The following is a 57671-nucleotide window of genomic DNA, read 5'->3' on the forward strand; positions in this document are numbered from 1 at the left end:
GCCGCCGCCGCCCGGTGCCGGGCGGCGCCGCTCGAAGCAGAAGAAGAAGTCGAAGGTCGGCAAGATCCTCGGCTGGACGGCCGGCTCGCTCGCGTTCGTGGTGATCGCCGTGGCGGGCGCCGGATACCTCTACTACGAGCACCTGAACAGCAACATCACCACGCAGGACGTCGTCGGCGCCAAGAACGGCTTCGACAAGGACAAGGCGTTCAACATCCTGATCATCGGCACCGACAAACGCACCGGCAAGGGCAACGAGGGCTACGGCGACAAGGGCAGCGTCGGCCACGCCGACACCAACGTGCTGCTGCACGTCTCCAAGGACCGTACGAACGCGACCGCGCTGAGCATCCCGCGCGACCTGATCGTGAACGTGCCGGACTGCCAGGTGAAGGAGAAGGACGGGACGCTCAGGACCATCCCGGGCACGGACGACGTCCGCTTCAACACCAGTCTGGGCCAGGAGGGCCGGGACCCGGGCTGCACGATGAAGACCGTCAAGGAGGTCACGGGCATCACCGTCGACCACTTCATGATGGCCGACTTCAACGCGGTCAAGCAGCTGTCCACGGCGGTCGGCGGTGTCCAGGTCTGCGTCGCCCACGCGGTGGACGACCCGAAATCGCACCTGAAGCTCCCCAAGGGCAAGAGCATCGTCAAGGGCGAGCAGGCGCTGGCCTTCGTCCGTACCCGGCACAGTTTCGGCAACCACGGCGACCTCGACCGCATCAAGGTGCAGCAGCAGTTCCTCGGCTCCCTCGCGCGCAAGATGAGTTCGAGCGACACCCTCACCAGCCCGACCAAGCTGACCAGCCTCGCCGAGACCGCGACCAAGGCGCTCACGGTCGACAAGGGCATAGGCAGCCTCAACAAACTCAAGGACATCGCCCTGGAGTTGAAGAAGGTTCCGCCGAAGAACCTGTCGTTCACGACCGTCCCGGTACTCGACAACCCGGCCGACGGCAAGATCCACAAGACGGTCATCGTGAACCCGACGGCCGCGCCACCGATCTTCGACGCGATCAAGAACGACGTGTCGCTGACGCAGACGAAGAAGCAACAGCAGCAGAAGCAGAAGGCCGCCGACGCCGCCAAGCTCAAGGGGTCGATGTCGTCCGCCCACGACGTGCGCGTCGACATCTACAACGGCAGCGACACCACCGGCGCCGCGCAGGCCACGCTCACCTGGCTGCAGAACTCCGAGGGCGTGGTCAAGTCGAGCCAGTTGGGCAACGCGCCCAAGCAGAAGAAGACGTCGCTGGAGTACTCGCCCGACCAGGCGGACCAGGCACGGCGGCTGGCCAAGATCATGGACCTGCCCGGCTCCGCGCTGAAGCCCGGCAAGAGCGAGACCAACGACCAGGGGCTGCCTGCGATCAAGCTCGTACTCGGCGCGGACTACGCGGGGCCCGGGGAGCCCCTGAGCAACGGTCCGGTGAAGGCTCCGGACGTGGACAAGACCACGGCTGACAAAACGGTGTGCGCCAGCTGACGAAGCTGTTGCGCCGTCTGACCAACCTCGGCCGCCTCTCGACTGTCTAACCCTGTGACAGCGAGGGCGGCCGAGCCATGGGGGCACGGCGGGGAGGGCGGGGAAAGACATGGGGCGAGGCGGCATACGCACAGGCGCCGCACGGACCGGGCGGGCGGATGCGCCGCCGGGCACACCGGCGTCGCACGCCGGTGAACCGGGCTGGGAGGCGAGCCGGTACGAGGACGGGGGCGGGCGGGGGCCCTCCGGCTCCCACAAGGCGTCGCCGCCGGGCGGCGGAGGACGCGGCCACCGCGGCGGGCACCGGCGCGGCGGGGACCGGCGGCGCCGGGGCCGAATACTGGGCTGGACCGCGGGCGTGCTCGCGTTCCTCGTCATCGGCACGGCGGGCGCCGGATATCTCTACTACGAGCACCTGAACAGCAACATCCAGACGGGCAAGCTCAACCTCGGTGACCACCAGATCGCCAAGCCCAAGCCGAACGCGGCGGGCCAGACCCCGCTGAACATCCTCCTGATCGGCTCCGACGCCCGCGACACGAAGGAGAACCAGAAGCTGGGTGGGGCGAAGAACACGTTCGGCGGCGCGGCGCGGGCCGACGTGCAGATGCTGGTGCACCTGTCGGCGGACCGCAGCAACATGTCGGTGGTGAGCATTCCACGCGACACCCTGATCAAACTGCCCAAGTGCACCGATCCGAAGACCGGGAAGGTGTACCCGGCGACCTCCACGCCGAAGATGGCGAACGAGTCGCTGACCCGCGGCGGTCCTGGTTGCACCGTCGCCACGTGGGAGTCGTTCACCGGCATCCACATCGACCACTACATCATGGTCGACTTCGCCGGCGTGGTCTCGATGGCCGACGCGATCGGCGGCGTACCGGTCTGTGTCGACGCCAACATCTACTCCAGGGACCGCAACGGGCACGGCTCGGGCCTGAGGCTGAAGAAGGGCACGACGTCCGTGAAGGGCCTGCAGGCTCTCCAGTGGCTGCGGACCCGCTACGGCTTCGAGGACGGCACCGACATCGCGCGCGCCAAGGCACAGCACATGTACATGAGCTCGATGGAACGCCAGATGCGCAAGAACGCGACCTTCAGCCACCCCGGCAAGCTGCGCGAGCTCGCCGAGCAGGCGACGCGGTCGCTCCACGTCGACGACGGCCTGCACACCGTCAAGAAGCTCTACGACCTGACCAACGAGCTGAAGAAACCCAAGCCGAGCCGCATCACCATGACGACGATGCCGTTCGTGTACGTGGGCGAGCGCGTCGCCCCGAAGCCCGGCGACGCCGAGAAGCTGTTCCGGCTCGTGCGCGACGACATCCCGCTCGACGGCAAGGGCCTGAAGAAAAAGAAGAGCGACGACGCGCAGGTCTCCGACGACCCGGCGGCGCCCGCCGCGCAGATCGGCGTGCAGGTGCGCAACGGCACGCGTACGGCGACCACCGCCGCGGTGCCCAGGCGTGCCTCGCGGGTGGCGCGGGTGCTCGTCGGCAAGGGCTACACCCGTGCCGCGGCCGACCAGTCGGGCTCGGTCGCCCAGGAGCGTACGCAGATCCTCTTCCCCTCGAAGGACCTGGAGGGCGACGCGCAGAAAGTCGCCAAGTCCCTGGGGATTCCGCTGGGTTCGGTGAAACAGTCGACGGACGTGTCCGGGGTGACGCTGATCGTGGGCGCCGACTGGACGACCGGCGACAGCTACCCGAAGGACGCCGCCGCGAAGGACACCGCGGACGACGACAAGGCGCCCAAGTCGGACCAGACCATCAACGGCGCCGACGGCTCCAAGTGCATGCACGTGCAGCCGGGCTACACCTGGTAGCCCGGCCGCGGGTCAGTTGGCGGTGGCCTCGCGCCGCACGGCGGGGCGGCGCGAGGCGATGACCTTCTTGGCGAGGGACTTGGGGCTGGTCAGAAAGCCCCAGCCCCACGACATGTGCATCGTCGCGAGCGCCACGGGGATCTGCGCGCGAGCCTTGAGCGCCAGCCCCTTGCCCGCGGGCAGCGAACCCGCGGCGATGGCCGCGAGGTAGCCGCCGGGGACCACGAAGCCCCACGGGGTGAGCGCCGCGCCGACGACCAGACCGGCCGCGATGGCGCACACCGCGGTCGGCGGGGCGAGGTAGCGCAGGTTGATGGAGCCGGAGTGGTAGCGGGCGACGACGTGGCGCCAACGGCCGTAGTTCCTGTACTGCTTGGCCAGCTCCCTGACGGAGGGGCGGGGCCGGTAGGAGACCTTCAGCTCGGGCGAGAACCAGATGAGGCCGCCCGCCTCGCGGATGCGGAAGTTCAGCTCCCAGTCCTGGGCGCGGATGAACTCCTCGTTGTAGCCGCCCTGCTGCTCAAGGGCCTCGCGGCGGAACACCCCCAGGTAGACCGTCTCGGCCTGCTGCGCCTCGCCTCCGGTGTGGAACGCGGCGTTGCCGACGCCGATCTTCGACGTCATGGCGGCGGCGACGGCCTGCTCCCAGGCGTTGGTGCCCTGGGCGTGCATGATGCCGCCGACGTTCATGGCGCCGGTCTCCTCCAGGAGGCGGACGGCGGTGGCGATGTAGCCGGGCGAGAGCGCGGCGTGGCCGTCGACGCGGACCACGACCGGGTGGCGGGATGCCTTGATCGCGGCGTTCAGCGCGGCGGGGGTGCGGCCCGTCGGGTTGGGCACCGTGTGCACGCGCGAGTCCTCGGCGACGAGCTGTGCGGCGATCTCGTCCGTACGGTCGGTGGACGGGCCGAGGGCGACCACGACCTCCATCTCGCCGCCGTACTCCTGCGCCAGGATCGCCTCGACGGCCTCCCGCAGGTGCCGCTCCTCGTTGAGGACGGGCATGATCACGGAGACCGGCGGGAGCTGCCCGTCGCTGTTCGTGTTCTGGGTGTCCATCTCGTCTTTCACGGCCGGGGGTCCGGGGGCGTCCCCCGGAGAGTGCAGCGTCGCGGGTCACGTTACCGCTAATGGGGGATCCGGACGCGCGCCGCCCGCCGCGCTACCACGATCGGGAGATCGTATCGGCCTACGGTGCTCACGATCCGCCGCCCGCCCGCCACGCGAGGTGTCCCCCGTGCCCACGCCGCCCCGCTCCCCCGCCCGTCCGCCGCGGCCGCCCCGGCCGCCGCGCCCCCCGCGGTCTCAGGGATCGGGCCAGGTCCGCCGCCCGGTCGGTCCGCCGCGCCGCAGACGGCCCCGGTGGGCGATGCGGGTGGCGACGACGTTCTCGGTGACGGTGCTGGCCGCGGCGGGCATCGGGCACGCGCTCGTCAGCGGCATCGACTCGGGCATCCACCGGATCGACCCGTTCCACGACATGAAGAACCGCCCGGCGGCCGGGCACGGCATGAACCTGCTGGTCGTGGGCGTGGACGACCGCGACAAGATCACGCCGCGGGAGAAGCGGAAGTACCGGCTCGGCGGCGCCCCCTGTCACTGCACGGACACGCTGATGATCGTGCACATCTCGGCCGCCCACGACCGGGCCTCCGTCGTCTCGCTGCCCCGCGACTCCTTCGCGCAGCTGCCCGCGCACACCGACCGCACCACCGGCCGGAAGCACCACACACACCCGGCGAAGATCAACGCGGCGTACGCGGAGGGCGGCCCGCGCCTGACCGTGCGTACGGTCGAGAAGATGACCAATGTGAAGATCGACCACTACCTGGAGGTCGACTTCACCAGCTTCATGAAGACGGTCGACGTGCTCGGCGGCGTCAAGGTGTGCACCGAGCGGCGCCTCAAGGACTCCTACACGGGTCTCGACCTGAGCCCCGGCACCCACCTGCTGAGCGGTGGTCAGGCGCTGCAGTACGTACGGTCCCGGCACGCGGACGGCTCCAGCGACCTGGGGCGGATGCGGCGCCAGCAGAAGTTCCTGGCCTCGCTGATCGCGAAGACGACGTCGTCCGGGGTGCTGCTCAACCCGGTCAAGTTCCGCGAGGTCGCCTCCACGCTCCTGAAGTCCGTCCGGGCCGACCGCGGGTTCGGCACGGACCAGCTGGTCGACCTGGCGCGGGCCATGCGGAACTTCTCACCGTCGTCGTCGGAGTTCGCGACCGTGCCCATCAGCGACCTCAGCTTCCCGGTGAAGGGCATCGGCTCGACCGTGAAGTGGGACGACAAGAAGGCCGCGAAGCTGTTCCAGGCCCTGCGCGACGACAAACCGCTGGCCGTGCACCGGGCGCACCGGAGGACGACACCGGTGGAGGTGGCGCCGAAGCAGATCCGCGTCCAGGTGGAGAACGCGACGAAGACGGCGGGGCTCGGCCGCAAGGCGGACGCCGCGCTGCGCACGACGGGGTTCCGCACGACGGGGCTGCCCCGCAACGCCACCGCCTCGGCCGCCGCCGCGGCCGGGCGGCCCGCGCACACGACAGTGCTGTACGACCCGCGCTGGGACCGCTCGGCCAAGTCGCTGGCGGCCGCGCTGCCGGGCGCGCGGCTGAAGGCGGTCAAGGGGCAGGGCGCCACGATGACGGTGCTGGTGGGCACGGACTACAAGGGTGTACGTGCCGTGCGGGCCAAGGAGGCGAACCAGGGCGAGTTCGGCACGGTCACCGGGGACCAGGTGACCTGTGGCTGATCGCCCGCCCGGCGCCCGCTCCGGGGGCTCAGCCCCGCCGCCCCGCTCCTCAAGCGTCGGAGGGGCTTGATTCTGCCGCCCGGAGCTCCTTGATGGCCCGGCGGCGCGCCAACCGGTGCTGGCGCCGGATCTGGGCCTCCTGATACCGCCGCCGGTCACGGTCGGTCTCGGGCAGCACCGGCGGCACGCTGCGCGGTTTGCCGTCGGCGTCCACCGCGGCGAAGACCAGGTAGGCGGAGCCGACCTGCTGGGCGGGGGTCGACTCGTTCCACCGCTCGGCCAGGACCCGCACGCCGATCTCCATCGAGGTGCGCCCGGTCCAGTTCACCTGGGCCTTCACGTGAACAAGGTCACCGACGCGCACCGGCTCCAGGAACGCCATCTCGTCCATGGAGGCGGTCACGGCGGGCCCGCCGGAGTGCCGGCCGGCCACGGCGCCCGCGGCGTCGTCGACCAGTTTCATGATCACGCCGCCGTGCACGGTGCCCAGGAGATTGGTGTCGGCGTGCGTCATGATGTGCGACAACGTGGTACGGGAAGCGGACGTCGGCTTTCCCGGGATCTCGCCGGGGGCATCGCCCGGAATTTCGGTTTCGGCGTCGCGGGCGTGGTCTGTCATGCCAACCACCCTATGCGCGTCCGGCGCGCGTCCGGATTGTGTCAGCTCTGCAACAGCCCTGGTGTGATTCCCCACCCGCTCTTGTCGGGCGCACAGGCGTGCCCTGCACACTGGGCCACATGAACGAGTGGCCCGATGGGTGGAGCGACAGGCAGAGCGGCGGCGGTGGCCGGGGCGGCTACGGCCGTGGCAGCGCGAACGCGCGCCCTGAGGGCGCGCGTGTCATGCCGCACGTGCAGCGGCAGCGGTCCGTACCCCCGCAGCCGCCCGCGTACGACGACGGCTACGGCGAGTACGGGAACGGCCCCGGCAACACGTACGACAGCGGCTACAACACGGGCCAGGTCTACGGCCAGCCCGGCCGCGGCCACCACCCGCGCGGCGGCGACGGCGGCGACGGCTACGGGCCGCCGACCGGCCGCCCGGCGCGCACGCCGAACTGGGGCAGGCGGATCAAGTGGACCGCCGTCACCCTGGTCACGGTCGTCGCGGTGACGGGCGTCGCCACGTACTTCTGGGCCGACTCCAAGCTGCACCGGGACGTCGACCTGTCCAAGGTGATAGACCGGCCCGCCGCGGGCAAGGGCACGAACTACCTGATCGTCGGTACCGACAGCCGCAAGGGCATGACCGCCGCGCAGGAGAAGGAGCTGCACACCGGCTCCGCCGAGGGCAAGCGCACGGACACGATGATGATCCTGCACGTCGGCGACAACGGCGACACGCTCGTCTCGCTGCCGCGCGACTCGAACGTGACGATCCCCAGCTACAAGGGCGCCGAGTCCGGGAAGATGTACCCGAACACCGGCCGCCAGACCAAGCTGAACGCCGCGTACGCGGAGGACGGCGCCCCGCTGCTCGTACGCACGGTCGAGTACAACACCGGCCTGCACATCGACCACTACGCGGAGATCGGCTTCACCGGGTTCGCCGACATCGTCGACGCGGTCGGCGGGGTCGAGATGAACCTGAAGAAGGGCTTCAAGGACAAGTGGTCCGGCGCCGACTTCAAGGCGGGCAAGCAGACCCTCAACGGCAAGCAGGCGCTCGCCTTCGTCCGTACCCGGCACGCGTTCGCCGCGAGCGACCTGCAGCGCACCAAGAACCAGCAGGCGTTCCTCGCGGCGCTCGCCCACAAGGTGTCGTCGCCGTCGACGGTGATGAACCCGTTCAAGCTCTACCCGACGATGGGCGCGGGCCTCGACTCCCTGGTCGTCGACAAGGACATGAGCCTGTGGGACCTGGGGTCGATGTTCATGGCGATGAAGTCGGTCAACGGCGGTGACGGCACGTCCATGAACATGCCGCTCAACGGTCACATCGGCGGCAACCTGCTGTGGGACAAGGCCAAGGTCAAGCAGCTCGTCCAGCAGTTCAACGCCGACGAGAGGGTCACCGTCACCAGCAACAGCTAGCTGGCTGGCCGGCCGACGGGCCGGTCGCGCAGGCAGTCCCTCAGCAGTTCGGCCAGGTGGCGCGGGCGGCGGTCGGAGAGCTGCGTGATCTGGGTGCGGCAGCTGTAGCCGTCGGCGAGCACCACGGTGTCGGACGGCGCGGCGCGCAGGGCGGGCAGCAGGGCGTGCTCGCCGACCGCGACCGACACGTCGTAGTGCTCCTTCTCGAAGCCGAAGTTCCCGGCCAGGCCGCAGCAGCCGGAGTCGAGCCGCCCGCTGTCCACGCCGATCCGGGCGAGCACCCGGTCGTCCGCCGCGCTGCCGAGCGTGGCGTGCTGGTGGCAGTGGGTCTGGGTGAGCGCGGTGACGTCCAGGCGGCCGAGGTCGGCGTCGGGGGCACGGCGGTCGAGGAGCTCGGCGAACGTCACGGTCCCGTCGGCCAGGCGCCGGGCCCGGCCGTCGCCGGGGAGCAGCTCGGTGGCGTCGGTGCGCAGGAGCGAGGTGCAGCTCGGTTCGAGGCCGACGAGCGGGATGCCGCGCCGCAGGTAGGGGTCGACGGCCTTGAGGGTGCGGCCCAGGACCCGCTTGGCCATGTCGAGCTGCCCGGTGGTGTGCCAGGTGAGCCCGCAGCAGAGCCGGTCGGGCGGCAGGACGACGTCGAAGCCCGCGTGTTCCAGGACCTCGACGGCGGCGCGCCCCACCTGCGGCGTCATGAACTCGGTGAACGTGTCGGGCCACAGCAGTACCGTGCCGCGGCGTGCGCCGGAGCGCGGTGCGGCCGGTGCGGGCCTGCGCTCGAACCAGGTACGGAACCGGCGCCCGGCGAACGGCGGCACCGGCCGCTCGGGCGCGATGCCGCCCGCGTGCTTGAGGAGCCCGGCGGCGGTGGCGTTGCCGGTCAGGGCGTTGGCGAGGCGCGGCGCGCGACCGGCGAGGTGCGCCCACAGGGGCAGCCAGCCCAGCGCGTAGTGGGAGGCGGGGCGGCGCCGTCCCTTGTAGTGGTGGTGGAGGAACTCGGCCTTGTAAGCGGCCATGTCGACGCCGACCGGGCAGTCGCTCTTGCAACCCTTGCAGGACAGGCACAGGTCGAGCGCCTCGGCGGCCTCGCCGGACCGCCACCCGTCGGTGATGACCTCGCCCTGGATCATTTCGTGGAGCACGCGTGCGCGCCCGCGCGTGGAGTCCTTCTCGTCGCCGGTGGCCCGGTAGCTGGGGCACATCACGCCGCCGGAGGCGGTGCGGCACTTGGCGACGCCGACGCAGCGGCGCAGCGCCTTGGACAGGTCGCCGTCGTCCGCGGCGAGGGCGAGGGTGGTGGTCAGGGGGAGGGCGGGCCGGTGTCCGGGGCGGATGCGGAGGCGTTCGTCGGCGCGGCGCGGGTGGACGAGGATGCCGGGGTTGAGCTTGTTGCCCGGGTCCCAGACGGCCTTGAAGTCGGCGAAGGCGTCGATGGCCTCCCGGGAGTGGACGAGCGGCAGGAACTCGGCGCGGGCCTGGCCGTCGCCGTGCTCGCCGGAGAGGGTGCCGCCGTGGCGGGCGACGAGCCGGGCGGCGTCCTCCATGAACGACCGGAAGTTCCGTAGGCCGTCCTCGGTGGCGTGGTCGAAGTCGATGCGGATGTGGACGCAGCCCTCGCCGAAGTGCCCGTACGGGGTGCCCTGGAGGCCGTGGTCGGCCAGGAGGCGGTCGAGGTCGCGGAGGTAGTCGCCGAGGTGCTCGACGGGTACGGCGGAGTCCTCCCAGCCGGGCCATGCCTCGGAGCCGTCCGGGGCGCGGGTGGCGAGACCGGAACTGTCCTCGCGGATGCGCCAGAGCGCCGCCTGCTCGGCGGGGTCCTGTACGAGCCGGACCCCTGCCGCCCCGGTGTCCTTGGCGAGGGCGTCGGCGAGCGCGAGCGCTTCGGCGTGGGCTCGTTCGGCGTCGGGCCCGGGAGCGGGCTCGGGGTCGGGGTGGCCGAACTCGACGAGGAGCCAGCCCGCGCCGTCCGGCAGGAGCGCTTCGGGGTGGGCGTCGGGGACGTGGCGGCGCAGCGCGGCCACCTGGTCGCCGCCAAGCCCCTCGCAGGCGATCGGTTCGTGGCGCAGGACGTGGCGGGCGGCGTCGCCGGCGGCGGGCAGGTCGGCGAAGCCGAGCGCGACGAGGGTGCGGCGGGCGGGCAGGTCGACGAGCTTGACGGTGGCGGAGACGACGACGGCGCAGGTGCCTTCGGTGCCGACGAGGGCGGCGGCGAGGTCGAAGCCGTGTTCCGGCAGGAGGTGTTCGAGGCTGTAGCCGGAGACCTGGCGGCGGAAGCGGCCGAACTCCGTGCGGATCATGGCGAGGTGACGGTCCCGCAGGTCGCGCAGTCCGGCGTGGATCTCGCCGGTGCGGCCGCCGCCGTCGATGATCTGCTGGAGCTGCTCGGCGGTGAGGGAGTCGCTCAGCCGCATCCGGACTCCGTCGTACGTGAGCACTTCGAGCTCGACGATGTTGTCGGCGGTCCGGCCCCAGGCGACCGAGTGGGTGCCGCAGGCGTTGTTGCCGATCATGCCGCCGATGGTGCAGCGGGCGTGCGTGGAGGGGTCGGGGCCGAAGCGCAGGCCGTGGGGGCGGCAGGCGTCCTGGAGGCGGTCGAGCACGACGCCGGGTTCGACGCGGGCGGTGCGGGTGCCGGGGTCGACGTCGAGAATGCGGTCGAGCCCGCGGGACGTGTCGATGACGACGCCGTCGCCGATGGCCTGGCCCGCGATGGAGGTGCCGGCGCCGCGGAGGGTGACGGGGACGCCGTGCTCGTGGCAGACGGCCAGGGCGGCGGCGAGCTCGTCGGTGTCGGCGGGGAGCACGACGGCGGCGGGTACCTGCCGGTAGACGGAGGCGTCCTGGGCGTATTCGGCGCGGCGGCGACGGCCGAAGGCGACCTCGCCGCGGGGCACCGCGTGGTGCAGGGCCCGGACGAGCGGCTTGAGCTGCGCGGCGGTCACGGTCATGTGCGGCTCCTTGGGGCGCGGCTGAAGGGGCGCGGGGAACCGCGCGGGAGGCGGCCGCCGCTCGCGGCCGCGCCCGGAAGGGCGCGCGGCGCGAGCGGGCGTTCGGCGGCGCGGGGAACCGCGCGAAGGGCCTCAGCCCAGGGCCGCCGTCACCGATTCCTTCCACAGCGCGAGCCCCTCGTCCACCTGGTCGGCCGTGATCACCAGGGGCGGAATCATCCGGACGACCTGCCCCTGCGTACCACAGGTCAACAGGAGCAGACCACGCTCGGCCGCGGCGGCGTGCACGCGGGACGCGGTCGCGCCGTCCGGTTCGCCGTCCGCCGTGACGAACTCCGTGCCCGCCATCAGGCCGAGGCCGCGTACGTCCCCGATGCCTCCCTGCCCGCCCACCGGACGGGCGGCGGCCACCTCCCGCAGGCCGGCGAAGAGCTGGGCGCCGCGCTCGGCCGCGTTCCGTACGAGCTTCTCCTCCTGGATGACGTCGAGCGTGGCGAGGGCCGCCGCGCACGCCACCGCGTTGCCCCCGTACGTGCCGCCCTGCGAGCCGGGCCACGCCTTCGCCATCAGTTCGCGCGGCGCGGCGATCGCGGAGAGCGGGAAGCCGCTGGCCAGGCCCTTGGCCGTGACGATGATGTCCGGGTCGCCGGCGAAGTGGTCGTGGCCCCAGAAGCGGCCCGTACGCCCGAACCCGGTCTGCACCTCGTCGATGATCAGCAGGATCCCGTGCCGGTCGGCCCGCTCCCGCAGGCCCCGCAGGAACGCCGTGTTGGCGGGCACGTACCCGCCCTCGCCGAGCACCGGTTCGACGATGAACGCCGCCGTGTCCCGCGGCGCCGTGACGGTGGCGAGCACCCGGTCGAGCTCGCTCAGCGCGAACCGGGTGACGGTCTCCTCGTCCATCCCGTACCGCGCGTAGTGGAACGGGTCGGGGAACGGCGCGAGCGCGACCCCGGGCATCAGCGGCCCGTACCCGGAGCGGAACTTCGTCGCCGAGGTGGTCATCGACGCGGCGGCCATGGTCCGGCCGTGGAAGCCGCCGTGGAACGCGACGATGTTGGGCCGCCCGGTGGCCTGCTTGGCGAGCCGCATCGCCGCCTCGACGGCCTCGCTGCCGGAGTTCACGAAGAAGAGCGAGTCGAGCCCGGAGGGCAGCACCTCGCCGAGCCGCTCGCTGAGCGTGCGCAGCGGCTGGTGCATGACGGTCGTGTACTGGCCGTGGATGAGCTTGCCGGTCTGCTCCCGCGCGGCGGCGACCACGCGCGGGTGGCAGTGGCCCGTCGAGGTGACGCCGATCCCGGCGGTGAAGTCCAGGTAGGCGCGGCCCGACTCGTCGTAGAGGTGGACGCCCTCGCCGCGGACGGCCAGGACGGGGGTGGCCTGCTGGAGGACGGGGGACAAAGCACTCATGACGGCTCCTCGCTCGGCGGCTGAAGCGGACGGGGTCGTGGATCAGAGCGGACGGGATCACAGGCCAGAGGCAGGCCGCATCGTAGGATTGTCAACAACCTGCACTCATGCAAGCATGCAATTCCGCCGCTGTCCATGAGGAGAGATATGAGCACAGCCACCGACCAGCAGACGCGGGAACACGCCGTCGTCGCTTCCGTGCCCGACGGCCTCTTCATCGGCGGCACCTGGCGCCCGGCCGCCTCTGGCGCCACCTTCGGCGTGGAGGACCCCTCCGTCGCCCGCGAGCTGCGCACGGTCGCCGACGCGGGCGCCGAGGACGCGCGCGCCGCGGCCGGCGCGGCGGCCGCGGCCCAGGGCGCGTGGGCGGCCACCGCGCCGCGCGAACGCTCCGAGATCCTGCGCCGGGCCTTCGAACTGCTCACCGACCCCCGGCGCCGCGAGGAGCTGGCGCTGCTCATGACGCTGGAGATGGGCAAGCCGCTGGCCGAGGCGCGCGGCGAGGTCGCCTACGCGGCGGAGTTCTTCCGCTGGTTCGCCGAGGAGGCCGTGCGGATCGAGGGCGGCTACCAGACCTCGCCGGACGGCAGGGACCGCTTCGTGATCATGCGGCACCCGGTCGGGCCCGCCTTGCTCGTCACCCCGTGGAACTTCCCTCTCGCCATGGGCACGCGCAAGATCGGTCCGGCGATCGCCGCGGGCTGCACGATGATCGTGAAGCCCGCCGAGCAGACGCCGCTGACGATGCTGAAGCTCGCCGAGATCATGGTCGAGGCCGGGGTCCCCGACGGCGTCCTGAACGTCGTGACCACGTCACGGCCCGGCGAGGTCGTCGAGCCGCTGCTGCGCGGCGGGGCGGTCCGCAAGCTGTCGTTCACCGGCTCCACGCAGGTCGGGCGGCTGCTCCTGGAACAGAGCGCGCAGCACGTACTGCGCGTCTCGCTGGAACTGGGCGGCAACGCCCCGTTCGTGGTCTGCGAGGACGCCGACCTCGACAAGGCCGTCGACGGCGCGATGGCCGCGAAGATGCGCAACATCGGCGAGGCGTGCACGGCCGCCAACCGCCTCTACGTCCACGAGCGCGTGGCCGCCGACTTCGCCGAGAAGCTCGCCGCCCGGATGGGCGCGCTCACCGTGGGCCGCGGCACCGAACCGGGCGTCGACGTGGGGCCGCTGATCGACGAGGCGGGCCGCGGCAAGGTCACCCAGCTCGTCGCGGACGCCACGGCCCGCGGCGCCAAGGTGCTCACGGGCGGCGGACACGCCCCGGGGGAGGGCTACTTCTACTCCCCCACCGTCCTCACCGGTGTCCCGGCCGACGCGACCATGCTGCACGAGGAAATCTTCGGCCCGGTCGCGCCGATCCTCACCTTCGCCTCCGACGACGAGGCGGTCGCCGCGGCCAACGACACCCCGTACGGGCTCGTCTCCTACCTGTTCACGGAGAACCTGGACCGCGCCTTCCGCCTCGCCGAACGCCTGGAGACGGGCATGGTCGGCCTCAACAAGGGGGTCGTCTCCAACCCGGCGGCCCCCTTCGGCGGCGTCAAGCACTCGGGCCTGGGCCGCGAGGGCGGCCGGGTCGGCATCGACGAGTTCCTGGAGACGCGGTACCTGGCGATGCCGCTGGGCTGACGCCGACGCGACGACCGGCACGTACCGCACCGAACGACCGCCCACCGACCGACCGGAGTTGCCACGCACATGGACCGCATGGACCGTTTCGTCACCGTCTCCCTGCCCAAGCGCGGCGTCAGCTGCACGGCCAGGCTGCTCTTCGACCGGGCGCCGATCACCTGCGGGGCGATCTGGGACGCCCTCCCGCTCGGCAGCGACGTGTACCACGCCAAGTACGCGCGCAACGAGATCTACACGCTCGTCCCGGCGTTCGCCCCGCAGGAGCCGCCGCTCGAGAACCCGACGATCACGCCGATCCCGGGCGACCTGTGCTACTTCACCTTCTCCAACACCCAGATGAGCACGGCCAGTTACGGCTACGAGGCCGCCGCCGAGCGGCAGGGCGGCCAGGCCGCGCACGCCGACCGTGACGTCGTCGTGGACCTGGCCCTGTTCTACGAGCGCAACAACCTGCTGATCAACGGCGACCAGGGCTGGGTGCCCGGCATCGTCTGGGGCACGGTCACCGAGGGCCTGGACCGGATGGCCGACGCCTGCCAGGACCTGTGGCGGGCGGGCGCCCTCGGCGAGTCGCTGCGCTTCGAGCGGGCGGAGTGACCCTGACGACGTGAACGGCGCCGGTGGGACTCCGGCCGGGCGGGCTCAGCCCACCAGGCTCAACCCACCGGCCCGGCCCCCACCACGCCCGCGTCCACCACACCCGTGTCCACCACACCCGCCTCCCGCAGCGACTCGTGCAGCACCGCCGAGGCGCGCAGCACCAGCGCGTCCCGGTGCCGCGCGGCGACGAGCTGCGCGCCCACCGGCAGGCCCGCGGCGGTCGTGCCGCAGGGCACCGTGGCGGCGGGCTGCTGGGTGAGGTTGAACGGGTACGTGAACGGGGTCCAGCCGGTCCACCGGGTGTGCGGCCCGCCCGGCGGCACCTCGACGCCCGCCTCGAACGCGGGGATCGGCAGCGTGGGCGTGAGCAGCAGGTCGTACGTCTCGTGGAAACGGCCCATGTGGACGCCGAGCGCCATCCGCTCGTCGACCGCGCCGAGGTAGTCGAGCGCCGTCATCTCCGCGCCCTGGCGGCAGACGTCCTGGAGTCCGGGGTCGAGCCGGGCGAACTGCTCGGGCGTGAGGTGCTCGACGACGCGGGCCGCACCCGCGAACCACAGCGTGTGGTACGCCGCGACGGGGTCGGTGAGGCCGGGGTCCGCCTTGCCGCCCTCCTCCACGTCCGCGCCGAGGCCCGCCAGCAACCCGGCCACGGCGCGCACCCGTTCGGCCACCTCCGGGTCGACCGGGGCGCCGCCGAGGGTCGGGGCGTACGCGATGCGGAGCCCGCCGAGCGCCCCGGCGGTGAGCGCGTCGGCGACGGCGGCGCGGTAGCTGCCGGCCGGCGGTTCGAGGGCCGACCAGTCGCGGGGGTCGGGCCGGGTGAGGACGTCCATGAGCAGCGCCGCGTCCTCCACCGTCCGGGTCATCGGCCCGGCGTGCGCGAGGGTGCCGAAGGGGCTGGCCGGGTAGAGCGGGATACGCCCGTACGTGGGCTTGAGGCCGAAGACGCCGCAGAAGGCGGCGGGGATGCGGACCGAGCCGCCGCCGTCGGTGCCGACCGAGAGCGGCGCCATCCCGGCGGCCACGGCGGCCGCGCTGCCGCCCGACGAGCCGCCGGACGTGGTGGCCGGGTCCCAGGGGTTGCGGGTGACGCCGGTCAGCGGGTTGTCGGTGACGCCCTTCCAGCCGAACTCCGGTGTCGTCGTCTTACCGACGAGCACCGCGCCCTGCTCCCGCATCCGGGCCACGCACGGCGCGTCCTCACCCCACTCGCGGTCGGCCGCGACGCTCAGCGAGCCGCGCAGCGTCGGCCAGCCCTTGGTGAGCAGCAGGTCCTTGATGGAGGCGGGCACCCCGTCGAGCAGCCCGAGCGGCTCGCCGCGGCGGCGCCGTTCCTCACTGGCGCGGGCCTGCGCGAGCGCGGTGTCACGGTCGACGAGGCAGAAGGCGTTCAGCGGCCCGTCCGCCGCCTCGATCCGGTCGAGCACCGACTCGGTGGCCTGCACGGGCGACAGCTCCCCGCGCTCGTAGGCGGCGAGGAGCTCGGTGGCCGTCATGGCGTACGGCTCGCCGGCGGACGAGACGGGGGTGGTACGGGCGGGAGCCGGCTGCGCGGGCCGGGAAGGCTGTTGCGGCCGCGGGGGCCGGGAGGGCTGTTGCGGCTGCGTCGGCTGTGTCGTCATCAGGCACCTTCCTCGGGTGCGGTCGGCGCGCTCGGCTCGGCGGCCGCGACCGGTACGTAACCCAGCTTCTTGTCCACCACGTTGCGCAGCGGGCGGCCGGTCCGCCAGCGCGCGAAGTTGTCGGCGAAGACCGCGGCGAGATCGTCGAGCCAGCTGACGGTGTCGGCCGACATGTGCGGCGACACGAGCAGGTTCGGCGCGTCCCACAGCGGACTGTCGGCGGGCAGCGGCTCCTGCCGGAACACGTCGAGCGCGGCTCCCGCGAGCCGCCCGTGTTCGAGCGCGGCGAGCAGGTCCTTCTCGACGACCATCGGGCCGCGCCCCACGTTGACGAACCGGGCGCCGCGCTTCATCCGGGCGAACGCGGCCGCGTCGAAGAGGTCCTCGGTCTCGGCGGTCAGCGGCGCCGCGCACACCACCCAGTCGGCCCGGGCGAGGAGTTCGCCGAACTCGCCGAAGGCGTGCACCGTGCCGACCTCCGGGTCGCCGTCGCGCCGCGAGCGCCCGACGAGATCGACCCGCAGTCCGAGCGCGCGCAGGGTGCGTACGACCGCCCGGCCGATCGGCCCCCCGCCCAGTACGACCGCGTACGTGTCCGCCACCCGCTCGGTCACCCGGTGCTGCCAGACGCGGCCGCGCTGGCGCTCGTACGTCCCCGCGAAGTCCTTGGCGAGGGCGATGACCTGCCCGGCGACCCACTCGGCGATGGGCTGCTCGAAGACGCCGCGCGAGTTGGTGACCAGCGTGTCGGAGTCGCGCAGCGCCGGGAACATCAGCCGGTCGACACCCGCGCTCGCGGTGTGCACCCAGCGCGGCCCGCCGCCTCCCCCTGGCCAGGCCGCGGGCAGCGCCTCGGTGCCGAACTCCCAGACCAGGAGCGCGTCCGCGGCCGGCAGCTCGGCGGCGAGCCGCGCCTCGGGAACGCAGACGAGGTCGGCGTGGGCGGCGACCTCGTCGAGGCCGTCCGGGCGCCGGTCGGCCAGGACAAGGACCCGCGGGACGCGTCGGCTTCGGGGCTTCGTCACTGCGGCGGCCTCCGAGTGATCGGGGGGATGTGACCGGGAATCGAGCGATTCGCTCGCAGGGTGTGCGAGAGAGGGGACGAAGACGGACCATGGGAGGAAACCGGGGTTTTCCGGAATGGACGTACACCCCTTACCAAACAGGGATTGACACGCTAAGCAGCAGATCTTTACGTTGTCAACAATCTACAGGCCATCACGTCTACCCGGAGCCCGGCCGGGCAAACCCCTTACACAGGGGCACGGCGACCGGCTCCCCGCCCCGCCGACACAACCGCACAACCGCATCGCGCACCCCCGCATCCAGCACCACCGCTCAACCCGTCCACACCAGGCGTACGGAACCGGCGACACCGGACCGCGGCCCGTACGCGTGCAGTCACGAAGGGGCCCTGCATTGGACATCACGACCTTCGGCGGACCGGTACCGCAACGCGGCATCGGGGTCGTCGCCCCGTTCGACTTCGCGCTCGACCGCGAACTGTGGCGCTGGAGTCCGGGCGAGATCTCCCTCCACCTGACCCGCACGCCGTACGTGCCCGTCGAGGTGAGCGTGGACATGGCCCGCCTCATCAGCGAGTACGAGACCCTCCGCCACGCCGTCACCGCCCTCGACGCGGTACGCCCGGTGGCCTTCGCGTACGCGTGCACGTCCGGCAGTTTCGTCGGCGGCACGGTCCACGAGAGCGCCATGTGCGCCGCCATGAGCGGCGCGGGCCGCGGCATGCCCACGGTCACCACGTCCGGCGCCCTGCTCGACGCGCTGGGCGAGCTGGGCGCGCGCAGGGTGGCCGTGATCACCCCCTACACCCGGTCGCTGACCGACGCCCTGGCCGACTTCCTCGCCGAGGCGGACGTGGAGGTCGTCGGGCGCGAGTACATGGGCCTCACCGGAGAGATCTGGAAGGTCGACTACCGCAGCGTCGTCGACCTGGCGAGGTCCGCCGACCTGCGGCACGCGGACTGCCTGTTCATCAGCTGCACCAACCTCGCCACGTACGACGTGATCCCCCAGCTGGAGGCAGAGCTGCGGATTCCGGTGATCTCCGCCAACCAGGTCACCATGTGGTCGGCGCTGCGCCACGCGGGCGCCCGCCCGACCGGTGACTACCAGGCGCTGGTGGACCCGTCGGCCCGCGCGGGACTCGACCCGTACAGACACCGGACGACGACCTACCGCGCGCCGTCACCCTCGCCACCGGCGCCCGCGCCCGCCCCCACGCCCGCGCCGCCTTCCGCGCCCGCGCCCGCGCCCGCCGAGACGGTCCCGCCCACACCGGCCGACCCGGCCGCTCCCCCGCCACCGGCGGCCCAGACCGCCCCCGAGGACCCGGCGCCGCCGCCCACGACGGGCACCGGAGCCGACCTCAACTGACCGCCGCACCGCACCTCTCGCCCTCTCCCGCACCTTCCGCCCCGGCCCGCGCGCGCCGCCGGGGCATGGTTGACTGTCGACAATCTGCACGTCCGGGCTCCCGCCCCGTAGACTGCCCGCACGAAAGGACGACGTACGTATGAGCGACACGGCGACGGCCCGAGTCGGCTTCCTCTACCCCGGCCACTCCGCCGAGGACGACTACCCGCGCCTGGAACGGATGCTCGGCGGCGGCGCCCGGCTCACCCTGGTCCACACGGACATCGGCACGGACGCCCACCGCGTGGACGAGCTTCTCGAGATGGGCGCGACCCACCGCCTCAAGGCGGCCCTGGGCGAGCTGCTGCGCGAGGAGCAGGACGCGATCGTCTGGGCGTGCACGAGCGCCAGCTTCATCTACGGCCCGCAGGGCGCCCGCCGCCAGGTGGAGGAGCTCGCGCAGGCCGCGGGCCTGCCGGCAGGCCGCGTGTCGTCCACCTCCTTCGCCTTCGCCCACGCGACGCGGGCGCTGGGCGTGCGCCGCCTGGCCATCGCGGCGACCTACCCGGACGACGTGGCGGGCTACTTCGTACGCTTCCTGGAGCACCACGGATCGCAGGTCGTCCAGGTCTCGGGGCAGGGGATCATCACGGCGGCCGAGGTGGGTACCCTGGGCCGCGCGCAGGTGCTCGACCTGGCACGGAGCAACGACCACCCGGACGCCGAAGCGGTCCTGCTCCCCGACACCGCGCTGCACAGTGCCGCCTGGCTCGACGACCTCGAAGAGGCCGTGGGCAAGCCCGTCCTCACCGCGAACCAGGTCACCGCCTGGGAGGGCCTGCGCCTGGCCGGCGACACGGCACCCCGGGACGGCCTGGGCACGCTCTTCCGCTCGTCCTTCCGCACGTCTGATCCGACGACCCCCGCGGCCCCGTAAGACGGATCCGGCCGCACCGACACCGAGGAAAAGAAACTGAATATGGCCTCTGCGAAACCCCTGCGACCGGTCAAGCGGGAGCCCGCGGCGACGATCATCGCCGCACAGCTCACCGAGGCGATCATGACGGGCGTCCTCGCCCCCGGCACCCAGCTCGGCGAGGCCGAACTGGCCGGACAGCTGGGCGTGAGCCGCGGACCGCTGCGCGAGGCCCTGCAACGCCTGGTGCAGCAGGGCATCGCGGTCAGCGCCCCGCACCGCGGCGTCTTCGTCACGCAACTCGACGAGGACGACATCCGGGACATCTACTTCACCCGGACGGCGATGGAGTCCGCCGCCTGCAAGCTGGTCCTGCGGGGCGACCCGCAGCGCACCGCGGACCGCCTGGCCAAGATCCACCGCACGATGGCGTCGGCGGCCCGCCGCGGCAACCTCACCGCACTGAGCGCGGCGGACATGGAGCTGCACCAGACCCTGGTCGAGGAGTCGGGCAGCCCCCGCCTGCGCCGCATCGCGGAAACGCTGTTCGTGGAGACCCGGATGTGCCTGTCGGCCCTGACGGACATCCACTCGGACCCGGACTCCCTGGTCGCGGAACACGCGGCCCTGATCGAAGCCCTACGAGCCGCCGACGAGCCCCGCCTCCTCGCCCTCCTCGACGACCACATGCAGGACGCGGTGCAGCGGCTGACACGGGCGGCTCGGGAGGACGGCGACGGAGACGTGGAGCCGGAGGGTGAGGACGGGGTGGGCGCGGTGGCGGGGTGAGGCGGCCGCATCGCCTCTCGGACAGGACCTGGGCCCCGCTCACCTGGTAGGCCGGGCGGTCCGCTGTGACCAGCCACGCCGTGCTGCGCAGCCGCACCGTGCCGTCCGCCGCCTCGTGGTCGCGCAGATGTTCCGTGAGGGCGCCGCGGGCGCGAGCCCGCGCGGTCGCGCCGGCCTGCCCCATCAGGTGACGGCCGGGGCCGGACCCCAGCAGAAACTCCGCCGCGTCCTCGGCCCCCCTTCCCCCACGCCCCGTACCTCTGTACCTGCTCGACGGCGACACCGGTGAACCCGGCCGCGCCGAGAACCTCGCGAACGCGCTCCGGGACCGCCAGGGAGAACATGCCGGGCAGCCCCGGCCGCCCGAAGTCGCCAGCCGGCAGGAAATCGCGCAGTGACGCCATCGCCGCAACCCATTCGTTGAGCGCGGCATCGGCCGGACAGACGAAGGCCAGGCGCCCGCCGGGGCGCAGCGCCCGGCCGACGTCGGCGAACGCCGCCACGGGGTCGGCGATCTCTCCGCGCCGGTTCCTCGGCCGATTCTGCGAGTAGCCGGTACGGCAAGCTCACGTACGAGGTGAGTCGGGTCGAATGGACCGTTGCGCCCGCGTGATGACGTTCTGAGCGTCAGCGCCGTACACCGCCGACTCCCGCAGCGTGGCCCACACCTTCGTATAGGTGGCCACGCTGTCAGTGTCATCCAGCCATATTTCGGCGTGCCAGTCCTCAGCGATGACGAGACGCTCGTCGAGGACCCAGAATCCGTTCGCGGCGGGCACCTTCAGCGGCGCCGCGAACGGGACGATTCCCAGTTCCACCGTGTCCATACCGGTCAGACCCGCCAGCCGGTCAAGCTGGGCGGCAAAGTCACCTGGTTCGAGCTGGTCGGGTAGGCGGTGGCGATGGCCGGAATACGCAGACGCCCCGACGCCCTCGGAGGGCGACGGGGCGTGCGACCGGTTGGCCGGCAGCCCTGCCGTTACGGCAGGTTGCGGGCCATGACGATGCGCTGGACCTGGTTCGTTCCTTCGTAGATCTGCGTGATTTTCGCATCGCGCATCATCCGCTCCACCGGATAGTCACGGGTGTAGCCGTAACCGCCGAGCAGCTGGACCGCGTCCGTCGTGACCTCCATCGCGACGTCCGAGGCGAAGCACTTGGCCGCCGCGCCCTGGAAGGTGAGGTCACCTTCTCCACCTCCGGCGGCGACGCGCTCGGACTTGGCCGCCGCCGCGTACGTGAGCTGGCGGGCCGCCTCGATCTTCATGGCCATGTCCGCGAGCATGAACTGGATGCCCTGGAAGTCGAAGATCGGCTTGCCGAACTGCTTGCGCTCCTTGACGTAGCCCTTGGCGTAGTCGAGGGCGCCCTGGGCGACGCCGAGCGCCTGGGCGGCGATCGTGATGCGGGTGTGGTCCAGGGTCTTCATCGCTGTGGCGAAGCCCGTGCCCTCCTCGCCGATCATGCGGTCGGCGGGGATGCGGACGTTGTCGAAGTAGACCTCACGGGTCGGGGAGCCCTTGATGCCGAGCTTCTTCTCCGGGGCGCCGAAGGAGACGCCCTCGTCCGACTTCTCGACCACGAACGCCGAGATGCCCTTCGAGCGCTTCGTCGGGTCGGTGACCGCCATGACCGTGTAGTACTCGGAGACGCCCGCGTTGGTGATCCAGCGCTTCACACCGTTGAGGATCCAGTGGTCGCCGTCCCGTACGGCCTTCGTCTTCATACCCGCCGCGTCCGAGCCCGCGTCCGGCTCGCTCAGGCAGTACGAGAACATCGCCTCGCCCTTGGCGAGCGGCGCCAGGTACTTCTTCTTCAGCTCCTCCGAGCCGGAGAGGATGACCGGGAGGGAGCCGAGCTTGTTCACCGCGGGGATGAGGGACGAGGACACGCAGGCGCGTGCCACCTCCTCGATCACGATGACCGTGGCGAGCGCGTCGGCGCCCGCGCCGCCGTACGCCTCGGGCACGTGCACGGCCGCCAGGTCGGCCGCGACCAGCGCGTCGAGGGCCTCCTGCGGGAAACGGGCCTCCTCGTCCACCGCCGCGGCGTGTGGGGCGATCTTCGCCTCGGCCAGCGCGCGGACCGTCTCGCGGAGCAGGTCGTGCTCCTCGGACGGGCGGTACAGGTCGAACTCCGGGTTGGAAGTCGATCCGGCCAAGGTGTCTCACGCTCCAAAGACGCTAATTACCGTTAAGTAACTGAAGGGGTAAACGGAGTTTAGGTCGCGTCGCCGCCGTACGGATACGTGAGCTACGCGACAGCGTGAATCGTGCCCGGTGAGCGGCCTCGCCACGCCCGGCCGAGCGGCCCTTCCGTGCCCGGCTATGCTCGGGCGCGCCCCCGTACACACCCGCGATTTCTGGAGCCCCGCAATGGCCCTCAAGATCACCGTGATCGGTACCGGATACCTCGGCGCCACGCACGCCGCGGCCATGGCCGAACTCGGCTTCGAGGTGCTCGGCCTGGATGTCGTGCCGGAGAAGATCGACATGCTCCGGCGGGGTGAGGTGCCCATGTACGAGCCCGGTCTCGAGGAGCTGCTGGGGCGGCACGTCGAGGGGGCGGAAGGGTCGAGCGGGCGGCTGCGGTTCACCATGGACTGGGCCGAGGCCGGTGCCTTCGGCGATGTGCATTTCGTGTGCGTCAACACTCCGCAGAAGCACGGTGAGTACGCGTGTGACATGTCGTACGTCGATGCGGCGTTCGGGGCCCTCGCACCGCATCTCAAGGCGGGCGACCTGGTCGTCGGGAAGTCGACCGTGCCGGTCGGGTCGGCCGAGCGGCTCGCCGCGATGCTGCCCGAGGGGGCCGAGCTGGCGTGGAATCCGGAGTTCCTGCGGGAGGGCTTCGCCGTCAAGGACACGCTGCACCCCGACCGGATCGTCGTCGGTGTCGGCAGCGAGCGCGCCGAGCAGCTGCTGCGGGAGGTGTACGCGAAGCCGCTCGGGGAAGGCACGCCGTTCGTCGTGACCGACTATCCGACGGCCGAGCTGGTCAAGACCGCGGCCAATTCGTTCCTCGCGACCAAGATCTCCTTCATCAACGCCATGGCCGAGGTGTGTGAGGCCGCCGGCGGGGATGTCGCCAAGCTCGCCGAGGCCATCGGGTACGACGACCGGATCGGGCACAAGTTCCTGCGGGCCGGGATCGGGTTCGGTGGTGGGTGTCTGCCCAAGGACATCCGGGCGTTCATGGCGCGCGCCGGTGAGCTGGGCGCGGACCAGGCGCTGACGTTCCTGCGGGAGATCGACTCCATCAACATGCGGCGCCGCGGCCAGATGGTCGAGATGGCGCGCGAGGCGCTGGGCGGCGGGGCGTTCCTGGGAAAGCGGGTGGCGGTGCTCGGCGCCGCGTTCAAGCCGGACTCCGACGACGTACGGGACTCCCCCGCGCTGAACGTCGCCGGGCAGATCCATCTGCAGGGCGGCCAGGTGACCGTGTACGACCCGAAGGGCATGGCGAACGCGCGGCGGCTGTTCCCCACGCTCGGGTACGCGGAGTCGGCGCTCGACGCGGTGCGCGGGGCCGATGTCGTGCTGCATCTGACGGAGTGGCGGGAGTTCCGGGAGCTGGACCCGTCGGCGCTGGGGGAGGTCGCGGCGGCGCGCGTGGTGCTTGACGGGCGTAACGCGCTGGACGCGGCGCTGTGGCGGAAGGCCGGGTGGACGTATCGGGCCATGGGGCGGCCCGGGGCGTAGTCGTACGCGGGTGGCGTACGCGTGCGGCGTGCGCGTGCGGCGTGCGCGTGCGGCGTGCTCGTGCGGCGTGCTCGTGCGGCGTACGCGTACGGCTTGAGTGGACTTCCGCTTGAGTCGGCTTCCGCTTGAGTGGCGTGTGACCTCGCCCCTGGTGGGCCGCCCCGGACCGGCCGCCGTCTACGGCTTGTCGTCCGGTTTGGCCGTCGACGGGCCTCGGCGGCGTTGGGCGGCGCGGGCCGTGAACTCCGCCTTGCGCAGCACCCGTTGGACGTTCCCCCACGTGAGCAGGGTGATGTCGGGCTCCGGCCAACCCCGGTCGAGCAGTTCGGCGATCAGCGCCGGGTAACCGGAGATGTCCGCGAGACCTTCGGGGTGCGCGATTCCCGTGTCGTACGTGCCGGAGATGCCCACCGACTCGGGGCCCGCCAGTCGCCGTACGTGGTCCAGGTGGTCGGCGACGTCACGCAGCCGCGGGCCCGTGTGCGCGGCCGAGCAGGGCACCATGCACAGGCCGCCGCTCTCGCCGAGGGCGTGCAGGACGTCGTCGGGGACGTTGTCGGGGTGGCCGGTCAGGGCGCGGGCGCCGGAGTGCGTGAACACCACGGGGGCCTGGGACATGGCGATGGCGCGGGCGGCCGCGGCCCGGGGGGCGCCGGTGAGGTCGGCGAGCATGCCGAGCCGGTTCATCTCCCGTACGACCTCTTCGCCGAACCGGGTCAGGCCCTCGTCGGTCGCCCATGACGTGCGGCCGAGTGTGAGGACGCGCAGGCCGAGCGTGTGCAGGGCGCGCAGTGTGCCGAGCGAGTCGGCCATCACGGCGGCCGGGGCGGGGCCGATCAGGACCGCGGCTCTGCCGTGGGCGTGGGCGGCGGTCGTCTCGGAGGCGGAGCGTGCGGAGCGCAGACCTTCCGGATAGTGGGCCACGAGGTGGTTGATCAGGTCGATCTGCTCCAGGGCGGCGGTGACCGGGTCGGTGGCCGGGGCGCCGGCGGGGTCGGTGCGCAGCGCGCAGAACAGCGCGCCCACGGCTCCGGTGCGCAGGCGCGGCAGGTCGGTCTCGGCGGTGCTCTCGCCCAGTTCCAGGTCGTACCAGGGGAGGGTGAGCAGCGCGGTGGAGAGGCCGCTGTAGCCGTCGGCCACGGGGTGTTCCGCGAGCAGGGCGCGGGCCGTGTCGGCGCCCGGCTCGGCATCAGGCGCCGGATCGTGGGCGTCCGACCGGGTGTGTTCGCCCTGGGCGGGGTCGGGCTCGGTGGGGTCGGGCTCGGTGGGGTCGGGCTCGTCGGGGTGGGGGTCGGTGGGCTCACCGGTCGGGACTGGCCGGTCGAGCTCACCCGCCTCGGCAGGTGCGTTCAGTGTGTCCTGCAGGTCGGCCATGGCGGGGCTCCGGCGTCGGTGGAACATGACATCGGTCCACCGTGACACGGCTGCACCCGGGGTTCTCGGTGAGCGGGGCGAACGGGTGGGCGGAGCGAAGGGGTGGGCGGAGCGAACGGGCGAACGGGCGAACGAGGTAGCCCGCCCGACCCCGCCTATCCGCCTATCCGTCCATTCGTCCATCTATCCGCCTCACCAGCCGGTCCCCCGCTACCCGTCCAGCGCCGCCAGGGTCGCGTTGGAGGGGCCGCGCCGGGTCCGGACGTCCCGCGCGACCGCTTCCGCGTCGCCCAGGACCCGTACCGCGTTGCCCCACGTCAGCTTCGCCAGGTCGGCCGTGGACCAGCCCCGGTCGAGCAGTTCGGCGACGAGGTTCGGGTAGCCGGAGACGTCGTCGAGGCCGTCCGGCGTGAACGCCGTGCCGTCGTAGTCGCCGCCGATGCCGATGTGGTCGATGCCGGCCACGTCCCGCATGTGGTCCAGGTGGTCCGCCACCGTCGCCGCCGTCGCGATCGGCCTCGGGTGGGCCGCCTCGAAGGCGCGGTGCAGCTTCATCGCCTCGGGGGACGTGTCCAGGTGGTGGAAGCCGTGCGCGCGCAGGTTGTCGTCCGCGGCCGCCGTCCAGTCGACCGCCGCCTGGAGCACGAACTTCGGTACGAACGTCGCCATGGCCACTCCCCCGTTGGCCGGGAGGCGCTCCAGTACGTCGTCCGGGATGTTGCGGGGGTGGTCGCAGACCGCCCGTGCCGAGGAGTGGGAGAAGATCACCGGGGCCTCGGTGACGTCGAGCGCCGCGCGCATCGTCGTCGCCGCCACGTGCGAGAGGTCCACGAGCATGCCCTCGCGGTTCATCTCCCGCACCACCTCGCGGCCGAACGCCGAGAGTCCGCCGACGCCCGGCTCGTCCGTCGCCGAGTCCGCCCACGCGATGTTGTCGTTGTGGGTGAGGGTCATGTAGCGGACGCCCAGCGCGTACAACGCGCGGAGCGTGGCGAGGGAGTTGTTGATGGAGTGGCCGCCCTCGGCGCCCTTGAGCGACGCGATCCGGCCCTCCGAACGTGCCGCCTCCATGTCCGCCGCCGTCAGGGCCTCCCGCAGGTCCTTCGGGTACCGCGCGATCAACTGGTCGACGCAGTCGATCTGTTCGAGCGTGGCGCTGACCGCCGCGTCGCCCGTCAGGTCCGTGCGCACGTACACCGACCAGAACTGCGCCCCCACGCCTCCGGACCGCAACCGGCCCAGGTCCGTGTGGAGGTGGGCGCTCTGGTCGGTGGCGATGTCGCGCGCGTCGATGTCGTACGTGACCTGTTCGCGCAGCGCCCACGGAAGGTCGTTGTGCCCGTCGACGACCGGGAACTCGCGCAGCAGTTCCCGCGCCCGCTCCAAGGACGATGTCATCGCCGTCACTTCCCGGCGGTCGAGCCGAAGCCGAAGCCGGCTCCCGCGCCCTCGACCTTCGACCGCAGCCGCTTGCCCTTCTCCGTGGCCTGGTCGTTCAGCTCCTGCTGGAACTCCCGCATGCGGCCGAGGAGTTCCTCGTCGTGTGCGGCCAGCATGCGCGCGGCGAGCAGTCCCGCGTTGCGGGCGCCGCCCACCGACACGGTCGCGACCGGCACGCCCGCCGGCATCTGCACGATCGACAGGAGGCTGTCCATCCCGTCGAGGTACTTCAGCGGGACCGGGACGCCGATGACCGGGAGCGGGGTGACCGAGGCCAGCATGCCCGGCAGGTGCGCCGCGCCGCCCGCGCCCGCGATGATCGCCTTCAGGCCGCGGTCGGCGGCGTGCTCGCCGTACGAGATCATCTCGTGCGGCATGCGGTGCGCGGAGACGACGTCGACCTCGTAGGGGACCTCGAACTCGTCAAGGGCCTTGGCGGCGGCCTCCATGACGGGCCAGTCGGAGTCCGACCCCATGACGATGCCGACGACAGGGTGCACGGGGCTGGAGCTGCTCATTCGACGATGGTCCCTCTCAGGTATCCGGCTGCGTGACGCGCGCGTTCCAGCACGTCGTCCAGGTCATCACCGTAGGTGTTGACGTGTCCGACCTTACGTCCGGGCTTCACGTCCTTGCCGTACATGTGGATCTTCAGCTGCGGGTCGCGGGCCATGCAGTGCAGGTACGCGCTGTACATGTCCGGATAGTCGCCGCCCAGGACGTTGACCATGGCCGTCCAGGGCGCGCGGGGGCGCGGGTCGCCGAGCGGCAGGTCGAGCACGGCCCGTACGTGGTTGGCGAACTGGCTGGTGACGGCGCCGTCCTGGGTCCAGTGGCCCGAGTTGTGCGGGCGCATCGCCAGTTCGTTGACGAGGACCTTGGGCGTGCCGTCGGCGTCGCGGGTCTCGAAGAGCTCGACCGCGAGGTGGCCGACCACGCCGAGCTCGTCGGCGACGCGCAGCGCCAGCTCCTGGGCCTGGCCCGCGAGCTCCTCGTCGAGGTCCGGCGCGGGGGCGATCACGGTGTCGCAGACGCCGTCGACCTGGCGGGACTCGACGACCGGGTAGGCGACGGCCTGGCCGTGCGGGGAGCGGACGACGTTGGCCGCCAGTTCCCGTACGAAGTCGACCTTCTCCTCGGCGAGGACGGGGACGCCCGCCTTGAACGGCTCGGCGGCTTCGGCCTCGGAGCGTACGAACCAGACGCCCTTGCCGTCGTAGCCGCCGCGGACGGTCTTGAGGATGACGGGGAAGCCGTCGTCCTCGCCCGTGCCGTCACCCTCGGCCGCCCCCTGGCCAGGACGCGCGCCCTCCGCCGCGAAGGCGGCCACGTCGGCCGGGTCGCTCACGATGCGGTGGCGCGGACACGGCACGCCGATCGCGGTGAGCTTCTCACGCATGACGCCCTTGTCCTGGGCGTGCACGAGCGCGTCGGGGCCCGGCCGGACGGGGAGGCCGTCCGCCTCCAGCGCCCGCAGGTGCTCGGTGGGTACGTGTTCGTGGTCGAAGGTGATCACGTCGCAGCCGTGCGCGAAGGCGCGCAGCGTGTCCAGGTCGCGGTAGTCGCCGACGACGACATCGCCGACGACCTGCGCAGCTGAATCCTGCGGGGTGTCACTGAGGAGCTTGAATCTGATGCCGAGCGGGATGCCCGCCTCGTGTGTCATACGAGCGAGCTGTCCACCGCCGACCATGCCGACTACAGGGAACGTCACGCATTCAGGGTATCGGCCGTTCGGCCGGTTCCCGCAGGGGCTCATTCCTGTAGGATCCTCCATGTTTCGAGTCCGAAAAGTCCACTTCGCTGTCCGCAGGGCATCTGCGGGGACCGGTGGTTAGCATGGCTGAGTGGTTCTTCCGATGAACCACGGTGGTTCTTCCCATGAACCGCGTGACCATGAGACGGGGACGACGGGGGCTGAGGCAGGAACCATGGACGACACGACCGGCCGCCACCAGCAGGGCGCGACCGCGTCCGGAGCGGGCGGCCAGCATCGCCTCGGGGCCCTGCGGCTGCGCTTCGCGGCCCTGACGCGCGAGATCGCCAAATTCGGCGTCGTCGGCGCCCTCGGCGTGTTCGTGAACTTCGCCGTCTTCAACCTGGTGCGGCACGCCACGAACCTCCAGGTCGTGCGCGCGAGCGTGATCGCCACGGTCGTGGCGATCGCCTTCAACTACGTGGGGTTCCGCTACTTCACCTACCGTGACCGCGACAAGAGCGGCCGCGGCAGGGAACTCTCGCTGTTCCTGCTGTTCAGCATCGTCGGCCTGGTGATCGAGAACGGTGTGCTGTACGCGGCCACGTACGGGTTCGGCTGGGACAGTCCGCTGCAGAGCAACGTCTTCAAGTTCCTCGGTATGGCTCTGGCCACCCTGTTCCGCTTCTGGTCGTACCGGACGTGGGTGTTCCGGGCGCTGCCCGCGCGGGAGACCGTGGCCGGCGCGGAATCGTTCCTGGAAGAGCGGTCCGCGCGGTCCGCGGCGACGAGCCGCATGAAGTGACGGCCCCTGGCCACCCGGGTCGGCCGACCGCCCGACCACGTCGTCGGGACGGCTACCTGATCGTCGGTTCCGGCTCGGTGCCGTCGTCCCCGCCCGGCACCGCCCGCCTCAGCGGCGTACGCGACAGGAACAGGCCGAAGACCGGCGGGCTCGCCTGCAGCATCTCCAGGCGGCCGCCGTCCGCCTCGGCCAGGTCACGGGCGACGGCGAGGCCGATGCCGGTCGAGTTGCGGCCGCTGATGGTCCGCTCGAAGATCCGCGAGCCCAGCTCCGGCGGCACACCGGGCCCCTCGTCGGTGACCTCCACGACGGCCTGGTTGCCGGTGACGCGCGTGCGCAGGGCGACCGTGCCGCCACCGTGCATCAGCGAGTTCTCGATCAGCGCCGCGAGCACCTGGGCGACCGCGCCGGGGGTGCCGACGGCCGTGAGGTGGCGCTTGCCGGAGGAGACGATGGCGCGGCCCGCGCTGCGGTAGGCCGGGCGCCACTCCTCCAGCTGCTGCTTGATCACCTCGTCGAGGTCGAAGGAGACGGCCGAGCCGTTGCGCGGGTCGCGCGAGTTGGTCAGCAGCCGCTCCACGACGTCGGTGAGCCGCTCGACCTGGCTGAGCGCGATCGTCGCCTCCTCCTTCACCTCCGCCGGATCGTCGGTCATGGTGATCTCCTCAAGCCGCATCGACAGCGCCGTCAGCGGCGTGCGCAGCTGGTGCGAGGCGTCGGCGGCGAGCCGCCGCTCGGCGGTGAGCATGCGCGCGATCCGCTCCGCCGACCCGTCGAGCACGTCGGCGACACGGTCCAGCTCGGGCACGCCGTACCGCTTGTGGCGGGGGCGCGGATCGCCGGAGCCGAGCCGTTCGGCGGTCTCGGCGAGGTCGGTGAGCGGCGAGGCGAGACGGTTGGCCTGGCGTACGGCGAACAGTACGGCGGCGACGATGGCGAGCAGCGCGACCAGGGCGATGATCAGCAGCGTCCGGCCGACCTCCTGGGTGACGGCCGAGCGGGGCTCCTCGACGGTGACCTTCTCGCCGCGCTCGCCGGTGGCCGTGAACGAGATCACGTCACCCGCGGGCTCGGAGCCGAGTTCGATCGCCTCGCGGCCGGGGATACGGATGACGGCGTACCGCTCCTCGATGGCCACCTGGTCCTTGAGGATGTGCGCGTCGACCCGCTCGCCGCTGTGCAGCCGGCTGTCCACGATGGAGACGAGCCGGACCGCCTCGGACTCCACGCGGTCCTGGGCGCTGTTGCTGATGGTCCGGCTCTCCACGATGACGAGGGAGACGCCGAAGACGGCGATGACGACCAGGACGACGGCCAGGGTGGAATTGATGAGTCGGCGGCGCATATGTCTCAGTGTCCTGGATCGGGGTCCCGGATCGAGGTCCCGGATCGAGGTCCCGGATCGGGGTCCCGGATCGGGCCCCTGGAACCGGCGCCCTGGAATCGGTGCCCTTCACCGGGGGCGCGGTCCCGGGGCTCCGCCCCGGCCCCCGCTCCTCGAACAACCGGAGGGGCTTGATCTGCTCAGCTCTTCTCGAACCGGAACCCCACGCCCCGCACGGTCGCGATGTACCGGGGGTTGGCCGCGTCGTCGCCCAGCTTCTTCCTGAGCCACGAGATGTGCATGTCGAGCGTCTTGGTGGAGGACCACCACGTGGTGTCCCACACCTCCCGCATCAGCTGGTCCCGGGTGACGACCCGGCCCGCGTCCCGTACGAGGACGCGCAGCAGGTCGAACTCCTTTGCCGTCAGCTGGAGTTCCTCGTCGCCCATCCACGCGCGGTGCGACTCGACGTCGATGCGCACGCCGTGCGTGGCGGGCGCCTGGGTCGGCTCGGCGGAACCGCGCCGCAGCAGGGCCCGGACGCGGGCGAGCAGTTCGGCGAGGCGGAACGGCTTGGTGACGTAGTCGTCGGCGCCGGCGTCGAGGCCGACGACGGTGTCCACCTCGTCGGCGCGGGCCGTGAGGATGAGGATCGGCACCGTGTGACCCTCGGCACGCATGCGGCGGGCGACCTCGAGGCCGTCCATGCCGGGCAGGCCCAGGTCCAGTACGACGAGGTCGATGCTTCCCTGTAGTCCGGCGTCCAGGGCGGTGGGGCCGTCCTCACGCACCTCTACCTCGTAGCCCTCCCGGCGCAGGGCGCGGGCCAGCGGCTCCGAGATGGACGCGTCGTCCTCGGCGAGCAGTACACGGGTCATGGGGGTGATGGTAGTCCGCATCCGCCGGATGGCGGTGGGCGATCGGGGCTGGGACTTCCGGACCTGCGTACTGGGGGTGAGAGAGTGGATCAGACCTTCGAAATCACGCTACGGTTCCGCGTAGCCCTGTGATCCATCTCTCAAGTCCTTCCATATCGGCCACCGTCGTGTCGTATGGTGACTCAACGCCTGATGCACTACTGGGGGACCTTTGGAGCGCACTGCGCAACAAGGGTCCCTTTCTTGTGCGAGCTGGTCACCACCAGCACTGTTCGGAACGACCTGTGGCCGGGCCCGCCGTATGAAGACGTACGGAGGGTGTGGATCTCGGGTCCGCCGTCCTGGTCCCGCGCGAACACCTCGCCGAGGGCCTCCTCTCCGGGCGTGGGGAGGACGGTGGGATCCGGTGCCGGCAACCCCCACCGGGCGCGTACCCGCCAAGAGCGCAGCGCGTCCCGACACCACGAGGAACGACCCATGGCGTCCAGCCTGACGAAGGAGACCACCGCACCTGCCGGTGAGAACACCTTCCTTGGCCACCCCCGCGGCCTTGCCAACCTCTTCATGACGGAGATGTGGGAGCGTTACAGCTTCTACGGCATGCGAGCCCTGCTCGTGCTCTACCTGTCGGCGACCGTCGCCGACGGCGGTCTCGGCCTCACGCTGGCCACCGCGACCGCGATCTACTCCGTGTACAACGCTCTGGTATATCTGCTCGCCCTGCCGGGCGGCTGGCTCGGTGACCGGGTGTGGGGTCCGCGCAAGACGACCGCCATCGGTGGCACGATCATCATGTCGGGTCACTTCACCCTGGCATTGCCGTGGGAAGGCTCTTTCTTCGCCGGCCTCGGTCTGATCGCGGCGGGTTCGGGCCTGCTGAAGGCCAACATCTCCACGATGGTCGGACACCTGTACGCGGACAAGAACGACCCGCGCCGGGACGCCGGTTTCTCAGTCTTCTACATGGCGATCAACATCGGTGCCTTCGCCGCCCCCCTGACGATCGGCACGATCGGCCAGAAGGTCAGCTGGCACCTGGGCTTCGCGCTGGCCGGTGTCGGCATGGCGATCGGCCTGATGTTCTTCCTGCTCGGCTTCCGCCACCTGGCACCCGAGTCCGACGTGGTGTCCTCGCCGGTGAGCGCCGACGAGAAGGCGTCGCTGCTGAAGAAGGCCGGTTTCTGGGCGCTGCTCGCCGTCGTCTTCTACGGCGTCGTCGTCGGTGGCGGCTGGTACACCGTGAACTGGATGCTGTGGCCGCTGACCATCATCGGTCTCGCGCTGCCCATCTGGTACCTCGTCAAGATCAAGCGCGACCGTGACCTGAGCGGCGTCGAGCAGTCACGGATGACGGCCTACATATGGTTCTTCGTCGTCGCGGCCATGTTCTGGGGTATCTACGACCAGACCGGTTCGACGCTGACGGTGTTCGCCAACGAGCACACCTCCAACTCGCTGTTCGGGATGCACTTCCCGTCCACCTGGTTCCAGTCGCTCAACCCGCTGTACATCATGGCGCTGGCGCCGGTCGCCGCCTGGCTGTGGGTCGCGCTCAACAAGCGCGGCAAGGAGCCGAGCACCATCACGAAGTTCGCCAACGGCGTCTTCCTGATAGGTCTGTCCTTCCTCGTCATGATGCTCGCTCAGGGCGTCGCCACCGGTGACACGAAGGTCAGCCCGCTGTGGCTGTGCGTGGTCTACCTGGTGCAGACCATCGGTGAGCTCACGCTCTCCCCGGTCGGCCTGTCGCTGACCACGAAGCTCGCCCCGGAGAAGTACTCGTCCCAGATGATGGGCGTCTTCTTCCTCGCCGTCACCGCCGGTGACTCGACCATCGCGCTGCTCCAGCTGATAGGTGCTCCGACCGGCACGCAGGCGTGGTTCGCCTCACAGGGCGCCATCGCCGTGCTCGCCGGTGTGGCCGTCTTCATGTACCGCAAGAAGGTCAACAAGCTGATGGGCGGCGTGCACTGACGCACCACCCCGCTCCCACGGCGCGGACGGCCCCCGTCGCACTTCGGTGCGGCGGGGGCCGCCGCATCGCGTCCGCAGCGTGGAGCGGACCCCTGGCTTCGTCTGCGACCGCCCTACCGCCGCCGCTGCCGCGGCAGGAACGTGAACACCGCCCCGCCCAGCAGGACCACCGTCGCGGCCACCAGGCCGAGCGCGCGCAGGGCGCCCTCGTTGGAGGCGCCCGTCTCGGCCAGGCCGCCGCCCGTGGTGCCGGACGTCGTGCCCGACGCCGTGCTGCCGCCCGTCGAGGTCGATCCCGAGCCGGTCGTGCCGGAGGCGCCGCCCGGCTGGGACTTCGTGTCGAGGGTGAGCGAGACCGCCGTCCTGGTCGGGGTACAGGTGGTGGTCGTGCCCAGCGCCTTCACCGTCAGGACGCCCGGCGAGAGGGTCGCCGTGCCGGAGGCACCCGGCTTGTACGTGCCGGTCAGGTCGGGGATGTTGATCGGGTCCCCGGACTTGATGGGCTTGGGGTTCGTCGGGCCCTCCACGTGGACGGTGCCCTTGTCGGCGCCGCCCAGCTTCACCTCCATCGACGGCTTGACCGAGTGCGCCGGGATGGTGGCCGGGCTGTTCATGACCGACTTCTTGAACCGCACGGTCAGGGCGTAGTCACCGCTGTTCTTCCTGGCGTTGATCTGCACCGGTGACGTGGCGCTCTTGTTCCCGATCGGGGTCTTGCACGCGTACGGGATCTGCACCTCCTTGCCGGTGAAGTCGCTCTGCCCACCGTTTCCGCCGGTGGTGGAGCCGGACGAGCCCGAGGTGCCCGAGGTTCCGCTCGTCGTGCTCCCGGTGGTCCCGCTCGTCGTACTGCCGGTGGTCCCGCTCGTCGTACTGCCGGTGGTACTGCCGCCCGACGACGAACCGCTTCCGTCGGTGACCTTGATGGTCACGGCGGGACGCACCGTCTCCTCCGGGGTGCACTTGGTGTCGGTCGAGATCGGCTTGCTGACATTGATGTCGTACGCGTCCGGAGTGAGCGTCACCTCGCCCGGCTTGGTCAGCTTCAGCTTGCCGGTCATGTCGGACAGGACCATCGGGCTGTTCTTCGGGATGGCCGGGTTCTTGCGCGGCCCCGCCATCGCGAGGTCGCCGGTCTGCGCACCGGCCACCTTGATCACGCCCGTGGGCTTCACCGTGTCGGCGCCGAGGTCGAGGACGTCCGGGTTCTTCGACGCGGCCTGAACCGTCTTCCACACCACGTCGATCTCGTCGCCGACCTTCGCCGTCGCGGGCGCCGTGATGTCGGCCTTCGTGGTGCCCTCCACCGGCGGCAGGCCGGAGATGGAAGGCGGGATGCACTTCGTCTTGAAGGCCGCGCTGCCCGTGTCCGCGTGCACCGGGGCGGCGGCCATCAGCAGCCCCGCACCGGACAGCATGAGCGCGGCGCAGCCGGCCGCGCCGGCTCTCCATTGGCTTGTCACGTCGTTCCTTCCGTCGTGTGGGTGGTCGGGCGGGTGGTCGGGCTGGTGTCTTCCGGTGCGGCCGGCCCTGAGTCGGGGGTGAACCACGGCAGGGCCGTGGTGGTGGGGTGAGCGCGGTCGGCCGAGGCGGTCGGTCTCCTCGCCGTGCCCTCGCGTGCGGGCGGTGGCTCCTGCGGCAGCCGCACCCGTGGCAGCTGCACCGTCCGCCCGGCGAGACGCTCGGCGAGGCGGCGTGCGGCCGCGGCGCGGCGCCCGCCGCTCGCGTGGGCGCGGGAGTGGCGCTCGCGCGGGCTCAGCTTGTTGACGATCGCCATGCCGACCCGGAAGACCGCGGCGGGCACGACGACGCAGAGCAGGATCCAGAAGAGCGTGACGCCCCACGGCCGTCCCACCCCCCACGGCTGTTCGGCGAGCAGTTTCCCGTCGTACTTGAGGGAGATGAGGTAGTCGCCGTGCGCGCCCGCCGACAGTTCGACGGGCAGTCTGATCCGCGCCTTGCGGCCGGGCTCGATGGTGCCGCGCCACTGCTGCTCGTCCCATTGCGGCGCGAACACGCCGTGCGCCGAACCCACCTTGAACACCGGGTCCTTGACCGGCGACGAGCCGACGTTGCCGACGGTGAAGGTGAGGGTGCGGGAGGGCGGGGCGCCGAACCAGGTGAGCAGGCCGCTGGAGCCGTCGAGGCGGGTGTCGGTGACCATGGAGAGGCGGCCGTTCGCGGTGGGCTCCGGCAGCGCCTCCACCGGGTGGCCCGCCACCTTGAACACCGCGTCCACCTGCGCCTTCGGCCCGGTCACGGTGGCGACGTGGACGACACACGGGCAGGGGGCGGGCGGTTCGGCGACCGGCATCCGCTTGTTGAAGGAGCCGTCGGCGCCGGTGGTGACGGCGCGGCCCTCGGAGTTGGCGCAGGAGTTGGTGCCGCCGATCACGCCGCGCGACGGGCTCGACTGCCCGCAGATGAGCATCATGAGCAGCGTCCGGGGACGCCAGTGCGCGCCCCGTACGGTGATCGAACCCCCCGCCCCCGCCTGGGACTTGGACAGGGTCACGCTCGGCCGGCCGGCAGCTTGCGCTCTCGCTCCCGCTTCCGCTCCCGTTCCCCAGGCCGCCGTGCCCACCAGGAGCGCGACGGCGACGGCCAGGACGGCCAGAACCCGTCCGGTCAGCAGCCACGGGCCCGGCACGCTGCGGCGTTTCATGGCGTACTCCCTCGGTGTCTGCGTGGGGGCTACGTTTCGGCGGGGCGTCGTCGGCGGCGTACGTACCAGGCGGTGACGCACCCCGTCGCGGCGAGCGCGGCCAGGGCGCCGCCGACCGCGCCCCACGGCACGAACCGGGCGTCGACAGTGGCCGAGTCCGCGGCGCCGCCGCCCGCGGTGACCGTGACCTTCACGTCGACCGCGTCCAGCGCGGGGGCGTGGGGCCACGGTTCGGTGAGGCGGACCCGGCGGCCCGGCGGCACGTCGACCGGCAGGGCGCGGGGGCGCTTGTCGAGGACGGTGCCGAGGACGCCGTCGGCCTTGACCGTCAGGCGCGGGTGGAGCGTGGTGTTGCCGCGGTTGACGACCTCGTACGCGATCGAGGTGCCGCCGCCCGCCCCGCCGCCCCGCACGACGTGGACGTGCTCGACCGTGAGCGCGGAGAGCGTGGGTCCGCTCACCCGCAGGCGGACCGCGACCGCGGACTCGCGCCCGTCGGCCCGCGCGACGACGGCGCCGGGGTGGTCGCCCGGGGTGGCGTCCCGCGGGACGGAGACGGTGAACGGGATGTCGGCGCGGGTACGGGCCGGGACGCGGACCGTGCGGTCGGCGAAGGTGATCCAGGCGCTGGTGTCCTCGGCCGTCTCGGCCTTGTCGTCCTTCTCCGCCTCGCCGCTCTGCCCGCCCTTGCCACCTGCCCCGACCTCGCCGCTCTGCCCGCCCTTGCCACCCTCCCCGGCCTTGTCGGCATCGGCGCCGCGGAGGGTCACGTCCAGGGGCTCACGGGTGGGGTTGGTGACGGTCACCGTGTCCTCCAGGACGGTGCCGGGGGCGCCCTCCGCGTAGACGCACGGGCGGCCGTCACCGGCGGCCGGTCCCGCGGAGGGGGCGATGGTCCAGCGCGCCTCGTCGGCGTTCGCCGTGCCGCCCGAAGCGGCGGTGAGCAGCAGGACGGCGAGGGCCAGGCCCGCCGGGGCGGCCGCGCGAACGGTCACCTCAGGACGCCGTGTTCCCGCGACGGGTGAGCCACAGGGCGCCCGCCGCACCGGCCAGGAAGACCGTGCCACCCAGGGTGCCGAGGGCGATCACGGAGTCCGCGGGACCGGTCCGCGGAAGCTGACCGGCCCCGGTGGAACCGGCGGCGCCGGACGCGCCGGAGCCGCCTGACGTGCCGGACGCGTGGGAGGCACCCGCGGACCCGGCGGCCGCCGTCACGCTCAGCTCCAGGGACGGGCCCGGCTTGTTGGCGGGGGTGCATGTCGTGGTCGTACCGAGCGCCTTGATGGTCAGGACCCCTGCCGTGAACGTCACCTTGCCGCTCTTCTTCGGCGTGTACGTGCCCGTCAAGTCACTGATCTTGATGGGCGTGTTGGCGGGGATCGCCTTGGCATTCGGCGGCCCTGACACATGGAGGGCCCCGGTGTCGGCGCCACCGAGCTCGATGACCGCGCTCGGGTGCATCGCGCCCTTGCCGAGTTCGACGGGGCTGGAGGAGACGCCCTTCTGGAAGGACATCGTGATCTTGTAGCCGCTGCCGCTCCTGACGCCCTTCATGTCGATCGGGGAGACGGCCCCCTTCTTCCCGATCGGCGTCTTGCACTGGTAGTCGACGTTCTGCACGGCGGCCCGGGCCTCGGGGGCGGCCATCAGCACCGCCGACCCCGCCAGGGCCGCGCCGATCGCGAACGCGGCGGTTCGTTTCTGGTACGTCCGGTACGACACCTCGGGATCCCTTCACACCAGCCGGGTTACTGACGGTTCATCAGATGAGTGGCCAAGAAGGTACGCCCGGGAGGTTGCCGAGGGAAGACAAAGAGCACGCCGGATCGCAGACGATCCGGCGTGCTCGTGACAGCTCTCGACTCAGGCCCGCGACAGCCCTCGGCTCAGGAGGGAGCGCCCACCTCCGCCCACACGGTCTTGCCCGCGACCCCGGAGGTCCGCTGGACCCCCCAGTCCAGACAGAGCCGCTGGACGATGAACATGCCGTGCCCACCGGGGCGCCCGGCCCGGTGCGGGGTGCGCGGCGCGGGCTGGCCGGTACCGCGGTCGGCGACCTCGATGCGCAGCACCTTGTTCGTGGCCGAGTCGCCGTAGTACAGGGCCAGTTCGTCGGGGCCGTCCGCGTGCAGACAGGCGTTGGTGACCAGCTCGGAGACGACCAGCAGGACATCCTCGGCGGCGGCCCGCCGGTCCGCGGTCGCCGCGGGCAGCCAGCCCCAGGCGTACAGGGCCTCACGGGCGAAGTCGCGGGCCAGCGGCACGATTCCGCTCGCCCCGGCGAGGTTCAGCCTGCGGACCTGACGGCCCGTGACGCCCGGCAGGTCGTCGGGCTCGGGGCCTTGGTCGCCCGGCGAGTAAGGCCGGGTGGTGCTCATCAGCGCTTCACCTCACCGATTCACCGTTCAGCATCGATTCTGGAGTTCGAGTTCTGGTCTCTGGACTGGAGGGGCGGGGCCCCGCTCGGATCGCTCTCCTCGTGTTCGCCACGTTCGGCGCGTCCGCCGCGTCCGCCGCCTGCGCGGTCCGTACGTTCCGACGTTCTGTCGTTCCGTACGATCCACACCGCCCGCGTCGTCCACGTCGTCCACGTCATCCGCTCGGTCGGGGGTCTCCTGCCCGGCGTGACGTGAGGAACACTCACTTGCCCCGGCCGGAAACTGTGACGCTGGTAACGCCTCGATCACACGAGCACAACTGGAGCGTAACTTCTGGTGACCGGCTCGGAGCGGCGATCCCGACCGCTCTCCGGACACTCCCGGGCCGACCCCGGTCACTCGGCCGCGAGGGCACGCTCCAGGGATTCATGCACCGTGAAGACGGCCTCGGCCCCGGTGATCTCGAAGACGCGCGCGACCACGGGCCGCATGCCCGCGAGGTGGACGCCACCACCCTCGGCCTCGGCCTTCAGACGCGCTCCGAGCAGTACGTTCAGCCCCGTCGAGTCGCAGAATTCGAGCCGCGAACAGTCGATGACCAGGCGGAACAATCCGTTCTCGACGCACTCGTCGAGCGGCTCACGCAGCAGGTCCGCGGTGTGGTGATCCAACTCACCCACCGGGGTCACCACTGCACTGGAACCCTCTTGTCGCACCTCGACCAGAAGCCGGCCCCGATGTGCGCTGCCGACTGTCCCGCGGTCCATGACGCCTCTCTCTTCCGCTGCCGGTTGACGCCCTCGAACCCTACGCCCTCTGTGCCTTTATCGACACCCGAACAACCTCCAGAATTCGGACATTTCGCCCCAGAAAGGACTTGCAGGCCGGTGCGAAAAGCGGGTAGGCCTAGTAAAGACACCAATCAACCCGCCGGCTTTGGAGGCGCCGCACTCCGCAGTGCACGTATTGGCATCGGCAGCCATATGCCGAGAACGATGGAGGACAGCATGTCACCCCGGCTCGACGAATCGCGCGCCCGGCAGGATCAGGCGGCCCAGGCGACGTCGACACCCCCACGGGACCACGACCTGGACCCCGCCGCTCCCGAATCCGTCGACTCTGTCGACCCCGCCCTGTTCGAAGGCTTCGACGGCCTGACCGGCCTCGACGGGCTTCCCGAGATCCCCCCGTACGACGAAGTGGCGCCGCTCGACGCGCGTGCCCTGTCCAAGACGCTCTTCGAGCGCCTTGAGTCCCTCGAAGAGGGAACCCACGAATATTCGTACGTACGCAACACACTGGTCGAGCTGAACCTGGCCCTCGTCAAGTTCGCCGCCTCCCGGTTCCGGTCCCGCAGCGAACCGATGGAAGACATCATCCAGGTCGGCACCATAGGTCTGATCAAGGCGATCGACCGGTTCGAGCTGAGCCGTGGCGTCGAGTTCCCCACGTTCGCGATGCCGACGATCGTCGGCGAGATAAAGCGCTTCTTCCGTGACACCTCCTGGTCGGTGCGCGTGCCGCGCCGCCTCCAGGAACTCCGCCTCGACCTGGCCAAGGCGGGCGACGAGCTCGCCCAGCAGCTCGACCGCGCCCCCACGGTGGGCGAGCTCGCCGAACGCCTGGGCCTGTCGAAGGACGAGGTCGTCGAGGGCATGGCGGCCTCCAACGCCTACACGGCGAGCTCGCTGGACGCCCAGCCGGAGGAGGACGACTCCGAGGGCGCCCTGGCGGACCGCATCGGCTACGAGGACCACGGCTTGGAGGGCATCGAGTACGTGGAGTCGCTCAAGCCCCTCATCGCCGACCTGCCGCCGCGCGACCGCAAGATCCTCTCGTTGCGTTTCGTGGCCAACATGACACAGTCCGAGATCGGCGAAGAGCTGGGAATCTCGCAGATGCACGTGTCGCGACTCCTGTCGCGCACCCTCGTGCGGCTGCGCAGGGGCCTGACGGTGGAGGAGTGAGCCCACCGGTCACACCCGGCCCCTGACCTACGCGTACGGGCCCACGCCCCCGATCCCCGGGGCGGGGGCCCGTACGCGTACGTGGGCTGCGGGGCCGCTTGCGCGGCGCCGTCGGTGCGGTCAGCTCAGCCGGGCATCGGCGTACACGGTCATCGCATCGCGCTGGTAGACGGCGAGGCCCTCGGCGATCTTGTCGAAGTTGGCCCGCATCCGCGGGTCGTCGACATAGGTCTGGCCCACTCCCTTGTACGCGGCCGCCGTCGGGGTCCAGAACCGGCAGATCTGCCGGTAGTTGGCGTCCACCTCGGCCTGTACCGCGGGGTCGGAGACCGGCGTCCCTGCCACCATGAACTCCGCCATGCGGATCATCTGCGCCGTCACCTCACGCTGCCAGCGCTCCGTGTCCTCGGAGGTCATCGCCTCGACCGCCCGCCGGGACTGCTCCCACGCCCGCGGCCACCGCTCCCGTACCTCGGCCTCGGCATCGGCGGGGGCCTGGAACCCCTCGAACAGGTTCTCCGGCTTGTTGATCTTCGTCATCTTCCCGTTGTCCCTAACTTCTTCCAGTTCGGCGATGGTGCGGCCGACCGTACGGGCCAGCGTCTCCAGCCGGTCCCGTTCCGCGAGCAGCCGTTGGTGGTGCTCACGCAGCACGGCCACCTGGTCGAGCCGGCTGTCCAGGACCGCCTGGATCTCGCGCAGCCCCAGGTCCAGCTCCCGCATCAGCAGGATCTGCTGCAACCGCAGCAGATCGGCCTCCTCGTAGTAGCGGTGCCCGTTGCTCCCGATCCACGCGGGCGGCAGCAGGCCGATCTCGTCGTAATGCCGCAGCGTCCGCGATGTCACCCTGGACATGCGCGCCACCTCCGCGATCGACCAGGCCATGCCGGTGCCTCCCTCGCCGGGCCGGTCTCTCCGGCCCCACACATGACCGTAGAAGTTGCCGCAGCGGAAAGCGCAAGCGCGAACCCTGTCCGACGGAGACCAGGGCGTGCCCCGTCGAGGCTCCGCCATCAAGACGGCGACCGGGCGGCGTCCACCACGTCGGCCGGACGCACCGGACCCGCCGCTCCGCCCCCCCACCATCTCCGAGGGGGCCCGCCCACGGCTACCCGCGCTGGAACCGAGGCCGGGTCGGCCGACGGCCTCGGTTCCTGTCGGGCGCTGGGCTCAGCCCGTGTACGAGCTGAATGCCTGGCCGAAGGCTCCGGGGCTCTGGACGACGGACGAGCAGGTGGCTTCGGCGTAGGGCTGCGCGCCGCCGGAGCATTCCTTGTCGCGCGTCGCCGACCAGAACGACAGCCACGCGAGGTGGTTGGCCTTCGCGAAGGAGACGAGCTTCGAGGCGTCGGCGAGGGAGAAGGTCTCGGCGTTGTCGTCGTTGACGCCGATCATCGGCGTGACCGCGACCTTCGCCCACGCCTGGGCGTCGGTGAGGCCGGTCCACACCGATTTCACCTGCTCCTTGGTGGCCGTGGCGGCGTCGATCGCGTCCTGACCCATGTCGGAGGAGTACGAGGAGCCGTAGTCCATGGCCATGACGTTGACCGCCGAGACCGTGGCGCCGTGGCTCTTCGCACTGGTCAGGATGTTCACGCCGTCCGAGGTGAGGCCCGTCGGGAGCACGGGGAGGGTGTAGGAGACCTCCAGGGACGGGTTGTTCCGTTCCAGGGTCGCGATGGCCTGGTTGCGGCGGTCGACGGAGGCGCTGTCGGCCACGGCCGCGCCCTCGATGTCGAAGTCGATCCGGGTGAGCTTGTACGCGTCGATGACCGACTGGTACGCCGCCGCGAGCGCGCTCGCCGACGAGCAGCTCTGGCCCAGTTCCGTGCCGCTGGCGCCGCCGAAGGAGACCCGTACGTCGCCGCCCGCGTCGCGCAGGTTCGCGACGTCGGTGAGCGTGGCCGAGTCCGTGATGTCGGTGACCCCGCCCCATTTCGGCGTGCAGGAGCCGCCGTCGGTGATGAAGGCGAGGTTGAAGTACTTGGTGCCCTCGGTGGAGGCACCGGCGGCGAGGTCGTACTCGGGGTACAGCGACAGGTCCGCGTACGGCGAGACGGCTCCGAAACCGCCCGATCCCGGCGGCACGGTGGAGGTAGGGGTGGGCGTCGGGGTCGGCGTGGGTGTCGGGCTCGACGTGGTGCCGCCGCCGCTGCCCTCGACGAGGCTGAAGTCGTCGGCGTAGACCGTGCCCGTGCCGTACCAGCCGTGCACGTAGATCTGGACGGAGGTGGTCGACGAGCCCGTCGTGAAGGTGTCGGCGAGGGGGGTCCAACTGGTCGCGCCCGTCGTCCAGTTGCTCGTGTCCGAGGCGCCGGTGCCGGTCACGCCGATGTACGCGTAGTCGCCCTCCACGTAACCCGACAGGCTGTACGTGGTGTCCGGCTGGACGGTGACGGTCTGCGTGCACTGGGCGTTGTCCGACGACGTCGCCGCCGCCTTCAGCGCGTACGAGCCGCTGCGTACCGGCGAGGTGGTGGCGCTGTCGGTGCTTGAGCAGCTCCAGCCGGACAGACTGCCGCTCTCGAAACCGGAGTTGGTGAGGAGGTTGGTGGCGGCCGAGGCGCCGGTGGCGGTCGCGGCGAGCGTGGTGACGCCCGCGACCAGCACGAGGGCCGCGGCCAGTGTGGGGGCGCGCAGCGAGGATCTGGACTTGGTTGTTGGTTCGACTATCCCGTGCTCATGCATGTCCACACTCCTGGGGAGGGTGTTGCCCGGTGGGGAATCAGCCAGGTTCAAATTGGCCTGGACCAATGCGCCGGTCAAGACCCTCCGCAGGATTCACAGCAATCCGCGGGGTGTGGAGCGATCCGGTCAGCGCGCGCCCTGGGGCTTCCCCGCGCGCCGCACCTCCCGCACCAGCGGAACCCCGGGCCGGTAGGCGAAGTGGACGTGGCTCGGGGCGTCCAGGATCGCCAGGTCCGCCCTCGCCCCCACGCCCAGGTGGCCGACGTCCGTGCGGCGCAGGGCCTTCGCGCCGCCCGCCGTCGCCGACCAGAGCGCTTCGTCGGGGGTCATGCCCATGTCCCGTACGGCCAGGGCGATGCAGAAGGGGACCGAGGAGGTGAAGGACGAGCCGGGGTTGCAGTCCGTGGACAACGCCACCGTGGCGCCCGCGTCGAGGAGGCGGCGGGCGTCCGGCCACTGGGCGCGGGTGGAGAACTCGGCCCCGGGGAGCAGCGTCGCCACCGTGTCGCTGTTGGCCAGCGCGTCCACGTCGGCGTCCGTCAGGTGCGTGCAGTGGTCGGCCGAGGCCGCGTCCAGTTCGACCGCCAGTTGGACGCCGGGGCCGTAGCTGAGCTGGTTCGCGTGGACGCGGGGGTGGAGGCCCCGCGCCCTTCCCGCCGTGAGGACGGCCCGCGCCTGGTCGCCGTCGAACGCGCCCTTCTCGCAGAAGACGTCGATCCAGCGGGCGTGCGGGGCGCAGGCGTCCAGCATCTCGCCCGTCACCAACTCCACGTAGGCGGCGGGGTCTTCTGCATAGTCGGGCGAGACGATGTGCGCGCCCAGGTACGTGACCTCGTCCGTGTGGGCCGCCGCGATGCGCAGGGCGCGTTCCTCGTCGTGGGTCGTCAGGCCGTAGCCCGACTTCGTCTCGAACGTCGTCGTGCCCTGGCGGAGTGCCTCCGACAGGTGGCGCACCAGGTTCCGTTCCAGTTCCGCGTCGGTCGCCGCGCGCGTCGCCGCCACCGTCGTACGGATGCCGCCCGCGCTGTAACCGCGGCCCGACATACGCGCGTTGAACTCCGCCGTGCGGTCGCCCGCGAAGACCAGGTGGGAGTGGGAGTCGACGAATCCGGGGATCACCGCCCCGCCCCGCGCGTCGTGCGTCGTGTCCGTCGGCGGTGTCCGCGCCGTCGGGCCGGCCCAGGCGATCTTGCCGTCCTCGATGACCAGGGCCGCGTTCTCCACCAGCCCCAGTGGGCCCTCGCCCAGCTCCGGGGCGTTCGTGACGAGTGTGCCGATGTTGGTGATCGACGTCGTGGGCATGATGTCTGTCGTTCCTCTCGTCTGGCGTACAGGCCCTACCTCGGCCACCTCGGCCACCTCGGCCACCTCAGCCGCCACAACCACCTCGGCCACCTCAGCCACCTCAGCCACCTCGGCTACCTGAGCGCCGAGATCGCCTCGGTCAGGGCCGATGCCACGTCGCCGATCCGTCCGTGGACGCCGTCGCGGACGATCTGGCGGCCCGAGGCCACCACGTTCGTCACGTCCGCCGCCGTCGCCGCGAACGCCACCGCCTGCGCGGCCGTCTCGGGCCTGGTGCCCGCCGTGCGGACCGAGTTCAGGTCCACCGTGACCAGGTCGGCGACCGCGCCGGGTTCCAGTACGCCCGCGCCGCGCCAGCCCAGCGCCGCGTGGCCGTCGGACGTGGCCGCGCGCAGCAGGGCCGCGGCCGTCCAGTGGCCGCGGATGTGGGTGCGCAGGCGCTCGTCGAGCTCCATCGCCCGCGCCTCCTCGAACATGTCGATCACCGCGTGGCTGTCCGAGCCGAGGGAGAGCGTCGAGCCCGCCTGCTGGAGTCGCGCCGCGGGGCCGATGCCGTCGGCCAGGTCGCGTTCGGTCGTCGGGCACATGCACGTGCCCGTGTGCGTACGGCCGAGGAGCGCGATGTCCCCGTGCGTGAGGTGCGTGTTGTGGACGCCTGTCGTGGACGGGCCCAACACCCCGTTGTCCGCGAGGAGTTGGGTGGGCGTGCAGCCGTGGGCCGCCTGGCACGCCTCGTTCTCCGCCGGCTGTTCCGACAGGTGGACGTGGAGCGGGGCGCCGCGCCGGCCCGCCCACTGCGCCACCGTGGCCAACTGGTCCGCCGGGACCGCCCGAACCGAGTGCACCGCGGCGCCGATCCGCGCATGCGGACGGTCCTTGAGCTGCGACGCCCGCTCGGCCCATGCCTCCGCCGTACCGTCGGAGAAGCGCAACTGGTGGTGGTCGGGCGCCTTGCCGAAGCCCGACGAGACGTACGCCGTGTCGAGCAGCGTGATGCGGATGCCCGCCTCGTCGGCCGCCGCGATCAGGGCCTCGCCCATCGCGTTCGGGTCGGCGTACGGGGTGCCGCCGGGCGCGTGGTGGAGGTAGTGGAACTCGCCCACCGCCGTGATCCCGGCCAGCGCCATCTCCGCGTAGACCGCGCACGCCAGCGCGTGGTACGTGTCCGGGGTGAGCCGGTCGGCGACCGAGTACATCGTCTCGCGCCAGGTCCAGAACGTGCCGGAGCCGACCTGCACGGTGCCGCGCAGCGCCCGGTGGAAGGCGTGGCTGTGGGCGTTGGCCAGGCCGGGGAGCGTCAGGCCGTACAGCGCTGTCGCTCCGGCGGGCGGGGCGTCCACCTCCGTGCGGACCTCCGTGATGTGGCCGTCGGCCACCTCCACCACCACGCCCGGCTCCACCGTCGGGTCGAGCCAGGCGTGTTCCAGCCAGTACGTCGCCTTCGTGTCCGTCGCGCCCGTCGCCGTCGTCGTCACGTGCAGGCCAGCCCTTCCAGTACGTCGGCCAGTGCGCGCACCCCGGCCAGGCAGTCGTCCTCGGCCGCGAACTCGGCCGGGGAGTGCGAGACGCCCGTGGGGTTGCGTACGAACAGCATGGCGGTCGGGACGGACGAGGCGAGGATTCCCGCGTCGTGTCCCGCGCCGGTCCCCAGGACGGGGACCCTCAGCGGCGGGTCGGTCTCCTTGCCCAGGATGCGGGTCAGCTCGTCGCGGAGCGCGTGGTCGAAGTCGACGATCGGGGTGAACGACTCTCGGGTGAGGGACACGTCGACGCCGTGCGCCCGCGCGTAGTCGTGCGCCGCCTTCTCGATCGCCGTGACCGTCGTGTCCAGCGCGTCCTGGTCGGCCGCGCGGGAGTCGAGCCAGCCGCGGACGAGCGACGGGATGGCGTTGACGCCGTTGGGCTCGACGGCGATCTTGCCGAAGGTCGCGACCGCGCCCGCGAGCCGTGCCTCGCGGCGGGCCGCCAGGACCGTCTCCGCGTACGGGAGCATCGGGTCGCGGCGGTCGGCCAGACGGGTGGTGCCCGCGTGGTTGGCCTCGCCGCGGAAGTCGAACCGCCAGCGGCCGTGCGGCCAGATGCTGCTGGCGATGCCCACCGGGTCGCCGGAGAGGTCCAGCGCCCGGCCCTGTTCCACGTGCAGCTCGACGAACGCGCCGATGCGGGCGAGGCGTTCCGGGTCCGGGCCGATCGCCTCCGGGTCGTAGCCCGCGCGCTCCATCGCCCGGGGGAGGGTGACGCCGTCCCCGTCGGTGAGGCCGTACGCCGCCTCGCGGGTGAGCACGCCCGCGGTGAGGCGGGAGCCCACGCAGGCCAGGCCGAAACGCGCGCCCTCCTCGTCGCCGAAGTTCACGATCGCCAGGGGGCGGGTGAACTCGGCTTCGCGGGAGCGCAGTTCGTCGAGCGCGGCGAAGGAGGAGACGACGCCCAGCGGTCCGTCGAAGGCGCCGCCGTCCGGGACGGAGTCCAGGTGCGAGCCGGTCACCACGGCGTTTGCGGCGGTCGGGTCGCCGAGCCAGGCCCACTGGTTGCCGTTGCGGTCGAGTTCGTAGGTGAGACCGCGGGCGGTCGCCTGCTCCTTGAACCACTCCCGGCAGTCGGCGTCCGCCGCCGTCCAGGCGTAGCGGCGGTAGCCGGTCGTGTCCTTGTCACGGCCGATGGGGTGCAGGTCACGCCACATCGCCGTGAAATCGGGGAGCGTCGGCGAGTGCGGGTTCGCGGTGGCTGCCCGCGCCGCTTTCGGGTGGACCGTCATTCGCCCTCCCGCATCGGCACGCGCACGCCCCGCTCGCCGGCCACCGATTCCGCGATGTCGTAGCCCGCGTCCACGTGGCGGATGACGCCCATGCCGGGGTCGTTGGTCAGGACGCGCCGGATCTTCTCGCCCGCGAGCGCCGTGCCGTCGGCGACCGTGACCTGGCCCGCGTGGATCGAGCGGCCCATGCCGACGCCGCCGCCGTGGTGGATGGAGACCCACGACGCTCCCGAGGCGACGTTCACCATGGCGTTCAGCAGCGGCCAGTCGGCGATGGCGTCGGAGCCGTCGAGCATCGCCTCGGTCTCCCGGTACGGGGAGGCCACCGAGCCGCAGTCGAGGTGGTCGCGGCCGATGGCCAGCGGGGCGGCGAGTTCGCCGCTCGCCACCATGTCGTTGAAGCGCTCGCCCGCGCGGTCCCGCTCCCCGTATCCCAGCCAGCAGATACGGGCGGGCAGGCCCTGGAAGTGGACCCGCTCCCCCGCCATCTTGATCCAGCGGGCCAGCGACTCGTTCTCGGGGAAGAGGTCGAGGATCGCCTTGTCGGTCTTGGCGATGTCGCTCGCCTCGCCGGAGAGCGCCGCCCAGCGGAACGGTCCCTTGCCCTCGCAGAACAGCGGCCGGATGTAGGCGGGAACGAAGCCGGGGAACGCGAACGCCCGCTCGTAGCCCGCGAGTTGGGCCTCGCCCCGGATCGAGTTGCCGTAGTCGAAGACCTCGGCGCCCGCGTCCATGAAGCCGACCATCGCCTCCACGTGCCGCGCCATCGACTCGCGCGCCCGCGTCGTGAAGCCCGCCGGGTCCTTGGCCGCCGCGTCCGCCATGTCCTCGAAGGCGACGCCAAGCGGCAGGTACGAGAGCGGGTCGTGGGCCGAGGTCTGGTCCGTGACGATGTCGATGGGCGCCGACTCCGCGAGCATGCGCGGCAGCAGTTCGGCGGCGTTGCCGAGCAGGCCGATCGACAGGGGGCGGCGGGCGTCGCGGGCCTCCACGGCCAGCTGGAGCGCGTGCTCCAGGGAGTCCGCCCTCACGTCCAGGTACCTGTGCTCGATGCGGCGCTCGATGGCGCGCGGGTCGCAGTCGATACAGATGGCGACGCCGTCGTTCATCGTGACGGCCAGCGGTTGGGCGCCGCCCATGCCGCCGAGACCGGCCGTCAGCGTGATCGTCCCGGCGAGGGTGCCGTCGAACTTCTTCGCGGCGACCGCGGCGAACGTCTCGTACGTGCCCTGGAGGATGCCCTGTGTGCCGATGTAGATCCAGGAGCCCGCGGTCATCTGGCCGTACATGGTCAGACCCAGTTGTTCGAGCCGCCGGAACTCCTCCCAGTTCGCCCAGTCGCCCACCAGGTTGGAGTTGGCGATCAGCACGCGCGGCGCCCACTCGTGGGTCTGCATGACGCCGACCGGACGCCCGGACTGGACGAGCATGGTCTCGTCCTGCTTGAGCGTCCGCAGCGTGCGGATCATCGCGTCGAAGGAGCGCCAGTCGCGGGCGGCCTTGCCCGTGCCGCCGTAGACGACGAGCTTGTCGGGGTGCTCGGCGACCTCGGGGTCGAGGTTGTTCTGGAGCATGCGCAGGGCGGCCTCCTGCTGCCAGCCGAGGGCGCTCAGTTCCGTGCCGCGGGGGGCTCGTACGGGGCGGGGTCCTGACATGACTGCCTCCTGCTCCTGGCATGCGAATGCACGGGTCGTGTGGGCTCGGCTATTCACATCCTGTCTTCATGAATAGCCCTAGTCAATACACTCCTCGGCCAGGTGTGCCGTGCGGGGGACCGTTCAGCCGCGCCGCGCCCCGCCCACCCCCGCGTCACCGGCCGCGGTGCCCGTGGTCCGGTACGCCTTGACCCGCTTGCCCGCGGGCGCGCCCGCGCGGGAGCCGAGCCAGTCCACGCGCAGCCACAGCAGCCGCTGCTCGTCGTGCTCGCGGCGGCCGAGCCACACCGCCTTCAGCCACAGCCCCGCGCCCGCCCCGGCCAGCGCCATGCCGCCCGCCGCCGGCACCGCGAACGAGCCGCCGAGCGCGGCGAGGAAGGCGAGGACCAGCCACCAGCGGTGGCCGCGCCGCCAGTTCCGTACGGTGACCGCGCGATCCTGGAGCACGTCGCGCCGGCCCGCGCGTGCGGCGGCGCGGGCGAGCGCCGCGTACCGCTTCCTGCGGGCGTACGCCGTCACGGCCAGCGCCACCACGAAGAGGGCGGCCCCGGCCATGACCCCGATGCGCCGCCCGGTCAGCCCCGGCACCAGCGCGCCGAGGCTCGCCGACAGCACACCGAGCCACCACAGCGGGGCGGCTCCGGCCCGCACCACCACGGCCGCCCTGACCAGCCCCTGCGCTCCGCGCGTCACGTCCCTCTCCCTCCGTCGGCCCGGTCCGTCGCCCGGTTCGGTCGGCGGGGGAGGTTAGTGGGCGTAGATGAGCGTTGCGTGAGAAACGGCCGCGTACGGCAGGACGCGGAAACGGGAGGCCGTCAGTCCTCCCAGTCGGAGTCCCGGCCGCCACGCCCGTCGCCGCGCCGGGCCGCGCGGTTCCGCGCCGACCAGGGAGCCCGGTCGCCCGACGCGAGCGCGTTCACGCCGACGACCCCGGCCCACGCGGCCAGCAGCCCCGCGAGACCGGCGTTGGCGACGGCGATCGCGGAGAGCGGGATGGCGAGGATCAGGGAGATCAGGGCGAAGCCGAAGCGTTCGCCCCAGGAGTCGACGGGCGAGCGGCCGCCGTCGCGCGCGTCGCGGGCGAGGACCATCTGCTGCTCGGCCAGCTGCCTGCGCACCCGCCGCTCCACGACGGAGTCCAGACGCTCCTCGACCTTCTCCAGGAACGAGTCGGCGAGCACCGACTCGTACTCCTCGCCCAGCTCCCTGCGGGCGTGCAGGGTGGCGTCGAGATCCTTCTTGAGTTCGGCGTCACGCGCGCCTTCACGGGCTTCCATGGCGTTCTACGGTACGGAGGCGAGCCCCAGGGTGCAGTAGGGCTAGCCCCCCTCCTCGCACCGGGCCGGGCCCCAGCGCCCACCGGCTCGCGCCCCCGCCGAAGACACGGCCGCGAACACGGCCGCGAACCTGGCCGCATACCGCCATGCAGCGCCCCGTCGCCGTGAATACTTCACCAACGCCTTGGCGCACGCGGATACACCGAACGGGGTAACGGGTACAAAATAGGCTATAAGCGCTGCAAGGAGGGCAACCATGTCCGAACAGTCCGAACAGCGAAACGCCGAGGACGAAGAGTTCTACTCCCGCGACCGTCCGGCGCATCACCCGACGCTCCCCGAGGACCGGCCCCGCGGCAACGCCGGCGGCCCGATCCTTCCCACGCTGCATCACCGGGGGTTCTGGTTCACGACGGCCGTCGTGATCGGTGTCATCCTCGTGATCGCCGTCGGCATCGCCCTGTTCCCCTGACGTGGAACCCGCGACTTCCCCTGACGTGGAACCCGCGGCACAGGCGATGTGCGAGGCCGGCAAGAGCCCCGATCCGGATGAGGCCCCGGCGCAAGGGACCGACGAGGACCCGATGAGGACCCGATGAGGACCCCATGGCGGCCCGCGCCTCGGCCGATCGGGTGTCGCGGCCGGGGCGCGGGAGTGTTTCGCCGGGGCGGGGCAGCTGTCGCGCGCACCGTGGTGAAGGCATGAGGTAAGGCGTGCCGTGTGCGCTGACGGCCAGCAGGGCGAGTAGAGGGAGGCGTGTCGCTTCGTGGTTCACGAAAGGCCTGTGGAGGACCGGGGCGGCCGCCGCCCTCATGAGCGCTCCGCTCAGGGCGGCACGCAGGGCGCGCGATGACGGCCGCGCCGTCCGAGCCCGAGCCCACATCACCGTCAGCGCGCGAGCCAGGGGCCCGGCCAGGGCCCGAGCGGGAGCGGACCGCGCCCGCGGGCGAGCTCATCGCCGACGCCGTCGACGGTCGGATGCCCGCGTACGAGGGCGGGGCACTGCTGCGCAAGGCGTTCCCCGACCACTGGTCGTTCCTGCTCGGCGAGCTCGCGCTCTACAGCCTGATCCTTCTGATCCTGACCGGCGTCTGGCTGACCTTCTTCTTCAAACCGGACATGCGCGAGATCGCGTACGCGGGCCCGTACCTGCCCCTGCGCGGGGTACGGGTGTCGGAGGCGTTCGACTCGACCCTGCACATCAGTTTCGACGTGCGCGGCGGGCTGCTCATCCGGCAGATGCACCACTGGGCGGCGCTGGTGTTCGTCTCCGCCATCGGGCTGCACCTGCTGCGCGTCTTCTTCACCGGCGCCTTCCGCAGGCCGCGCGAGATGAACTGGGTCATCGGCGTCACCCTGTTCCTGCTGGCGGTCGTCGAGGGCTTCGCCGGGTACTCGCTGCCGGACGATCTGCTGTCCGGCACCGGGCTGCGCATCGCCGAGGGCGTCATGCTGTCGGTCCCGGTCGTGGGCACGTACATCACCATGTTCGTGTTCGGCGGCCAGTTCCCCGGTCACGACCTGATCCCCCGCCTGTACGGGCTGCACATCCTGCTGCTGCCCGGCGCCCTGATCGGGCTCCTCACCGCCCACCTGATCCTCGTCTTCTACCTGAAGCACACGCAGTGGCGCGGGCCGGGGCGTTCGAACCGCAATGTGCGCGGCAGGCCCCTGTTCCCCCGGTTCACGGCCGCCTCCTCGGGCCTCTCCCTGATGGTCTTCGGCGCCCTGACGGTGCTCAGCGCCGTCGCGCAGATCAACCCCGTGTGGACGTACGGGCCCTACCGCCCCGACCAGGCGTCGACCGGCTCCCAGCCCGACTGGTACGTCGGCTTCCTGGAGGGTTCGCTGCGCCTGGTGCCGTACTGGGAGACGTCCATCGCGGGACACACGGTCAGCTGGAACGTGCTGCTGCCCGCCGTCGTCCTGCCGGGACTGCTCTTCACCGTCCTGTACGTGTATCCGTTCGCCGAGCAGTTCCTGACCGGCGAGTGGGACCAGGAGCACCACCTGTGCGACCGGCCGCGCGAGCGCCCCGTACGCACCGCTCTCGGCGTGGCGGGCATCACGACGTACGGCGTACTGCTCCTCGCCGGCGGCAACGACGTGATCGCGACGACCTTCGGCATCTCGGTCAACGCGATGACCTGGGGGCTGCGCGTCGGTCTCGTCCTCGCCCCGGTCATCGCCTTCATGGTCACCCGGCGGCTGTGCCACGCCCTGCTCGCCGCCGAGCGCAAACGCCTCAGGGAAGGCGTGGAATCGGGCGACGTACGGCAGAACATCGAGGGCGGTTACGAGGAAGCGCACCACCCCGTCAAGTCGTTCCGGCCGGGCGCGCCCCGCCGCCCGCCCCGGAAGCCGGTCAGCTCCCCTGGCCCTCACCGTGATGCACGTACTGGAGAGCCATCCCCGCCACACCGCGAGCCAGCACCCCGAAACCGATGAGGAACAGCCACAGCCCGTACACGATGCCGGTCGCCGTGAGCGCGGCGCCGAGGGCGGTGACGACCGGCCAGTAGCTGTGGGCCGGGAAGAACTCCACCGGTCCGGCGGCATCCGCGACCTCGGCCTCGGTACGGTCCTGCGGGCGCGCGCCCTTGCGGCGGTAGTTCACCGCGCAGAACAGGGAGATCGCCAGGGCCATGAGGAACGCGATGATCAGCACCGCCGTGCCGGTCGGATCGCGCGACCACACCCGGTAGAGCACGGCGGCCCCGCCGAAGAAGACGGCGATACCGCCGAAGAGCAGCGCTTCGATCTTCACGACGTCCCGTCCTCTCTCACCGCGGACTCCCGGCTCTCCGCCCGCACCGCGGGCCCTTCTCCTCCCACCTCAGGCTCCTCCCCTCTCCCATCGGCTCCGTCTCCCCTCACCTCTGGTCCGTCCCCTCTCACCTCAGGCCCTCCTCTCACCTCAGGCCCTCCTCGCGCTCCAGCCGGACGATCGCCGGGTGGTGCAGGTCGAAGGCGGGTGCCTCCGAGCGGATGCGGGGCAGCGCCACGAAGTTGTGCCGGGGCGCCGGGCAGGACGTCGCCCATTCGAGGCTGCGCCCGAAGCCCCACGGGTCGTCGGCCTCGACCTGCTCGCCGTACTTGGCGGTGTGCCAGACGTTGTAGAGGAACGGCAGGGTCGAGGCGCCCAGCAGGAAGGCGCCGATCGACGACACGGTGTTGAGCGTGGTGAAGCCGTCCGCGGGCAGGTAGTTCGCGTAGCGGCGCGGCATGCCGGACTCGCCGAGCCAGTGCTGCACCAGGAACGTCGACTGGAATCCCACGAAGAGCGTCCAGAAGTGGAATTTGCCGAGGCGTTCGTCGAGGTGCTTGCCGGTGAACTTGGGCCACCAGAAGTAGAAGCCCGCGAACATCGCGAAGACGACCGTCCCGAACAGCACGTAGTGCAGGTGGGCGACGATGAAGTACGAGTCCGTCAGATGGAAGTCCAGGGGCGGGGAGGCGATGAGCACCCCGCTGAGCCCGCCGAGCAGGAACGACACGAGGAAGCCGATCGCCCACAGCATCGGCGTCTCGAAGGACAGCGACGCCCGGTGCATGGTGCCGATCCAGGCGAAGAACTTGATGCCCGTGGGCACCGCGATCAGGAACGACATCACCGAGAAGAACGGCAGCAGCACCGCTCCCGTGACGAACATGTGGTGCGCCCACACGACCGCGGACAGCATGGTGATCGCGATGGTGGCGCCGATCATCGGCACATACCCGAAGTGCGGTTTGCGCGAGAAGACCGGGATGATCTCGCTGATGATCCCGAAGAACGGCAGCGCCACGATGTAGACCTCGGGATGCCCGAAGAACCAGAAGAGGTGCTGCCACAGGATCGCGCCGCCGTTCGCGGGGTCGAAGACGTGCGCGCCGAACTTGCGGTCCGCCTCCAGGGCGAACAGCGCCGCCGTGAGCACCGGGAAGGCGGGCAGCACCAGGATCGACGTGAACAGCGTGTTCCAGGTGAAGATCGGCATCCGGAACATGGTCATGCCGGGCGCACGCAGGCACATGATCGTGGTGATGAAGTTGACCGCGGTGAGCGTCGTCGACACACCCGTGACCACGAGCCCCATCGCCCACAGGTCACCGCCCGCGCCGGGCGAGTGGACGGCGCTGGTGAGCGGCGCGTACGCGAACCAGCCGAACGCCGCCGCGCCGCGCGGCGTCAGAAAGCCGGACACCACCATCAGGGCGCCGAACAGGTACATCCAGTAGGAGAGGGCGTTGAGCCGCGGGAAGGCCAGGTCCGGGGCGCCGATCTGCAGCGGCATCACGGCGTTCGCGAACCCGGCGAACATCGGGGTCGCGAACAGCAGCATCATGATCGTGCCGTGGATCGTGAACAGCTGGTTGTAGGTCTGTGCGCCCATGAACTGAAGTCCGGGGCGGGCGAGTTCGGACCGCATGGCCATGGCGAGCAGCCCGGCGAAGAGGAAGAAGGAGAAGGCCGTGACCATGTACAGGCGGCCGATCACCTTGTGGTCGGTGGTGGACGCCCAGTTCAGCAGCCGGCGTCCGAGGCCCGGGCCGGACGCGGGTGGCGGCTCCTCGGGAGGGTCGTCCTCGTTCTCGTCGTACGGGTAGTAGTCGTGCTGGACGCGCCGTTCGGCCTCGGCGACCTCGCCGGTCTCGCCAGACCGATCGGTCTGGCCGGAATCGTCGCTCTCGTCGGTCTCGTCGGCTGCGGCAAGTCGGTCTGATGCGTCAGTCATCGTCCTCCTCCGCGGGCCGGCTCCGGCCCGGCGGCGACGCTACCGGCGCGGGCACCGAGGCCCGGGAGGGCGCGCCCTGGCGCCCCCTCCCCCACCTGAATAGACTCATGCAAAAGCCCGAACACCTGAATGCACCGACGGGGAGACATGAGCGAGCGCACGCACGGGGAGGGCGGCGGCCAGGGCCCCGCCGCCCGGCTCCAGCACCTCTTCGAGGGGCACCGCCTCACGCCCACCCAGCGGCGCATCGCCCACTGCATGGTCCGCCGCGCCGCCGACGTGCCGTTCCTGTCGTCCGTGGAGCTGGCCGAGCTCGCCGGGGTGAGCCAGCCCTCCGTGACCCGGTTCGCGGTCGCGCTCGGTTTCGACGGGTACCCGGCGCTCCGCCGCCACCTGCGCGAGGTCTCCCCCGCCGAACCGGCCGTCGACGCCGTGGCCAACGAGTACCAGAAGGCCGTCGAGGCCGAGATCGCCAACCTCCGCCACCTGTCCGACCTGCTGGCCGACCCCGCACCGGTCGAGCGGGCGGGGCAGCTGCTCGCCGCCTCCCGGCCGCTGCCCGTGCTCGGGCTGCGCGCGGCGGCCTCGCAGGCGTACGGGTTCTCGTACTTCGCCGCGAAGGTCCACCCGGACGTGCGCCTCCTCGACGAGGGCGGCACCATGCTGGCCGACCGCATCGACGCGGCGGTCCGGGCGGGAGCCACGACCCTGCTGTGCTTCGCCCTGCCACGCCACCCGCGCGAGGTGGTGGAGGCGCTCGCCCACGCCCGGTCCGTGGGCCTGACCGTCGTCACCGTCGCCGACTCCGCCTTCGCGCCGGTCGCCGCCCATTCGGACCTGCTGCTCCCGGCCGCCGTCGGCACGGGCCTCGCCTTCGACACGGCGTGCGCGCCGATGCTGCTCGGGCGCGTGCTCCTGGAGGCGATGTGCGACGACCTGCCACAGGCGCAGGCGAGGCTGGAGGAGTTCGACGTACGAGCGGCGGAACGCGGCCTGTTCGCGGAGTGACCGCCGGTAGGGGGCTCGGTTCACGGGGAGGCGAGTTGCGCGGGGACCGCCGCACCCCCGTGTGACGGGGGGCGGGACGACGGCGGTCCCCGCGGACGGCGCGGGCCGGTCAGGGCCGGTGCCACGCCAGGGCGTCCATGGAGGTCCGGGAGCCGCTCCGGGTTTCCTTGACGCCGCTCGCTGCCGGTTGCCGGGGCGGGGAGCCGCTCCCGCCCTTCTCGCCGACACCCACCAATGTGCCGGAGGCGTGTTAAGTCGGTGCTGCGCGCACGTGTCGCGCTCGTACCAGTTTCCCGAACCTCCGGACCGGACTGTGCGGTTCGGGTGGTGAGCTGGGGGACGAGACGCGGCGGGCACCGCTGGTCGACCGGTCCGGCGCCGCCCGGATTCGCCCCGCACCCGGCGTGGCACCCCGGACGCGGATGGGTATGAGGGAACACACGAGGGACTTACGCCGAGGGGGAGGCGCCCAATGGATTCTTCATCGATGGTTCCGTACGGCTCCGGGCCGGTGAACCCGTCCGGGGGGAGGGAGATCGTCCGCCGGACGGCGATCCACGCACCCCGGCACATGGACCTCGTCACCGGACGGCCGCTTCGTCAGGCGTGGTGGGACTCCCTCCCCGCGCCCGCACGCGACCGGCTGCTCGAACGCGCCGGGCAGATCATCGAATGGTGGGCGGAAGAGGATGCGTCGGCGAGAGGACGCTCGTACGCGGTCGTCCTCGGTGAGCGTGGACTGGCTCTCGCGGAACCGAGGATCAACACGGAGCACAAGCCGGTGTACAAGATCTCCTGCCTGGTTCTGGATCCGTCCTCCTTCCGGCATGTGACTGTCGATCACCGGCCGCCTCCCGCGGCCTCGCCGCTGTCACCGGCGGGCGCATCGGCACCGCCGGAGATCGGGCTCGACGACGAGGCCAAAGGCGTCCTGGGGAATCTTCCGCAGAAGGTTCAGGAATTGCTTCAGGCGCCGTTCCTCGCCGGGCAGAAGATACTGACTCGGTCCTTTCACTACGAAGGACACGACCACCACCTGGACATGTTCGGGATCGTCCTGGCGGGCCCGCGTGACGTGACGGCCGCGGTCGGCTCCAAAAAAGTCCCGGTGGGTCATACCGATGCCACCGCGCACTGGGCCCTGACGTGCTACCGCGCGTCTGTCACGCAGCGCATCGGGCTGTGATCCATGGACCGCAGACTTCGTGATCTGGGCCATCACGACGCATACCGTCTGCTCGGCGTGCCGAACGACGCGTCCCGGGAGGACATCCGCGCGGCCTTCAAGAGAAGGATGAAGGACGTGCACCCGGATCGGGCGCCCGGAGGCAGTGATGAAGAGCTGTCGCGGTTGCTGATCGTCGCGCGCGATGTCCTGTTGAATCACCGGTCCGACTACGACGCGGCTCGCGCAACAAGGAAATCGCCGGTCCCGTCACGCGTGCCAAGTGCCGAGGCGAACACGGTGGACCCCTGGGAGACGGCCGACGCGGGCGTCGGCGCGACCACTCGCCGTCATCGACCGCAGCCGGGGTTTGTGCCGCCAGAACCCCCGGCTTCGCCACAGCGGGACTGGTGGAACACCGCGCACGGCAGCACGGCACCACAGCCGTCCCGCCCTCCGCGACCGTCCGACCCGCGACCTCGGGACAGTTATGCGCCT

The 57671-nt window shown here is 71.5% G+C and carries 47 protein-coding genes and 2 pseudogenes (1 of these 49 running past the window's edge); 18 read left to right on the forward strand and 31 right to left on the reverse strand.

Annotation, left to right across the window (positions count from 1 at the left end):
* Both OFY01_RS27165 and OFY01_RS27170 read left to right on the forward strand, forming a co-directional pair.
* On the forward strand, positions 1-1492 hold a 1492-nt coding region (locus OFY01_RS27165), incomplete at its 5' end, for an LCP family protein (RefSeq protein ID WP_266604258.1).
* 109 nt (positions 1493-1601) lie between these two features.
* Positions 1602-3317: an LCP family protein gene (locus tag OFY01_RS27170; protein ID WP_266604260.1), complete on the forward strand. Its 1716-nt coding sequence runs from the start codon at positions 1602-1604 to the stop codon at positions 3315-3317.
* A 12-nt stretch (positions 3318-3329) separates the two neighbouring features.
* Here OFY01_RS27170 and OFY01_RS27175 read toward each other — a convergent pair whose 3' ends face one another.
* Entirely contained in the window at positions 3330-4376 is a 1047-nt protein-coding gene (locus OFY01_RS27175; RefSeq protein ID WP_266604262.1) for a glycosyltransferase family 2 protein, read from the reverse strand.
* Between the two features lie 178 nt (positions 4377-4554).
* Here OFY01_RS27175 and OFY01_RS27180 point away from each other — a divergent pair, with 178 nt between their 5' ends.
* The gene (locus tag OFY01_RS27180) at positions 4555-6066 is read left to right on the forward strand and encodes an LCP family protein (protein WP_456115292.1); all 1512 of its coding nucleotides are present in this window, start codon (positions 4555-4557) and stop codon (positions 6064-6066) included.
* 49 nt (positions 6067-6115) lie between these two features.
* Here OFY01_RS27180 and OFY01_RS27185 read toward each other — a convergent pair whose 3' ends face one another.
* Positions 6116-6685 carry an acyl-CoA thioesterase gene (locus OFY01_RS27185; protein WP_266604264.1) on the reverse strand — a complete coding sequence of 190 codons (570 nt, stop codon included), beginning with the start codon at positions 6683-6685 and terminating at the stop codon, positions 6116-6118.
* 119 nt (positions 6686-6804) lie between these two features.
* Here OFY01_RS27185 and OFY01_RS27190 point away from each other — a divergent pair, with 119 nt between their 5' ends.
* A complete protein-coding gene (locus tag OFY01_RS27190; RefSeq protein WP_266604266.1) occupies positions 6805-8100 on the forward strand; it encodes an LCP family protein in 1296 nt (431 codons plus the stop codon).
* Here OFY01_RS27190 and OFY01_RS27195 read toward each other — a convergent pair.
* Positions 8097-11045, reverse strand: coding sequence for an FAD-binding and (Fe-S)-binding domain-containing protein (locus tag OFY01_RS27195; protein ID WP_266604268.1), 2949 nt, complete (start codon positions 11043-11045; stop codon positions 8097-8099). The two genes, OFY01_RS27190 and OFY01_RS27195, sit on opposite strands and share 4 nt — an antisense overlap.
* 132 nt (positions 11046-11177) lie before the next feature.
* Positions 11178-12455, reverse strand: a complete 1278-nt coding sequence (locus OFY01_RS27200; protein ID WP_266604270.1) for an aspartate aminotransferase family protein — start codon at positions 12453-12455, stop codon at positions 11178-11180.
* A 147-nt stretch (positions 12456-12602) separates the two neighbouring features.
* On the opposite strand from OFY01_RS27200, the gene OFY01_RS27205 reads away from it, so the two are divergent.
* Both OFY01_RS27205 and OFY01_RS27210 read left to right on the forward strand, forming a co-directional pair.
* A complete protein-coding gene (locus OFY01_RS27205; RefSeq protein ID WP_266604272.1) occupies positions 12603-14090 on the forward strand; it encodes an NAD-dependent succinate-semialdehyde dehydrogenase in 1488 nt (495 codons plus the stop codon).
* Positions 14091-14159: 69 nt separating this feature from the next.
* On the forward strand, positions 14160-14690 hold the full coding sequence (locus OFY01_RS27210; protein WP_266604274.1) for a DUF3830 family protein: 531 nt from the start codon (positions 14160-14162) through the stop codon (positions 14688-14690).
* 59 nt (positions 14691-14749) lie between these two features.
* On the opposite strand, the gene OFY01_RS27215 is transcribed toward OFY01_RS27210, so the two are convergent.
* The gene (locus tag OFY01_RS27215; protein ID WP_407700434.1) at positions 14750-16318 is read right to left on the reverse strand and encodes an amidase; all 1569 of its coding nucleotides are present in this window, start codon (positions 16316-16318) and stop codon (positions 14750-14752) included.
* Entirely contained in the window at positions 16318-17343 is a 1026-nt protein-coding gene (locus OFY01_RS27220; protein ID WP_266604276.1) for a D-2-hydroxyacid dehydrogenase, read from the reverse strand. Before OFY01_RS27220 ends, OFY01_RS27215 begins: the two co-directional genes overlap by 1 nt.
* A 394-nt stretch (positions 17344-17737) precedes the next feature.
* On the opposite strand from OFY01_RS27220, the gene OFY01_RS27225 reads away from it, so the two are divergent.
* The 3 genes from OFY01_RS27225 to OFY01_RS27235 all read left to right on the forward strand — a co-directional run bounded on the left by OFY01_RS27225 (position 17738) and on the right by OFY01_RS27235 (position 20399).
* Positions 17738-18715: a maleate cis-trans isomerase family protein gene (locus OFY01_RS27225; protein ID WP_266604278.1), complete on the forward strand. Its 978-nt coding sequence runs from the start codon at positions 17738-17740 to the stop codon at positions 18713-18715.
* A 139-nt stretch (positions 18716-18854) separates the two neighbouring features.
* Positions 18855-19631, forward strand: a complete 777-nt coding sequence (locus OFY01_RS27230) for a maleate cis-trans isomerase family protein (protein WP_266604280.1) — start codon at positions 18855-18857, stop codon at positions 19629-19631.
* A gap of 42 nt (positions 19632-19673) precedes the next feature.
* Positions 19674-20399 carry a GntR family transcriptional regulator gene (locus OFY01_RS27235; protein WP_266604281.1) on the forward strand — a complete coding sequence of 242 codons (726 nt, stop codon included), beginning with the start codon at positions 19674-19676 and terminating at the stop codon, positions 20397-20399.
* A 49-nt stretch (positions 20400-20448) separates the two neighbouring features.
* On the opposite strand, the pseudogene OFY01_RS27240 reads toward OFY01_RS27235, so the two are convergent.
* The 3 genes and pseudogenes from OFY01_RS27240 to OFY01_RS27250 all read right to left on the reverse strand — a co-directional run.
* A pseudogene (locus OFY01_RS27240) lies at positions 20449-20911 on the reverse strand (class I SAM-dependent methyltransferase); the annotation flags it as partial.
* Between the two features lie 54 nt (positions 20912-20965).
* Positions 20966-21274 (reverse strand): annotated as a pseudogene (locus OFY01_RS27245) (Scr1 family TA system antitoxin-like transcriptional regulator); the annotation flags it as partial.
* Between the two features lie 104 nt (positions 21275-21378).
* Positions 21379-22560 (reverse strand): acyl-CoA dehydrogenase family protein, encoded by a 1182-nt coding sequence (locus OFY01_RS27250; RefSeq protein WP_266604282.1) that lies wholly within the window; start codon positions 22558-22560, stop codon positions 21379-21381.
* A gap of 214 nt (positions 22561-22774) precedes the next feature.
* Between OFY01_RS27250 and OFY01_RS27255 the strand changes: the two genes are divergently transcribed.
* On the forward strand, positions 22775-24100 hold the full coding sequence (locus OFY01_RS27255) for a UDP-glucose dehydrogenase family protein (protein WP_266604284.1): 1326 nt from the start codon (positions 22775-22777) through the stop codon (positions 24098-24100).
* 177 nt (positions 24101-24277) lie between these two features.
* On the opposite strand, the gene OFY01_RS27260 is transcribed toward OFY01_RS27255, so the two are convergent.
* The 4 genes from OFY01_RS27260 to OFY01_RS27275 all read right to left on the reverse strand — a co-directional run bounded on the left by OFY01_RS27260 (position 24278) and on the right by OFY01_RS27275 (position 28673).
* Positions 24278-25474 carry a dipeptidase gene (locus tag OFY01_RS27260; protein WP_266604286.1) on the reverse strand — a complete coding sequence of 399 codons (1197 nt, stop codon included), beginning with the start codon at positions 25472-25474 and terminating at the stop codon, positions 24278-24280.
* 210 nt (positions 25475-25684) lie between these two features.
* Entirely contained in the window at positions 25685-26872 is a 1188-nt protein-coding gene (locus tag OFY01_RS27265; protein WP_266604287.1) for a dipeptidase, read from the reverse strand.
* Positions 26873-26877: 5 nt separating this feature from the next.
* Entirely contained in the window at positions 26878-27432 is a 555-nt protein-coding gene (gene purE, locus OFY01_RS27270) for a 5-(carboxyamino)imidazole ribonucleotide mutase (protein WP_266604288.1), read from the reverse strand.
* Positions 27429-28673, reverse strand: a complete 1245-nt coding sequence (locus OFY01_RS27275; RefSeq protein ID WP_266604290.1) for a 5-(carboxyamino)imidazole ribonucleotide synthase — start codon at positions 28671-28673, stop codon at positions 27429-27431. The genes purE and OFY01_RS27275 overlap by 4 nt, the downstream gene beginning before the upstream one ends.
* A gap of 172 nt (positions 28674-28845) precedes the next feature.
* Here OFY01_RS27275 and OFY01_RS27280 point away from each other — a divergent pair, with 172 nt between their 5' ends.
* Positions 28846-29415 (forward strand): GtrA family protein, encoded by a 570-nt coding sequence (locus OFY01_RS27280; RefSeq protein ID WP_266604292.1) that lies wholly within the window; start codon positions 28846-28848, stop codon positions 29413-29415.
* Positions 29416-29467: 52 nt separating this feature from the next.
* Here the strand turns inward: OFY01_RS27280 and OFY01_RS27285 are convergent, their stop codons facing one another.
* Positions 29468-30760: an ATP-binding protein gene (locus OFY01_RS27285; RefSeq protein WP_266604294.1), complete on the reverse strand. Its 1293-nt coding sequence runs from the start codon at positions 30758-30760 to the stop codon at positions 29468-29470.
* A 179-nt stretch (positions 30761-30939) separates the two neighbouring features.
* On the reverse strand, positions 30940-31617 hold the full coding sequence (locus OFY01_RS27290; protein WP_266604295.1) for a response regulator transcription factor: 678 nt from the start codon (positions 31615-31617) through the stop codon (positions 30940-30942).
* Positions 31618-32094: 477 nt separating this feature from the next.
* Here OFY01_RS27290 and OFY01_RS27295 point away from each other — a divergent pair, with 477 nt between their 5' ends.
* A complete protein-coding gene (locus tag OFY01_RS27295; RefSeq protein WP_266604297.1) occupies positions 32095-33591 on the forward strand; it encodes a peptide MFS transporter in 1497 nt (498 codons plus the stop codon).
* A 113-nt stretch (positions 33592-33704) separates the two neighbouring features.
* Here the strand turns inward: OFY01_RS27295 and OFY01_RS27300 are convergent, their stop codons facing one another.
* From OFY01_RS27300 to OFY01_RS27325, 6 genes are all read right to left on the reverse strand, one after another.
* Positions 33705-35009, reverse strand: a complete 1305-nt coding sequence (locus tag OFY01_RS27300; protein ID WP_266604385.1) for a hypothetical protein — start codon at positions 35007-35009, stop codon at positions 33705-33707.
* A gap of 41 nt (positions 35010-35050) precedes the next feature.
* Positions 35051-36256, reverse strand: coding sequence for a hypothetical protein (locus tag OFY01_RS27305; protein WP_266604299.1), 1206 nt, complete (start codon positions 36254-36256; stop codon positions 35051-35053).
* 29 nt (positions 36257-36285) lie between these two features.
* Complete coding sequence (locus OFY01_RS27310; protein WP_266604301.1) at positions 36286-37251, reverse strand: COG1470 family protein; 966 nt, start codon at positions 37249-37251, stop codon at positions 36286-36288.
* Position 37252: 1 nt separating this feature from the next.
* Positions 37253-37978, reverse strand: a complete 726-nt coding sequence (locus OFY01_RS27315) for a peptidase (protein WP_266604303.1) — start codon at positions 37976-37978, stop codon at positions 37253-37255.
* A gap of 164 nt (positions 37979-38142) precedes the next feature.
* On the reverse strand, positions 38143-38634 hold the full coding sequence (locus OFY01_RS27320; protein ID WP_266604305.1) for an ATP-binding protein: 492 nt from the start codon (positions 38632-38634) through the stop codon (positions 38143-38145).
* 395 nt (positions 38635-39029) lie between these two features.
* Positions 39030-39401 (reverse strand): STAS domain-containing protein, encoded by a 372-nt coding sequence (locus OFY01_RS27325; protein WP_266604307.1) that lies wholly within the window; start codon positions 39399-39401, stop codon positions 39030-39032.
* A 240-nt stretch (positions 39402-39641) separates the two neighbouring features.
* Here OFY01_RS27325 and OFY01_RS27330 point away from each other — a divergent pair, with 240 nt between their 5' ends.
* Complete coding sequence (locus OFY01_RS27330) at positions 39642-40601, forward strand: RNA polymerase sigma factor SigF (protein WP_266604387.1); 960 nt, start codon at positions 39642-39644, stop codon at positions 40599-40601.
* 120 nt (positions 40602-40721) lie between these two features.
* On the opposite strand, the gene OFY01_RS27335 is transcribed toward OFY01_RS27330, so the two are convergent.
* The 8 genes from OFY01_RS27335 to OFY01_RS27370 form a co-directional block, all read right to left on the reverse strand.
* The gene (locus tag OFY01_RS27335; RefSeq protein ID WP_266604309.1) at positions 40722-41486 is read right to left on the reverse strand and encodes a MerR family transcriptional regulator; all 765 of its coding nucleotides are present in this window, start codon (positions 41484-41486) and stop codon (positions 40722-40724) included.
* Positions 41487-41771: 285 nt separating this feature from the next.
* Positions 41772-43289: a carbohydrate binding domain-containing protein gene (locus OFY01_RS27340; RefSeq protein ID WP_266604311.1), complete on the reverse strand. Its 1518-nt coding sequence runs from the start codon at positions 43287-43289 to the stop codon at positions 41772-41774.
* Between the two features lie 126 nt (positions 43290-43415).
* Complete coding sequence (gene hutI, locus OFY01_RS27345; protein WP_266604313.1) at positions 43416-44591, reverse strand: imidazolonepropionase; 1176 nt, start codon at positions 44589-44591, stop codon at positions 43416-43418.
* A gap of 116 nt (positions 44592-44707) precedes the next feature.
* Positions 44708-46069, reverse strand: coding sequence for a formimidoylglutamate deiminase (locus OFY01_RS27350; protein ID WP_266604314.1), 1362 nt, complete (start codon positions 46067-46069; stop codon positions 44708-44710).
* Positions 46066-47274, reverse strand: a complete 1209-nt coding sequence (locus OFY01_RS27355; protein WP_266604389.1) for an allantoate amidohydrolase — start codon at positions 47272-47274, stop codon at positions 46066-46068. Before OFY01_RS27355 ends, OFY01_RS27350 begins: the two co-directional genes overlap by 4 nt.
* A 71-nt stretch (positions 47275-47345) precedes the next feature.
* Positions 47346-49004 carry a urocanate hydratase gene (gene hutU / locus OFY01_RS27360; RefSeq protein WP_266604316.1) on the reverse strand — a complete coding sequence of 553 codons (1659 nt, stop codon included), beginning with the start codon at positions 49002-49004 and terminating at the stop codon, positions 47346-47348.
* 123 nt (positions 49005-49127) lie between these two features.
* Positions 49128-49697: a hypothetical protein gene (locus OFY01_RS27365; protein WP_266604318.1), complete on the reverse strand. Its 570-nt coding sequence runs from the start codon at positions 49695-49697 to the stop codon at positions 49128-49130.
* A 122-nt stretch (positions 49698-49819) separates the two neighbouring features.
* Positions 49820-50281, reverse strand: coding sequence for a hypothetical protein (locus OFY01_RS27370; protein WP_266604320.1), 462 nt, complete (start codon positions 50279-50281; stop codon positions 49820-49822).
* 256 nt (positions 50282-50537) lie between these two features.
* On the opposite strand from OFY01_RS27370, the gene OFY01_RS27375 reads away from it, so the two are divergent.
* Together OFY01_RS27375 and qcrB are read left to right on the forward strand one after the other, a co-directional pair.
* Positions 50538-50753 (forward strand): hypothetical protein, encoded by a 216-nt coding sequence (locus OFY01_RS27375; protein WP_266604322.1) that lies wholly within the window; start codon positions 50538-50540, stop codon positions 50751-50753.
* 378 nt (positions 50754-51131) lie between these two features.
* Positions 51132-52730, forward strand: a complete 1599-nt coding sequence (qcrB, locus tag OFY01_RS27380; protein WP_407700435.1) for a cytochrome bc1 complex cytochrome b subunit — start codon at positions 51132-51134, stop codon at positions 52728-52730.
* Here the strand turns inward: qcrB and ctaF are convergent.
* A complete protein-coding gene (gene ctaF / locus OFY01_RS27385; RefSeq protein WP_266604324.1) occupies positions 52648-53049 on the reverse strand; it encodes an aa3-type cytochrome oxidase subunit IV in 402 nt (133 codons plus the stop codon). The two genes, qcrB and ctaF, sit on opposite strands and share 83 nt — an antisense overlap.
* 145 nt (positions 53050-53194) lie before the next feature.
* On the reverse strand, positions 53195-55000 hold the full coding sequence (ctaD, locus tag OFY01_RS27390; RefSeq protein ID WP_266604326.1) for an aa3-type cytochrome oxidase subunit I: 1806 nt from the start codon (positions 54998-55000) through the stop codon (positions 53195-53197).
* A gap of 147 nt (positions 55001-55147) precedes the next feature.
* On the opposite strand from ctaD, the gene OFY01_RS27395 reads away from it, so the two are divergent.
* The 3 genes from OFY01_RS27395 to OFY01_RS27405 form a co-directional block, all read left to right on the forward strand.
* Complete coding sequence (locus tag OFY01_RS27395; RefSeq protein WP_266604328.1) at positions 55148-56008, forward strand: MurR/RpiR family transcriptional regulator; 861 nt, start codon at positions 55148-55150, stop codon at positions 56006-56008.
* Between the two features lie 571 nt (positions 56009-56579).
* Positions 56580-57194 (forward strand): hypothetical protein, encoded by a 615-nt coding sequence (locus OFY01_RS27400; protein ID WP_266604330.1) that lies wholly within the window; start codon positions 56580-56582, stop codon positions 57192-57194.
* A gap of 3 nt (positions 57195-57197) precedes the next feature.
* Positions 57198-57671, forward strand: partial view of a J domain-containing protein gene (locus OFY01_RS27405; protein WP_266604332.1) — the 5' portion only. Its footprint extends 111 nt past the window's final position; only the first 474 of its 585 coding nucleotides appear in the window; it begins with the start codon at positions 57198-57200; its stop codon lies off the right edge, out of view.

The sequence above is a fragment of the Streptomyces beihaiensis genome (assembly GCF_026274175.1).
In the GTDB taxonomy this organism is placed as follows: Bacteria; Actinomycetota; Actinomycetes; order Streptomycetales; family Streptomycetaceae; genus Streptomyces; species Streptomyces beihaiensis.

Coding starts and splice junctions, on each gene's coding strand:
- OFY01_RS27235 (WP_266604281.1), top strand. CDS start 19,674: ATGGCCTCTGCGAAACCCCTGCGACCGGTCAAGCGGGAGCCCGCGGCG.
- OFY01_RS27205 (WP_266604272.1), top strand. CDS start 12,603: ATGAGCACAGCCACCGACCAGCAGACGCGGGAACACGCCGTCGTCGCT.
- OFY01_RS27355 (WP_266604389.1), bottom strand. CDS start 47,274: ATGTGGCGTGACCTGCACCCCATCGGCCGTGACAAGGACACGACCGGC.
- OFY01_RS27300 (WP_266604385.1), bottom strand. CDS start 35,009: ATGCTGTCCGGTGCGGGGCTGCTGATGGCCGCCGCCCCGGTGCACGCG.
- OFY01_RS27185 (WP_266604264.1), bottom strand. CDS start 6,685: ATGACAGACCACGCCCGCGACGCCGAAACCGAAATTCCGGGCGATGCC.
- OFY01_RS27170 (WP_266604260.1), top strand. CDS start 1,602: ATGGGGCGAGGCGGCATACGCACAGGCGCCGCACGGACCGGGCGGGCG.
- OFY01_RS27230 (WP_266604280.1), top strand. CDS start 18,855: ATGAGCGACACGGCGACGGCCCGAGTCGGCTTCCTCTACCCCGGCCAC.
- OFY01_RS27295 (WP_266604297.1), top strand. CDS start 32,095: ATGGCGTCCAGCCTGACGAAGGAGACCACCGCACCTGCCGGTGAGAAC.
- OFY01_RS27200 (WP_266604270.1), bottom strand. CDS start 12,455: ATGAGTGCTTTGTCCCCCGTCCTCCAGCAGGCCACCCCCGTCCTGGCC.
- OFY01_RS27215 (WP_407700434.1), bottom strand. CDS start 16,318: ATGACGACACAGCCGACGCAGCCGCAACAGCCCTCCCGGCCCCCGCGG.
- OFY01_RS27195 (WP_266604268.1), bottom strand. CDS start 11,045: ATGACCGTGACCGCCGCGCAGCTCAAGCCGCTCGTCCGGGCCCTGCAC.
- hutU (WP_266604316.1), bottom strand. CDS start 49,004: ATGTCAGGACCCCGCCCCGTACGAGCCCCCCGCGGCACGGAACTGAGC.
- qcrB (WP_407700435.1), top strand. CDS start 51,132: ATGACGGCCGCGCCGTCCGAGCCCGAGCCCACATCACCGTCAGCGCGC.
- ctaD (WP_266604326.1), bottom strand. CDS start 55,000: ATGACTGACGCATCAGACCGACTTGCCGCAGCCGACGAGACCGACGAG.
- OFY01_RS27375 (WP_266604322.1), top strand. CDS start 50,538: ATGTCCGAACAGTCCGAACAGCGAAACGCCGAGGACGAAGAGTTCTAC.
- OFY01_RS27330 (WP_266604387.1), top strand. CDS start 39,642: ATGTCACCCCGGCTCGACGAATCGCGCGCCCGGCAGGATCAGGCGGCC.
- OFY01_RS27175 (WP_266604262.1), bottom strand. CDS start 4,376: ATGGACACCCAGAACACGAACAGCGACGGGCAGCTCCCGCCGGTCTCC.
- OFY01_RS27370 (WP_266604320.1), bottom strand. CDS start 50,281: ATGGAAGCCCGTGAAGGCGCGCGTGACGCCGAACTCAAGAAGGATCTC.
- OFY01_RS27255 (WP_266604284.1), top strand. CDS start 22,775: ATGGCCCTCAAGATCACCGTGATCGGTACCGGATACCTCGGCGCCACG.
- OFY01_RS27275 (WP_266604290.1), bottom strand. CDS start 28,673: ATGAGCCCCTGCGGGAACCGGCCGAACGGCCGATACCCTGAATGCGTG.
- OFY01_RS27190 (WP_266604266.1), top strand. CDS start 6,805: ATGAACGAGTGGCCCGATGGGTGGAGCGACAGGCAGAGCGGCGGCGGT.
- OFY01_RS27290 (WP_266604295.1), bottom strand. CDS start 31,617: ATGACCCGTGTACTGCTCGCCGAGGACGACGCGTCCATCTCGGAGCCG.
- hutI (WP_266604313.1), bottom strand. CDS start 44,591: ATGCCCACGACGTCGATCACCAACATCGGCACACTCGTCACGAACGCC.
- OFY01_RS27265 (WP_266604287.1), bottom strand. CDS start 26,872: ATGACATCGTCCTTGGAGCGGGCGCGGGAACTGCTGCGCGAGTTCCCG.
- OFY01_RS27335 (WP_266604309.1), bottom strand. CDS start 41,486: ATGGCCTGGTCGATCGCGGAGGTGGCGCGCATGTCCAGGGTGACATCG.
- OFY01_RS27285 (WP_266604294.1), bottom strand. CDS start 30,760: ATGCGCCGCCGACTCATCAATTCCACCCTGGCCGTCGTCCTGGTCGTC.
- OFY01_RS27280 (WP_266604292.1), top strand. CDS start 28,846: ATGGACGACACGACCGGCCGCCACCAGCAGGGCGCGACCGCGTCCGGA.
- OFY01_RS27260 (WP_266604286.1), bottom strand. CDS start 25,474: ATGGCCGACCTGCAGGACACACTGAACGCACCTGCCGAGGCGGGTGAG.
- OFY01_RS27395 (WP_266604328.1), top strand. CDS start 55,148: ATGAGCGAGCGCACGCACGGGGAGGGCGGCGGCCAGGGCCCCGCCGCC.
- OFY01_RS27325 (WP_266604307.1), bottom strand. CDS start 39,401: ATGGACCGCGGGACAGTCGGCAGCGCACATCGGGGCCGGCTTCTGGTC.
- OFY01_RS27210 (WP_266604274.1), top strand. CDS start 14,160: ATGGACCGCATGGACCGTTTCGTCACCGTCTCCCTGCCCAAGCGCGGC.
- OFY01_RS27305 (WP_266604299.1), bottom strand. CDS start 36,256: ATGAAACGCCGCAGCGTGCCGGGCCCGTGGCTGCTGACCGGACGGGTT.
- OFY01_RS27320 (WP_266604305.1), bottom strand. CDS start 38,634: ATGAGCACCACCCGGCCTTACTCGCCGGGCGACCAAGGCCCCGAGCCC.
- purE (WP_266604288.1), bottom strand. CDS start 27,432: ATGAGCAGCTCCAGCCCCGTGCACCCTGTCGTCGGCATCGTCATGGGG.
- OFY01_RS27340 (WP_266604311.1), bottom strand. CDS start 43,289: ATGCATGAGCACGGGATAGTCGAACCAACAACCAAGTCCAGATCCTCG.
- OFY01_RS27400 (WP_266604330.1), top strand. CDS start 56,580: ATGGACCTCGTCACCGGACGGCCGCTTCGTCAGGCGTGGTGGGACTCC.